The sequence below is a fragment of the Streptomyces sp. NPDC055632 genome (genome assembly GCF_053618675.1).
In genome coordinates this window covers 55,395-111,962 of sequence record NZ_JBSHHY010000024.1, presented here as the reverse complement: position 1 = coordinate 111,962, position 56,568 = coordinate 55,395, and the positions used below count along the sequence as shown (strand labels likewise).

Below are 56,568 nucleotides of genomic sequence, written 5' to 3'. Positions count from 1 at the left end.
GGAGGCCCTCCACGACGTTGTCGTTGAGACAGACGTGGGAGACCTCGGCGCGGCCGAAGGGGGTGTCGGAGACCTTGTCGAGGGGCGCGTCCACGGCGAAGCCGTGGTTGTGCGCGGTGACCTCGACCTTGCCGGTGGTGCGGTCCTGGACCGGCTGGTTGATGCCCCGGTGGCCGTACTTCAGCTTGTACGTGCCGAAGCCGAGGGCGCGGCCCAGGATCTGGTTGCCGAAGCAGATGCCGAAGAGCGGCGTCCTGCGCTCCAGGACGGCCCGCATGAGGGCGACGGGGCCGTCGGCGGTGGCCGGGTCGCCGGGGCCGTTGGAGAAGAACACCCCGTCGGGCTGGACGGCGTAGACGTCCTCGACGGTGGCGGTGGCGGGCAGGACGTGGACCTCGATGCCGCGCTCGGCCATCCGGTGCGGGGTCATGCCCTTGATGCCGAGGTCGACGGCGGCGACGGTGAACTTCTTCTCGCCGACGGCGGGGACGACGTAGGTCTCCTTGGTGGCGACCTCGGCGGAGAGGTTCGCGCCCTTCATCTGGGGCTGCGCCTTGACCTTGGCGAGCAGGGCCTCGTCGCGGACGCCCGTCCAGGCCTCGCCGGAGAAGATGCCGACGCGCATGGCGCCGCGCTCGCGCAGGTGGCGGGTGAGGGCGCGGGTGTCGACGCCGGAGATCCCGACGACGCCCTGGCGCTCCAGCTCCTCGTCGAGCGAGCGGCGCGCGCGCCAATTGGAGGAGACGCGGGCGGGGTCGCGGACGACGTAGCCGGAGACCCAGATGCGGCCGGACTCGGGGTCCTCGTCGTTGACGCCGGTGTTGCCGACGTGCGGGGCGGTCATGACCACCACCTGGCGGTGGTACGAGGGGTCGGTGAGGGTCTCCTGGTAGCCGGTCATGCCGGTGGAGAACACGGCCTCGCCGAAGGTCTCCCCCACGGCCCCGTAGGCGCGACCGCGGAAGATGCGGCCGTCCTCCAGGACGAGTACGGCGGGAGCCTTGGCGGGTCCCCTGGTGGAGGTCGTCATCGTGCGATGCCTTCCGTTGCGCTGGTCATGGAGTTGACGGTCTCGACCCAGGCGGTGTGTTCCGCCGCCCGGTCGGACCGGAAGCCGGAGTCGAGCAGGGTGCCGCCGTGCTCCCAGGTGACGATCAGGAGCCCGCCCTCGGCGAGGACCTTTCCGGCGATGCCCTTGTCGAGGCGGGCCTCGCGCAGGGCGTCGGCCGGGATGTGGAAGTCGTTCGCCCCGGGGCGCACGACCGTGATCCCGGCGTCGGTGAGCGTGAGCTCGACGCGGCTGCGGGTGCCGAGGCCGTGGGCGACGATCCGGTCGAGCCAGTGCCCGGCGGTCGTGGACCCGTGGTAGCGCCCGCTGAGGGTCAGTTTCGCCTCGCCGGCCGTCTCCGGCACGGCGGACAGGGCGGGGAGGTCGGACTGGAGGCTGCCGCGCCACTTCCATCCCTGGCGCATGAGCCAGTACACGAGGGCGATGAAGACCAGCAGTCCGGCGACCCAGCCGAGCCGTCCGGCCCAGTCGGTCACCTCCGCCGACTTCTGTTCGGCTGCCTCTGCGGCGATTGCGATGAGTGGTGTCACGCCAGCTTCCCGTCCACGACCGTTGCCCGGCCCCGCAGGAAGGTGTGGGTGACGCGTCCCGGCAGCTCGCGGCCCTCGTACGGGGTGTTGCGGCTGCGGGAGGCGAAGTCCGCGGGGTCCACGACTCCACGGTAAGCCGGATCGACCAGGGTCAGGTTCGCGGGCTCACCAGCCGAGACGGGACGTCCGTGGCCCGTGGCCCGGCCGATGCGGGCGGGAGCGAAGGACATGCGGTCGGCGACGCCGGCCCAGTCGAGGAGGCCGGTCTCGACCATCGTCTGCTGGACGACGGAGAGGGCGGTCTCCAGGCCGACCATGCCCATGGCGGCGGCGGCCCACTCGCAGTCCTTGTCCTCGTGCGGGTGCGGGGCGTGGTCGGTGGCGACGATGTCGATCGTGCCGTCGGCCAGCGCCTCGCGGAGCGCGAGGACGTCCTTCTCGGTGCGCAGCGGCGGGTTGACCTTGTAGACCGGGTTGTACGAGCGGACCAGCTCGTCCGTGAGGAGGAGGTGGTGCGGGGTGACCTCGGCGGTGACGTCGATGCCGCGGGACTTGGCCCAGCGGACGATCTCGACGGAGCCGGCGGTGGAGAGGTGGCAGATGTGGACGCGGGAGCCGACGTGCTCGGCGAGGAGGACGTCGCGGGCGATGATCGACTCCTCGGCGACGGCGGGCCAGCCGCCGAGGCCGAGCTCGGCGGAGACGATCCCCTCGTTCATCTGGGCGCCCTCGGTGAGGCGGGGCTCCTGGGCGTGCTGGGCGACGACGCCGCCGAAGGCCTTCACGTACTCCAGGGCGCGGCGCATGATCACGGCGTCGTCGACGCACTTGCCGTCGTCGGAGAAGACGGTGACGCCGGCGGCGGAGTCGTGCATGGCGCCGAGCTCGGCGAGCTTCTTCCCCTCCAGGCCGACGGTGACGGCGCCGATGGGCTGCACGTCGCAGTAGCCGGACTCCTTGCCGAGGCGCCAGACCTGCTCGACGACGCCGGCGGTGTCGGCGACCGGGTGGGTGTTGGCCATGGCGAAGACGGAGGTGTAGCCGCCGGAGGCGGCGGCGCGGGTGCCGGTGAGGACGGTCTCGGAGTCCTCTCGGCCGGGCTCGCGCAGGTGGGTGTGGAGGTCGACCAGGCCCGGCAGGAGGATCTGCCCGCCGGCCTCGATCACGGTCGCGCCCTCGGCGGACAGGCCGGTGCCGACCTCCGCGACGGTCTCGCCGTCGATCAGGACGTCCTGGACCTCGCCGCCGAGTACCTTCGCGCCGCGGATAAGGATCTTGCTCATGGTTACTTGTTCTCCTCGGTGCGCGCGGCGGGGGTGGTGGTGACGGCGGGCTCGGAGCCGCCAAGGAGCAGGTAGAGCACGGCCATGCGGACGGAGACGCCGTTGGCGACCTGCTCGACGACCGTGCAGCGGTCGGAGTCGGCGACCTCGGCGGTGATCTCCATGCCGCGGACCATGGGGCCGGGGTGCATCACGATGGCGTGCTCGGGCATCCTGGCCATCCGCTCGCCGTCGAGCCCGTAGCGGCGCGAGTACTCGCGCTCGGTGGGGAAGAAGGCGGCGTTCATCCGCTCGCGCTGCACGCGCAGCATCATCACGGCGTCGGACTTCGGCAGCACGGCGTCGAGGTCGTACGAGATCTCGCAGGGCCAGGTCTCGACGCCGACGGGGACCAGGGTGGGCGGGGCCACCAGGGTGACCTCGGCGCCGAGGGTGTGCAGCAGGTCGACGTTGGAGCGGGCGACCCGGCTGTGCAGGACGTCGCCGACGAGGGTGATCCGCTTGCCCGCGAGGTCCTGGCCGAGTCCGGTGTCGCGGCCGACGAGGCGGCGGCGCATGGTGAAGGCGTCCAGGAGGGCCTGGGTGGGGTGCTGGTGGGTGCCGTCGCCGGCGTTGACGACGGGGGCGTCGATCCAGCCGGAGGTGGCGAGGCGGTACGGGGCGCCGGAGGCGCCGTGCCGGATGACGACCGCGTCGACGCCCATGGCCTCCAGGGTCTGGGCGGTGTCCTTGAGGGACTCGCCCTTGGAGACGCTGGAACCCTTGGCCGCGAAGTTGATGACGTCGGCGGAGAGGCGCTTCTCGGCGGCCTCGAAGGAGATCCGGGTCCGGGTGGAGTCCTCGAAGAAGAGGTTGCAGATGGTGCGGCCGCGCAGGGTCGGCAGCTTCTTGATGGGCCGGTCGGCCACCCGGGCCATCTCCTCGGCGGTGTCGAGGATCAGTACGGCGTCGTCGCGGGTGAGGTCGGCGGCCGAGATGAGGTGACGCATCATCGGGGTTTCTCTCCGTGGTGGGGAGGCGTGAGGGCGTGCGGGGGCAGGGAGGTGCCCCGGCCCCGGCGGGGAAGCCGGTCCGGCTAGGAGGCGGGCTTGGAGCCGAGCAGGACGGTGTCGCGACCGTCTTCCTCGGCGAGCAGGACCTTGACCGTCTCCCGCAGCGACGTGGGGAGGTTCTTGCCGACGTAGTCGGCGCGGATGGGCAGCTCGCGGTGGCCGCGGTCGACGAGGACGGCGAGCTGGACCGCGCGGGGGCGGCCGATGTCGCCGAGGGCGTCGAGGGCGGCGCGGATGGTGCGGCCGGAGAAGAGGACGTCGTCGACGAGGACGACGAGGCGCCCGTCGATGCCGTCGGCGGGGATCTCGGTGCGGCCGATGGCGCGGGCGGGCTTCATCCGCAGGTCGTCCCGGTACATGGTGATGTCCAGGGAGCCGACCGGGACCTTGGTGCCGGTGATGGCGGCGAGCTTCTCGGCGAGCCGGCGGGCGAGGAAGACGCCGCGGGTGGGAATGCCGAGGAGGACCACGTCGTCGGCGCCCTTGGCGCGCTCGACGATCTCGTGGGCGATGCGGGTGAGGACCCGCGCGATGTCGGGGCCTTCGAGAACGGGCCGCGCGTCGTCGCCGTGCTGCTGGGTGTCCAGCTGGGTGTCCATGGGAAACGGACCTCCTTCTCCGCCTCACGGGACGGCTCTTAAAGGACGTCGTACTTGCGCCCTCACCCTACCAGGGGTGGCGCGGCGCTCTTCGCGCACCCGGGCGCCCCTCCGGGCGCCGTCCCCCGGGAGGAGGCGGTACGGACCTTTCGGCTTGACGGGTGGGTGTAACGCTGCGTAACCTCACAGTGAGTTACCAGCCGCGCGGCGCAGCCGCATGTCGTCACAGCGTCCGGGAGCGTTATGTCCAGCGAATACGCAAAGCAGCTCGGGGCCAAACTCCGCGCCATCCGCACCCAGCAGGGTCTCTCGCTCCACGGGGTGGAGGAGAAGTCCCAGGGCCGCTGGAAGGCCGTGGTGGTCGGCTCCTACGAGCGGGGCGACCGCGCCGTGACCGTGCAGCGCCTCGCCGAGCTGGCGGACTTCTACGGGGTGCCGGTGCAGGAGCTCCTGCCGGGCACGACGCCGGGCGGGGCCGCCGAGCCGCCGCCGAAGCTGGTCCTGGACCTGGAGCGCCTGGCCCACGTCCCGCAGGAGAAGGCCGGCCCGCTCCAGCGCTACGCGGCGACGATCCAGTCGCAGCGCGGCGACTACAACGGCAAGGTGCTGTCGATCCGCCAGGACGACCTGCGCACGCTCGCCGTCATCTACGACCAGTCCCCCTCGGTCCTCACCGAGCAGCTGATCAGCTGGGGCGTGCTGGACGCGGACGCGCGCCGCGCGGTCGCCCACGAGGACAACTGACCCTTCCGCAGGGCCCAGCAGAAACGTACCGCCGGATCCGTGGACGTCACCGACGTCCACGGATCCCGTGCTTTCCGGGCCCGTACGGGGGCGCTCCCGGGCCCGAGGGGGCTCCGGATCCCCCAGGGTTGACCCGAACGGCCGAAGGGGCCCGCGGCATCGAGTGCTGCGGGCCCCTTCGGCCGTCTGTCGGCGGGTGGGCGCGGACTCAGGCGTCCACGTCCCGGCGCAGGCGCGGCTTCAGGTCCTTGAAGCGCGCCAGGAGGCCGTTGACGAAGGCCGGCGACTCGTCGGTGGAGAACTCCTTGGCGAGCTGCACCGCCTCGTCGATCGCGACCGCGTCCGGCGTGCCGTCCTCCCAGATCAGCTCGTACGCGCCGAGGCGCACGATGTTCCGGTCGGCGACGGGCATCCGGTCGAGGTCCCAGTCCACCGCGTAGGTGGCGATGAGCTCGTCGATGCGCGCCACGTGGGACGCGTACCCCTCCACCAGCTGCATGGTGAACTCGTTGACCGGCGGCTGCCGGTCGTCCGACCGGGCGTGCCGGACCTGGTCAGCGAGGACCTCCTGCACGGAGGCGCCGCGCTGGTCGGCCTCGAAGAGGATCTGGAAGGCGCGCTTGCGGGCCTTGCTCCGGGCGGCCACGGTTAGTCGTTCACCCGGCCGAGGTAGTCGCTGCTGCGCGTGTCGACCTTGATCTTCTCACCGGTGGTGATGAAGAGCGGGACCTGGATCTCGTGGCCGGTCTCCAGGGTGGCGGGCTTGGTGCCACCGGTGGAGCGGTCGCCCTGGACGCCCGGGTCGGTGTGCTGGATCGTCAGGACGACGGCGGCCGGGAGCTCGACGTAGAGCACTTCGCCCTCGTGCTGCGCGACGGAGGCGGTGAAGCCCTCGATCAGGAAGTTCGCGGCGTCGCCGACCGACTTGCGGTCGACGTGCAGCTGGTCGTACGTCTCCATGTCCATGAAGACGAAGTAGTCGCCGTCCATGTAGGAGAACTGCATGTCACGACGGTCGATGGTGGCCGTCTCGACCTTGACGCCCGCGTTGAAGGTCTTGTCGACGACCTTGCCGGACAGCACGTTCTTGAGCTTGGTGCGCACGAAGGCCGGGCCCTTGCCGGGCTTGACGTGCTGGAACTCGACGACGGACCAGAGCTGGCCGCCTTCGAGCTTGAGCACCATGCCGTTCTTGAGGTCGTTCGTGGAAGCCACGGTTGCGGAATCTCCTGGACTCTGGACTGACGTGGGACCGGGGAGGCGTGCGCGCCCTACAGCGCGAGCAGCTCCTTGGTCGTGATGGTGAGTAGCTCGGGTCCGCCGTCCGCCTCCTGGCGCACGACGAGCGTGTCATCGATCCGGACCCCGCCCCGGCCCGGGAGGTGGACCCCCGGTTCGACGGTGACCGGCACACAAGCGTCCAGTTTACCCATGGCCGAGGGTGACAACTGCGGGTCCTCGTCGATTTCGAGCCCCACACCGTGCCCGGTGAGGGGTACGGCCGCCTCCGCGTGCCCCGCCGCCTTCAGGATCCGGCGGGCCGCCCGGTCCACGTCCCGGTACTCGGCGCCGGGCACGAGCGACTCCCGGCCGGCCCGCTGAGCGGCGAAGACGAGCTCGTACAGCTCGATCTGCCACTGGGCGGGGGTGGTGCCGATGACGAACGTGCGGCCGATCTCGCACCGGTAGCCGCGGTAGTCGGCGCCGAGGCAGACGGAGAGGAAATCACCCTCCTCGACCCGGCGGTCGGTGGGCCGGTGCCTGCGGCGGCCGGAGTGCGGGCCGGTCGCCACCGAGGTCGGGAAGGCGGCCCCGTCGGCACCGTGGTCGACGAGCCGGCGCTCCAGCTCCAGGGCGAGGTGGCGCTCGGTCCGTCCCACCAGGATGGATTCGAGGAGTTCGCCGAGGGCCTGGTCGGCGATCTCGGCGGCGATCCGCAGGCAGCCGATCTCGTCCTCGTCCTTGACGATCCTGAGCTGCTCCACGGCGCAGGCCAGGTCGGTGAGGCGGGGCGCGGCCGCGACGGTGCCCATGGCCCGGTGCCGGGCCACCGTCAGGTGGTGCTCCTCGACGGCGAGCGCGTCGGCGCCCGTCCGGCGGGCGAGGTCGACGGCCGCGACGGCCGGGTCGCCGCCCCCGGTGGGCAGGACCTGCTGCCGGAGCAGTTCGTCGAGCCGTCCGTCGGCCGGTTCGCCCCCGGGCGGGACGGGGCAGAGCAGGACGTCGGCCTCCGGTTCGGGGCCGACGAGCAGGACGGCGCCCGGCGGGGAGCCGCCCGCGAGATAGCGGACGTTGGCGGGGCGGGAGACCAGGGCCGCCGGGCTGCCCGCGGCCGCGCACCGGTCGCGCAGCCGTACACGGCGGTCCGCATACACCTCTGACATGCTCCGAGCCTACGAGGAGCGGGCCGCCCCGGCCTGTTCGGGACGGCCGACCGGGGCCCGCGACGGGCACGGCCTCACCAGGAGGGCGGGCTCGCGATCGCGCGGGCGAGGACGTCGTCGAGGACGCGGGCGGTGGTCTCGACGTCGTACGTGGAGTTGTCGATGATCGGCAGGCCGGAGCCGTACCAGCCGGCCATCCGGCCGTGGATGGCCGCGACCTCCTCGTCCGAGAGGCGCCGGTTGCCGCTGCGCTCGGCGTTGCGCTCCAGGACGACCTCCAGGCCGGGCAGGAGGACGACGGGCAGCAGGCCGGGGCCGACGTGGCGCTTCCAGCCGCCGAGGCCGACGACGGGCCGGTCGGGGAAGACGGCGTCGTCGACGATGCAGGAGATGCCGTTGGCGAGGAAGTTGCGCGCGGCGAAGCCGCAGGTGCGGCGGGCGAGCCGGTACTGCGCCTCGGAGTGCTCGTTCCATCCGGACTGGGGGTCGGCGAAGCCCGAGCAGACCCATTCGCGGACGTCGTCGAGGCTGATGTGCGCGGTGGGCACGCGGCGGCGCTGCGCCCAGTGCCGGGCGACGGTCGTCTTGCCGGCGCCGGCGGGGCCGATGAGCAGCACGGCCAGGGTCGCGCCGCCGGTCCCGGCCCCGTGCTCCACGGGCGGCGCGAGGGGCGCGACCGGGACGTGCCCGGTGGGGTCGGCGCGGGGGGCCGGCGGGGCGGCGGGGTACTGGGGCGCGGCGGTGGGCCGGGGGGCGGCCGGGGGCTGGGGGGCCGAGGAGTGGGGTGCTGAAGGGTGGGGGGCCGGGGAGTGCCCGGGTATGCCGCCGGAGGCGACCGCGCCCCAGCCCTGCGTCCCCGGTGCCGCGGAAGGCGGGGCCGGGGGCGCCGGGTGCGGGGGCGCCGCGGGCGGCGCCGGGTGCCGGGGCCCGGAGGTCCCGCTCGGGACGGCCGGGTGGACGCCGAGGCGGGAGCCGGTGCCCGGCACCGGTCCCGTGCCCGGTCCCGTCCTGGAGTAGGGGGCGTCCCCCGCCCCGGGGCCGGGTCCGGGCGTCTCGCCCGACCGCTCGTGCGGTGGCAGCGGACCCCCCACTGCGTGCTGCATCCGGTGCCACTCCGTCTCGTACGCCTGTCGTCTTCCGGGGCCGGTCGTGTACCCGGACGGCGAAACGTTACCGCCCCCGGCCCCCACGGGGGGAACGGCCGGGGACGCTTTCCGGTGCCCCGCCGGCGGGAATCCCTTCGGCGGGAGCCCCCTGGACGGGGATGCCGTCGGCGGGAATCCCGTCGGCAGGACTGCCCCGGACGGGAATCCCGTCGGCGGGAGTCCCGTCAGTCGGAGAGTTCCTCGGCGAGCGCCCGCAGCGCCAGCCGGTAGGAGCCGATGCCGAACCCGGCGACCGTCCCGGTCGCCACGGCCGCGATCACCGAGGTGTGCCGGAACTCCTCGCGGGCGTACGGGTTCGAGATGTGCACCTCGATGAGCGGCGCGGTCCGCTGGGCGGCCGCGTCCCTCATCCCGTACGAGTAGTGCGTGAACGCCCCGGGGTTCACGACCACCGGGACCGAGCCGTCCGCCGCCTCGTGGAGCCAGCGGATCATCTCGCCCTCGTCGTTGGTCTCCCGCACCTCGACGTCGAAGCCGAGCTCCGCGCCGAGGGTGCGGCAGGACTCGACGAGCCCCTTGTAGGAGGTGGCGCCGTAGATGTCGGGCTCGCGGGAGCCGAGCCGGCCCAGGTTGGGGCCGTTGAGCACCAGTACCGGACGCGGCTCGCTCACGCGGACACCTCGCCGTACGCCGCGATCAGGACGGCCGGGTCGGGGCCCTCCAGGACGGTGGGCTTGGCGAGCCCGTCGAGCACGATGAACCGCAGCAGGTCGCCGCGGGACTTCTTGTCGACCTTCATGGTCTCCAGGAGCTTGGGCCACTGGTCGCCGCGGTAGCTGAGCGGCAGGCCGACGGACTCCAGGATCGCGCGGTGCCGGTCGGCGGTGGCGTCGTCGAGGCGGCCGGCGAGGCGGCCGAGTTCGGCGGCGAAGACCATGCCGACGGAGACGGCGGCGCCGTGGCGCCACTTGTAGCGCTCGTTCTTCTCGATGGCGTGGGCGAGGGTGTGGCCGTAGTTGAGGATCTCGCGGCGGCCGGACTCCTTGAGGTCGCCGGAGACGACCTCGGCCTTGACCCTGATCGAGCGGACGAGCAGCTCGGCGGTGTGCGGTCCGGCCGGGGTGCGGGCCGCCTGCGGGTCCTCCTCGATGAGGTCGAGGATCACCGGGTCGACGATGAAGCCGGCCTTGATGATCTCCGCGAGGCCGCTGACGTAGTCGTGGACCGGCAGCGAGTCGAGGGCCGCGAGGTCGCAGAGGACCCCGGCGGGCGGGTGGAAGGCGCCGACGAGGTTCTTGCCCTCGGCGGTGTTGATGCCCGTCTTGCCGCCGACGGCCGCGTCGACCATCGCCAGGACGGTGGTCGGCACGGCGATCCAGCGCACGCCCCGCAGCCAGGTCGCGGCGACGAAGCCGGCCAGGTCCGTGGTGGCGCCGCCGCCGACGCCGACGACGACGTCGGTGCGGGTGAAGCCGGTCTGGCCCAGGGCCTTCCAGCAGTAGGCGGCGACCTCGGCGGTCTTGGCCTCCTCGGCGTTCGGCACCTGGATGGCGACCGCCTCGTAGCCCTGGTCCGCGAGGTCGGCGCGCAGCGCCTCGCCGGTGTCGGCGAGGGCCTCGGGGTGGATCACGGCGACCCGCTTGGCCCGGTCGCCGATCAGGCCCGGCAGCTCGCCGAGGAGCTGTCGGCCGACCAGCACCTCGTAGGGGTCCGTGCCCGCGCTGCCGGCCACGTGGATGCGGGTCACGTCCTGGTCCGTCGTCATGCGTCCTTCTTGAGTTCCAGTGCCGAGAGGACCGCGTCCGCGACCTCGTCGGGGGTGCGGTCGTCGGTGGCGACGACGACCCGGGCGACTTCGGTGTAGAGGTGGCGGCGCGCCTCCATCAGCTCGCGCCACTGGCGGCGCGGGTTGACGGCGAGCAGCGGCCGCGCGGTGTTGAGGCCGACGCGGCGGACCGCTTCCTCGACGTCCATGGAGAGGTACGCGACGGGCAGCCCGGCGAGCAGCTCGCGGGTGCCGGCGTCGAGGACCGCGCCGCCGCCGAGGGCGAGGACGCCCTCGTGCCCGGCGACGGCCCGGGCGACGGCGTCCCGCTCCAGGGCGCGGAAGTGCTCCTCGCCGTCCTCGACGAAGATGTCGGAGATCTCGCGTCCCTCGGCGGCGACGATGTCGGCGTCGGTGTCCCGGTAGGGCGCGCCGAGGCGTTCGGCCAGGAGCGCGCCCACCGTGGACTTGCCGGAGCCCATCGGCCCGACGAGGACGACCAGGGGTCCGGCGGTCACCGGATGTGCAGGTTGTCGAGGTACGACCGCACGTTGCGCCGGGTCTCGGGGACGCTGTCGCCGCCGAACTTCTCCAGGACGGCGTCCGCGAGGACGAGCGCGACCATGGCCTCGGCGACGATGCCGGCGGCGGGGACGGCGCAGACGTCGGAGCGCTGGTGGTGGGCGGCGGCGACCTCGCCGGTGGCGACGTCGACGGTGGCGAGGGCGCGCGGGACGGTCGCGATGGGCTTCATCGCGGCGCGGACGCGAAGCAGTTCGCCGGTGGTGAGGCCGCCCTCGGTGCCGCCGGAGCGGCCGGAGGAGCGCCTGATGCCCTCGTCGGTCCTGACGATCTCGTCGTGGGCCCGGGAGCCGGGCACGCGGGCGAGCTCGAAGCCGTCGCCGACCTCGACGCCCTTGATGGCCTGGATGCCCATGAGGGCGGCGGCGAGGCGGGCGTCGAGGCGCCGGTCCCAGTGGACGTGCGAGCCGAGGCCGACGGGCACGCCGTACGCCAGGACCTCGACCACGCCGCCGAGGGTGTCGCCGTCCTTGTGGGCCTGGTCGATCTCGGCGACCATCGCCTTCGACGCGTCGGCGTCGAGGCAGCGGACCGGGTCGGCGTCGAGCTTCTCGACGTCGGCGGGGGTCGGGTAGACGCCGTACGGGGCCTTGGCGGCGGCCAGCTCGACGACGTGCGAGACGATCTCGATGCCGGCGGCCTCCTTGAGGAAGGAGCGGGCGACGGCGCCGAGGGCGACGCGGGCGGCGGTCTCGCGGGCGCTGGCGCGCTCCAGGATCGGCCGGGCCTCGTCGAAGCCGTACTTCTGCATGCCGGCGAGGTCGGCGTGGCCGGGGCGGGGCCGGGTCAGGGGCGCGTTGCGGCCCGTCTCCTTGAGCTCCGAGGGGTCGACCGGGTCGGCCGACATGACCTTCTCCCACTTGGGCCACTCGGTGTTGCCCACCATGACGGCGATCGGCGACCCGAGGGAGAGCCCGTGCCGGACGCCGCCGAGGAAGGTGATCTCGTCCTGCTCGAACTTCATCCGGGCGCCGCGTCCGTACCCGAGGCGTCGCCGTGCGAGGTGGTCCGCCACCAGCTCCGTGGTGACCGGAACACCCGCGGGCAGACCCTCAAGGGTCGCGACCAGCGCGGGTCCGTGGGATTCGCCGGCCGTCAGCCAACGCAACCTGCTCAACGATGCTCCTCATGCTCGCGCCTGGCACTGCGACGGCGCGCCCGGGTGCGCGGCCCTGGCCCGCCACACCCGATCCTCCCACGTCGGAGAGGTCATGTGGTCGCATGTCCGACCAGCGGACCGGAGTCTCAGATTCCGGAACGACTCACCCGCCCTCCGGGGCGGAGGAGGCCCTGTCCCGCGATCTGCCCCGTGACCAGGAGAGGAGGCCGTGCACGACGGCCACGCCGAGGAGTCCGAGCACGGTGTACCGCACCCATGCGGGCAGGTCGCTGAAGAACCCCACGTACAGAAAGCGCATCAAGTCGAAGGCTGCGTCCCCCTTGGACGCCAGCACCGGTTCCCCGTTCATTTCCCCCGTGTTCCCCCTCCGGCTCCGACCGGTGCCGGCGCCGGTCGGAGCCTATCGGGCGGCCAGCGCCTCTTCCCCCGCCGCCCTCATGGCGGCGAGCGGGGCCGGCGCGCGGCCCGTCATCCGCTCGACCTGGAGGACGGCCTGGTGGACGAGGAGGTCGAGGCCGCCGACGACCTTGCCGCCGCGGTCGGACCAGGCGGCGGCCAGTGGGGTCGGCCAGGGGTCGTAGAGGACGTCGAAGAGGGTGCCGACGGCGTCCGGGACGGCGGCCGCCAGGGCGTTCGTCGTGCCGGCGGGGGTGGTCGCGATCACCAGCGGGGCGTCGAAGGCCTCCGCCGCGCGCTCCCAGTCGGCGGTGCGCACGTCCACGCCGAGCCGTTCGCCCCAGCCGCGCATCTCCTCGGCACGCGCCTCGCTGCGCACGTACGCGGTGACGGGTCCCGCGCAGACGCGGGCGAGGGCGGCGAGCGCGGAGGAGGCGGTGGCGCCGGCGCCGAGGACGGCTGCGGCCTCCACCTTCTCGACGCCCCGCTCGCGCAGGGCGGCGATCATGCCGGGGACGTCGGTGTTGTCGCCGACCCGCCGTCCGTCCTCGTGGAGGACGACGGTGTTGACCGCCTCCACGGACGCGGCCGTGTCGCTGATCCCGTCGAGCAGCGGGATGATCGCCCGCTTGAGCGGCATGGTCAGCGAGAGCCCGGCCCAGCTGCCGTCCAGCTCGCCCACGAACCCCGGCAGCGCCGCCTCGTCGATCTCGAAGCGCTCGTACGACCAGTCGTGGAGGCCGAGTTCGGCGTACGCGGCGCGGTGCAGGACCGGGGAGAGGGAGTGGGCGATCGGCGAACCGAGGACGGCGGCGCGGCGGGCCGTCTCACTGGTTCGAGTTGGCATTGAACTTGTCCTTCAGCTTGAGGAACTCGTCGTGCGTCTTGGCGAACTCGGTCTTGTTCATGCCGTCCGTGGCCACGAAGTAGATCCAGCCGTCCTTGGTCGGGTCGACCATGGCGGCCAGCGCCTCGTTGCCGGGGTTGCCGATCGGCCCGGGCGGCAGCCCCCTGTGCTTGTAGGTGTTGTACGGGTCGGTGTTGCTGTTGGCTTCCTTCTCCGAGATCTTGATCTCGCTCTGACCCTTCAGGTAGTTGAGGGTCGAGTCGAACTGCAACAGCTGGTACGTCTCCCGGTTGTCCGGTTCGAGGCGGTTGTAGACCACCTCCGCCATCCTGCGGAAGTCGTCGTGGGTCTTGCCCTCCGCCTGGACCAGGCTCGCGATCGTGACGAGTTCCCACGGTCCCCCGACGCCCAGGGCCTTCGCCTTCGCGTCCAGCTCCAGCTTGCCGTACTCCTGGTTCGCGCGGGCGACCATCTTGCGCAGGGCGTCCTCGGGCTTGCTGCCCTTGGCGACCGGGTAGCTCGCCGGGAAGAGGAATCCTTCCAGCGGGTCCTTGATGTCGGGGTGCTTCTTGGCCCAGTCGGGCAGGCCCAGGGAGTCCGTCTTCGTGAGCGCGATCTCCTTGGTGGTGCCGGGCTTGAGGTCGAGGCGCTGGTCGAGCGCCTCGTAGACCCAGGCGTTCCGCTTGCCCTCGGGGATGATGAGCTTGGCCTGGCTCGCCGGGGTGAGCATCAGCTTGACCGCGCTCTCCGCCGACATCTCCTTCTTCAGCGTGTAGACGCCGTCCTGGATGGAGTTGCCGTCGGGGTTCTTCTGCTGCGCCGCGACGAAGGCGTCGACGCTCTTCACCACACCGGCCTGCTTGAGGATGTTGCCGATCTGGGTCCCGAGGGACCCCTTCGGGATCTCGACCTGGACCTCGCCGGTGCCGCTGCCCGCGTAGTCCGGCACCTCGGCGAAGCGGCCCTGCCAGAACTGGTAGCCGAAGTAGCCGACGCCGCCGACGCCGCCCACCAGAACGACGGCGACGACCAGGCAGGCCACGCCGTTCTTGCCCTTGCGCTTCTTCTCCTTGCCGCGGCGGTCGCGGTCGTCGCCGCGGGAGCCCCGGCCGCGCGCCGGCTCCTCGTCGTACTCGTCGTCGTAGTCGTCGTGGTCGCGGTCGTCCCCGCCGCCACGCCCGGCGCCGCGGTCGTCCTCACCGGTGAAGAAGGGGTGGTTCTCCTCCTCCGGCTCCGGCTCCCGGCGCGTCTCCTCCTCCGGGGCCCAGTCGGCCACCGGCTCCGGCGGGTCCTGCCGGTGGCCGGGCGGCCGGGGCGGCGGGTACGCCTCGGGCGTGCCGTACAGGTCCGGGTTCTGGCCGCCGTACGGGTCGGCCGGGGGCGTGCCGTAGACCATCGCCGCCTGGCCGGTCTCCCAGTTGCCGTCGTACTGCTGTCCGAGGTGCCCGGGCGTGTCGTAACCGCCCGGGTGCCCCGCTCCGTACTGCTGCTGGTGCTGGTCGTACGGCTGCTGCTGGCGGTACTGCGGCTCGTGCTGCTGCGGCTGCCGGTAACCCGGATCGGCGTAGGCCTCCGGCTGCTGCGGGTACTGCTGCTGATAGGGGTCGCCCCCGTATCCCTGGCCGCCCTGCCCGTACGGGTCCTGGCCGCCGTACTGGTTCGCCTGCTGCGGATGCGGGTACTGCTGCTGGCCCTCCCACCCCTGGTCCCCGTAGAGCGGGTCCCCGGGGTGCCACGGTTCGGAGCCCGGGCTCCGGCCATACTCAGTCATCGATCCCCAAAACAGCCGCGAGGCTTCCGGACGATCCGCCTCTACGTAGTGCGGGGGCTGTTCGAACACCGCCGCATCGCGCGGAACGTTACCGTATCGCGATCAGATGACCACTTCGACGCCCTCGCCGGGAGGATTACCCGATACCCGTTCGGACTCAAGAGCGTTCTGGAGGATGATCACAGCGGCCGCCTGGTCGATGACGGACCGGCCCTTCTTCGACTTCACCCCGGAGGCCCGCAGGCCCTGGGTGGCGGTGACCGTCGTCATCCGCTCGTCGACCAGCCGGACCGGCACGGGGGCGATGCCCTTGGCCATCTCCCGGGCGAAGGCGCGGACCTTGGTCGCGGCCGGGCCCTCCCGCCCGCTGAGCGAGCGGGGCAGGCCCACGACGACCTCGATCGGCTCGTACTCCTCGACGATCTGGCGGAGCCGCCGGTGGGCGGCCGGGACGTCGCGTCCCGGCACGGTCTCCACCGGCGTGGCGAGGACCCCGTCGGGGTCGCACGAGGCGACCCCGATCCGGGCGTCCCCGACGTCGACCGCGATGCGGCGGCCGCGGCGCATCGTCACGCCGTCTCCACCACGAGGCGCTCGACGGCGGCGATGGCCTCGCCGACGGCCTCCGGGTTCTGCCCGCCGCCCTGGGCGACGTCCGGCTTGCCGCCGCCACCGCCGCCGAGGGTCTTGGCGGCCGTGCGGACCAGCTCGCCGGCCTTGAGGCCGCGCTCGCGGGCGGCCTCGTTGGTGGCGATGACCGTCAGCGGCTTGCCGTTGACCGTGGTGAACAGGGCGACGACGGCCGGACGGCCGCCCGAGATCCGGCCGCGCACGTCCAGGACCAGCTTGCGCAGGTCGTCGGCGGTGGTGCCGTCCGGGACCTGGCCGGTGACCAGGGCGACGCCGCGGACGTCGCGGGCGGAGTCGACGAGGCCGGCGGCGGCCTGGAGGACCTTCTCCGCGCGGAACTTCTCGATCTCCTTCTCGGCGTCCTTCAGCTTGCCGAGCATGGCGGAGATCTTCTCCGGCAGCTCCTCCGGGCGGCCCTTGACCAGCTCCTGGAGCTGGGCGACGACCGTGTGCTCCCTGGCGAGGAAGTTGTACGCGTCGACGCCGACCAGGGCCTCGATGCGGCGCACGCCGGAGCCGATCGAGGACTCGCCGAGCAGCTTCACCAGGCCCAGCTGGGCGGTGTTGTGGACGTGCGTGCCGCCGCACAGCTCCTTGGAGAAGTCGCCGATGGTGACGACGCGGACCTGCTCGCCGTACTTCTCGCCGAACTCGGCGATGGCGCCCTGGCGCTTGGCCTCGTCGATCGGCATGACCTCGGCGTGGACCTCCAGCTCGCGCGAGAGGACCTCGTTGATCTTCTGCTCGACGTCGGTGAGGACGGCGCCGGGGACGGCGTTCGGCGAGCCGAAGTCGAAGCGGAAGCGGCCGGGCTGGTTCTCGGAACCGGCCTGGGCGGCCGTCGGGCCGAGGGCGTCGCGCAGGGCCTGGTGGGTGAGGTGGGTGGCCGAGTGGGCGCGGGCGATGGCCCGGCGGCGGCGCACGTCGATGGCGGCGTAGGCGGTGGCGCCCACGGTCACCTCGCCGACCTGCACGGAGCCCTTGTGCACCGAGACGCCCGGGACCGGCTGCTGCACGTCGCGGATGTCGATGACGGCGCCGCTGTGCAGCTTGATCCGGCCCTGGTCGGCGATCTGGCCGCCGCCCTCGGCGTAGAACGGGGTGCGGTCGAGGACGACCTCGACCTCGTCGCCCTCGGTGGCGGCCGGCGAGGGGACGCCGTTGACGAGGAGGCCCACGACCGTGGTCTCGCCCTCGGTGTTGGTGTAGCCGGTGAACCGCGTGGCGCCGCTGGTGTCGGCGATCTCCCGGTACGCGGTCATGTCGGCGTGGCCGGTCTTCTTGGCCTTGGCGTCGGCCTTGGCCCGGTCCCGCTGCTCCTTCATCAGGCGGCGGAAGCCGTCCTCGTCCACGGAGAGGCCCTGCTCGGCGGCCATCTCCAGGGTGAGGTCGATCGGGAAGCCCCAGGTGTCGTGGAGCAGGAACGCCTTGTCGCCGGAGAGGACCGTGCCGCCGCCGGCCCTGGTCTCGGTGACGGCGGTGTCGAGGATGTTGGTGCCGCCCTTGAGGGCCTTCAGGAAGGCGGCCTCTTCGGCGAGGGCGACGGTCTCGATGCGCTTGCGGTCGGTGACCAGCTCGGGGTACTGCTCGCCCATCGTCCCGATCACGGTGTCGACGAGGTCCTGGACGACCGGACCGGTGGCGCCGAGCAGGCGCATGTTGCGGACGGCGCGGCGCATGATGCGGCGCAGCACGTAGCCGCGGCCCTCGTTGCCGGGGGTGACGCCGTCGCCGATGAGCATGACGGAGGTGCGCATGTGGTCGGCGACCACGCGGAGCGAGACGTCGCTCTCGTGGCTGCTGCCGTACTGCACGCCGGTCAGCTCGGTGGCCTTGTCGATGACGACCTTGAGGGTGTCCGTCTCGTACATGTTCTGGACGCCCTGGAGGATCATCGCCAGGCGCTCCAGGCCGAGGCCCGTGTCGATGTTCTTGGCGGGCAGGTCACCGAGGATCGGGAAGTCCTCCTTGCCGGAGCCCTCCCCGCGCTCGTACTGCATGAAGACCAGGTTCCAGATCTCCACGTACCGCTCGTCGTTGACGGCCGGGCCGCCCTCGACGCCGAACTCGGGGCCGCGGTCGTAGTTGATCTCGGAGCAGGGGCCGCAGGGGCCGGGGACGCCCATGGACCAGAAGTTGGGGCCCATGCCGAGGCGCTGGATGCGCTCGGCGGGGACGCCGACGACGTCGCGCCAGATGCGCTCGGCCTCGTCGTCCTGCTCGTAGACCGTGATCCAGAGCTTCTCCGGCTCCAGCCCGTAGCCGCCGTGCTCCACCGGGGTGGTCAGCAGCTCCCAGGCGAGCTTGATGGCGCCTTCCTTGAAGTAGTCGCCGAAGGAGAAGTTGCCGCACATCTGGAAGAACGTGCCGTGGCGGGTGGTCTTGCCGACCTCTTCGATGTCGGGGGTGCGCACGCACTTCTGCACGCTGGAGGCGCGCGAGAAGGGCGGCTTGACCTCGCCCAGGAAGTAGGGCTTGAAGGGCACCATGCCGGCGGGGACGAGCAGCAGAGTCGGGTCGTCCGCGATGAGCGACGCCGAAGGGACGACGGTGTGCCCGCGCTCCTCGAAGAAGCTCAGCCAGCGGCGGCGGATTTCAGCCGACTCCATCAGTGGTCCTCATTCCGGTTGTACGAACTCTTGGGAAGGGTGAAATACGAAGGCGGGGTGGGACCGAGTGCGGTCCTGCGGCGGGGCTCCGGGAGCTCCCGGCCCTGTGCCTCGGCCGGGTCGGCGGGGGCGTCGAGTCCGAGCGCCTCCCCCAGCTCGGCCTCCCGCTGGACCATGCCCGCCCTCACGTCGAGGGCGAAGTCCTTGAGCCGGTGGCCGGTTTCGACGGCCTTGTTCGCGGCCTGGGCCGCGAGGCTCTCGGGGGTCAGCTGCTTCAGCTTCCGGTTGACCTTGGTGGTGGCCCACACGCCGGCGGCTGCGCCGGCCGTGAACCAGAACGTGCGGCGGAACATCTCGGGTCAGCCCTTCTGCTTCCGGCGGCGCATGGACGGCACGGTACGGCCGACGATCACGGTGCGGCGCGCGGAGGCGCGCGGCGCCTCCTCCCCGTCCCGGCTCCGGCCGAGCGCCCGGCGCAAGCCGTAGCCGAAGGCGGCCACCTTGACGAGCGGGCCGCCGAAGGTGGAGGCGACGGTGGTGGAGAGCGCGGAGGCGTTGGAGGTGACCTCCTGGACGTCCGAGGCGATGGCGTCGACCCGGTCGAGCTGGGTCTGCGCCGACCGCACGGTCGCGGAGGCCTCGGCGAGCAGGGGAACGGCCTGCTCCGTCACGTCCGCCACGAGCTTGGTGGTCGCCCTGAGCGTCTGCGCCAGCCTCGCCAGCGCCACGGCGAGGAAGGAGACGAGGATCGCCCAGAAGACGGCCACCAGGATCCCGGCAACCTCTCCACCGGTCACGCTGCACCGCTCTCTGCTGTCGTTGGGCCTTGTGAAAGTCGTCCCCCGACCCTATCGCGCCCGGGCTGTCGCGCCGTACCGCATTACCGTGCGCGAGACGCCCGTCACGGGATCCGGTTGTACGCAGCGCGCGCGGGTGAGTACGCTCCGTGTCCCATGCGACGGAGCAATCTCCCGGTGGAGCTGAACCGGTTCGTCGGACGGGCCGCCGAGCAGGCCGCACTGACGGCGCTCCTCGGAACGTCCCGCCTGGTCACGGTCGTGGGCGTGGGCGGGGTCGGCAAGACGCGGCTCGCGCTGCGGACGGCCGCCGGGGTGCAGAAACGCTACGGCGACGGGGTCCGGTTCGCCGGGCTCGCGTCCCTGCGCGACCCGGACCTGGTGGCGCACGCCCTGGCCGAGGCGCTCGGGCTCACGGACCACACGCCGAGGCCGCCGCGCGAGGTGCTGGTGGAGCACCTCGCGGAGCGGCACGTCCTGCTGGTCCTCGACGGCTTCGAGCACCTGGTGGAGAGCTGCGCCCCGCTGGTGCGGGAGCTGCTCGCGCACGCGCCGGGCCTCACCGTCCTCGCGGCCGGGCGCAGGCCGCTGCGGGTGGCGGGCGAGGCGGTGTTCCCGCTGGCGCCGATGGGCGAGGCGGACGCGGTGGCGCTGCTGGCGGAACGGGCGGCCGAGGCGGGGGCCCCGGTGCTGCCGGGAACGTCGGCGGGCACGGGCGGCACGGACGCCTTCGCGCACCTCGGCGGCACGGACGCCCTCGCGGGCCCGGACGGTGCGAGCACGGTCACGGGCCCCGACCGTACGGTCTCCGAAGTGCCGCAGGCCGTAAGGGAGTTGTGTCGGCGGCTCGACGGGATTCCGCTCGCCCTCGAACTGGCGGCCGGGCGGCTGCCCCTGCTCTCCCCCGAGCAGATGCTGCAGCGGCTCGACGACCGCTTCCGGCTCCTCGCGGACGGCGAGCGCGGGGCGCTTCCCCGCCACCGGGCACTGCGGACGGCGATCGGCTGGAGCCACGAGCTGTGCACGCCCCCGGAGCGGCTGCTGTGGGCGCGGCTCTCGGTGTTCGCGGGCCCCTTCGACCTGGAGGCGGTGGAGTACGTGTGCGGGGGCCGCGAGCTGCCGCCGGAGCGGATCCTGGACCTGCTCGGCGGGCTGCTCGCTCAGTCGCTCGTGTCGCGGGAGGACACGCCGGCGGGCCCGGCCTACCGGATGCTGGACACGGTCGCCGCGTACGGGGCGGAGTGGCTGGCGGCGCTCGGCGACACGGAGCGGATGCGGCGCCGGCACCGCGACTGGTACATGGGCCTGGCCACCTGGTGCGAGCTGGAGTGGTTCAGTCCGCGCCAGGCGGAGGTGGCGGCGCGCACGGACGTGGCGCTGCCCGACCTGCGGGCGGCCCTGGAGCTGTGCCTGGAGCTTCCGGAGGACGCGCACCTCGCCCAGCACATGGCGGGCACGCTCTGGTTCGCCTGGGCGGGCTGCGGGCGCCTCTCGGAGGGCCGGTACTGGCTGGACCGGGCGCTCGCCCTGGAGTCCGGGCACCAGGAGGCGCGGCTGAAGGCGCTGTGGGTGCTCGGGTACGTGGCGGTCCTCCAGGGGGACGGCACGGCGGCGGTGGCGGCGCTCCACGAGTGCGGGGAGCGGGCCAGGTCCTCGGGGAACGCGCTGGCGGAGGCGTACGCGACGCACCGGATGGGCTGTCTGGCGCTGCTCACGGACGACACGGCGCGCGCGGAGGAGCTGATCGGGCGGGCGCTCGACTCCTACCGGGAGCTGGGCGAGCTGAACAGCAACGTGCTGATGGGCCAGGTCGAGGTGGCGATGGCGCGGGCCTTCCGGGGCGACCTGGAGGGGGCGGTGGCCCTCTGCCGGGAGGTCCGGGAGATCTGCGAGGAGCGCGGGGAGCTGTGGACGCGGGCGTACGCCCTCTACGTCCTGGCGTACGCGGCGTGGACCCGGGACGCGTACGGGGAGGCGCGGGAGCTGCTGACCGAGTGCGTCGCGATCGACCACGCCTTCCACGACCTGGTGGGGCTCGTCCTGGCGATCGAGCTGCTGGCGCTCGTGACGGTGAGCGAGGGGGATCCGGCGGAGGCGGCGGTGCTCCAGGGGGCGGCGGTGTCCCTGTGGGACGCGGTGGGCGTCCGGCTCTTCGGCTCGGAGTCGTTCGGCGGTCCGGGAGAGCTGTGCGAGGGGCGGGCGCGCGAGGCGCTGGGCGCGGAGGCGTACGAGGAGGCGTTCCGGGAGGGGCGGGGGCTCTCGGCGGACGCGGTGGTGGAGCGGGCGCTCGCCGGGCGCCGGGATCCGGCCACGGGCGGCCCGGCGGCGCCGCGCCCGTTCCGTACGGGCCGGCCGGCGGGGGTCCCGGGAACGCGGAAGCCCGCCGGCTCCCCCACCGGAAAGGGCGGGGAAGCGGCGGGCTGAACACCGCGTGGGTGGTACCGCGCCTGCGTCAGCGGGCGTAGTACTCGACGACCAGCTGCTCGTCGCAGATGACCGGGATCTCCTTGCGGTTCGGGTCGCGGTCGAGGCGGAACGCCAGCGCCTTCAGGTTGACCTGGAGGTAGCGGGGGGTCTCGCCGTCGGCGGCGAAGCCACCCTCACGGGCGACCTCGAACAGCGGCTTGGTGCGGCTGCGCTCGCGGACCATGACGACGTCGTCCGGACGGACGCGGAAGGACGGCTTGTCGACCTTCTGGCCGTTGACCTGGATGTGGCCGTGGACGACCATCTGGCGGGCCTGGTAGATGGTGCGGGCGATGCCCGAACGCAGGACCAGGGCGTCGAGGCGACGCTCGAGCTCGACGACCAGCGCCTCGCCCGTCTTGCCCTCGGCCTTCTTGGCGCGGTCGTAGGCGCGCGCCATCTGGCGCTCGCTGATGTCGTACTGGGCGCGCAGGCGCTGCTTCTCGAGCAGACGGACCTTGTAGTCCGAGTTCTGCTTGCGACCACGGCCGTGCTCGCCCGGCGGGTACGGGCGGGCCTCGAAGTACTTGACGGCCTTCGGCGTCAGCGCGATACCGAGCGCACGGGACTTCTTGACCTTGGGACGCGACTGGTTAGGCACGTTCTCCAGACCTCCGTTGTAGGTTAGGTTAGGCTCACCTTACTCAAGGAGATCGCATGTCTCGCCCGGGGAACACCACACGCATCACGGACGGCAACACAAAGAACGACGCCCCATCCATGGATGAAGCCCTGGATGGCATCGATACGACGGAGGTCCGATCAGCTCATGGTCAGCCGCGTCCCAGCGGACTTGAAATCGCGCGGATGCCGTCAGCAGCCGAGCGCACACGAACTCTCGTACAGAGTACATGCTCCGGCGTACTGCTGATCCCGGGGGCCGAGGGGCACCGTCCCGAGCAGCTCGCGCCCGAGGCGCGGGCCGTGGGCCCCGACGGTGAGGTCTTCCTGCTCTACCCCGCCGACGCCCCGCCCGTGCGGGCCGCCACGCACGCCGTGGACGACGAGCTGCCGGTCGTGCTCGAACTCACGGACGTGGCCCCCGTCTCCGTCCCCCACCGCATCCGGGGCCGCGCCTGGGTCTCCGGCTGGCTGACCTGTCTGCCGGGCGTCGCCGAGCAGGGCCGCATGATGCTGCGCCTGGAGGTCGGGGAGGCGCGCGTGGACGACCTGTGGGGCACCGCCGGGATCGACGCCGAGGAGTTCGCGGCCGCCGCCCCCGATCCGCTGCACGCGCACGAGACGGAGCTCCTCCAGCACCTGGCGGCGGCGCACGGCGACCGGCTGCGGGAGCTGACCTCGCTGCTCGGCGACCGCTCGGCCGCCCTCGTCCCCACCCGGGACGTGGCCCCGCTCGCCCTCGACCGCTTCGGCCTGCGGGTCCGCTTCAGCGCGGGCCCCGGGGACTGCTTCGACGCCCGCTTCGACTTCCCCGAGCCGGTGCGGGAGATCTCCGGGCTGCGCCGCGAGATGCACCGGCTCTTCGAGGCCGCCCGCGCCTGAGCGCGCTACCGCTCCTCGCCCTTCAGGCGCGTCCGCGTCCACTCCACCACGTCCGCGTACCTCGCCTCCCCGCCGTGGCGGGTGGGCTCGTAGTACCGGCGGCCGTGGATCGCGTCCGGGGCGTACTGCTGGGCCGCGATGCCGCCCGGCACGTCGTGCGGGTACACGTACCCCTGCGCGTGGCCGAGCTTGGCCGCGCCCTTGTAGTGGCCGTCGCGCAGGTGCGCCGGGACCGGGCCCGCGAGGCCGCCCCGCACGTCCGCGAGGGCGGCGCCGATCGCGGTCGTCGCCGCGTTCGACTTCGGGGCCAGGGCCAGGGCGATGGTGGCGTGGCTCAGGGTCAGCGCCGCCTCGGGGAAGCCGATCATGGCGACGGCCTGGGCGGCGGCGACGGCGATCGGCAGGGCGTTCGGATCGGCGAGGCCGATGTCCTCGCTCGCGGAGATCATCAGGCGCCGCGCGATGAAGCGCGGGTCCTCCCCCGCCTCGATCATCCGCGCCAGGTAGTGCAGGGCCGCGTCCACGTCCGAGCCCCGGATCGACTTGATGAGCGCGCTGGCCACGTCGTAGTGCTGGTCGCCGTCCCGGTCGTACTTCACGGCGGCCCGGTCGACGGTCTCCTCCACCGTCAGGAGGGTGATCTCCGCCTCCTTCTTGGCGAGGGCCGCGCCGGCGGCGGCCTCCAGGGCGGTCAGGGCGCGGCGGGCGTCGCCGCCCGCGACCCGGAGGAGGTGGGACTCGGCGTCCTCCGGCAGGGTCACGGCCCCGCCGAGGCCGCGCTCGTCCGTGAGCGCCCGGGCGAGCAGCCCCTTCAGGTCCTCGTCGGTCAGCGGCTCCAGGGTGAGGAGCAGCGAGCGGGAGAGGAGCGGGGAGATCACGGAGAAGTAGGGGTTCTCGGTGGTGGCGGCGATCAGCGTCACCCAGCGGTTCTCGACGGCCGGCAGCAGGGAGTCCTGCTGGGCCTTGGAGAAGCGGTGGATCTCGTCGAGGAAGAGGACGGTCTCCTTGCCGTAGCCGCCCACCGCGCGCCGGGCCCCGTCGATGACGGCCCGGACCTCCTTGACGCCGGCGGTGATGGCGGACAGCTCCACGAACCGCTTGTCCGTGGCCTTCGAGACGACGTACGCCAGGGTGGTCTTCCCGATGCCCGGCGGGCCCCAGAGGATCACGGAGGAGGCTCCGGCGGGGCCGCCGTCGCCGTCGTCCACGAGCCGGCGCAGCGGCGATCCGGGCTTGAGCAGGTGCTGCTGCCCCACCACCTCGTCGAGGGTGCGGGGGCGCATCCGGACGGCCAGCGGGCTGCTGGACGGGTCCTTCTCCTGGCGGTCTTCGGCGGCTGCGGTAAAGAGGTCGGGCTCCACGTTCATGAAGCCTAGGTCACGCCGCCGACAACGGAGCCGGGGCCGGCCCGTCCGACGTCGCCGGGATCAGCCCGTCCAGAAGTCCCACCAGCGGGTCAGGACCAGCATGCCGATGATCCCGATGTGCAGGGCGGGCAGGACCCAGGTGAACTCGCCGAAGAAGGTCCTCAGGCCGGCCGGGGCGGGGATCACGCCGTGGCGCACGTTGTGCGAGGTCACGTACCAGAACATGACGATGGTCCCGACCCAGGCCAGGCAGCACCACAGGCAGAGCGCGTTGATCTCGTACAGCGACTGGTAGGTGAGCCAGGCGCAGAAGACGACGCCGAAGAGGGTGCCGGCGTTGAGGCCGAGCCAGTACCAGCGCCGGTAGCGGGCCCCGGCGAGCAGGCCGACGCCGATCGCGATCACCATGCCGTACGTGACGAGGCCGAGCATCGGGTTGGGGAAGCCGAAGACCGAGGCCTGCTCGCTCTTCATGATGTTGCCGCAGGAGACGACCGGGTTGAGGCTGCACCCGGGGGTGAAGCCGGGATCCTCCAGGAGCTTGAACTTGTCGATCGTGATGACCCAGGCGGCGAGCAGTCCGGCCGCGCCCGTGATCACCAGGAGCCAGGAGAAGGCGCGGCCCGCTCCGATCGTGCCGGGTGCCGGGTCGTCCACCGCTGCTTTCGTCATGTTTCCGATCCATCGCTCGCGGGCTGCTGGGCACGGTCATTCTGCCGTACGGAGCCCCGTGCCCACCGTTCGGTGGAGATAAGGAAGGGCCCGGGCGCGCGTGCGCACCGGGCCCCTCCTCCGTACGACCGGGCGTCAGGTCAGTTCGGCCCGTACCGCGTCCAGGAGGCCGTCCAGGGCGACCGCCCGCTGTTCGCCGGTCTCCATGTCCTTGAGCTGGACGACGCCCTCGGCGAGGTCGCGCTCGCCGGCCACGACGGCGAAGCGGGCGCCCGAGCGGTTGGCGTCCTTCATGGAGCCCTTGAGGCCCTTGCCACCGAAGGAGAAGTCCGCGGCGATCCCGGCCCTGCGCAGCTCGGTGACCTTGCCGAAGAGGATCCGGCGGGCCTCCTCGCCGAGGGCGACGGCGAAGACGCTGGTGGCGGAGGGCAGGTCGAGCGCGACGCCCTCGGCCTCCAGGGCGAGGACCGTGCGGTCCACGCCGAGCGCCCAGCCGACGGACGGCAGCGCGGGGCCGCCGATCATCTCGGAGAGGCCGTCGTAGCGGCCGCCGCCGCCGACCGCCGACTGCGAGCCGAGACCGTCGTGGACGAACTCGAAGGTGGTGCGGGTGTAGTAGTCCAGGCCGCGCACCAGCTTGTCGTCGTCCTCGAAGACCACGCCCGCCGCCGTGATCAGGGCGCGCACCTCCTCGTGGTACGCCTTGCACGCGTCGCACAGGTAGTCGCGCAGGAGCGGGGCGCCGACCAGCTGCTTCTGCACGGACTCGCGCTTGTCGTCGAGGACGCGCAGCGGGTTGATCTCGGCGCGGCGCAGGGTGTCCTCGTCGAGGTCGAGCCCGCGCAGGAAGTCCTGGAGGGCCTCCCGGTAGACCGGGCGGCACTCCTTGTCGCCGAGCGAGTTCAGCAGGATGCGGAAGTTCCGCAGGCCGAGGGAGCGGTAGGCTCCGTCGGCCAGGATGATCAGCTCGGCGTCGAGCGCCGGGTCCTCGGCGCCGATCGCCTCGGCGCCGACCTGCGAGAAGTGGCGGTAGCGGCCCGCCTGGGCCCGCTCGTAGCGGTAGTACGAGCCGGAGTACCAGAGCTTGACCGGCAGGTTGCCGAGCTTGTGCAGATTGCCCTGGAGCGCCGCGCGCAGGACGGACGCGGTGCCCTCAGGGCGCAGCCCCAGCTCCTCACCGCCCTTGGTGGTGAGGGTGTACATCTCCTTGCTGACGATGTCGGTGGACTCGCCGACACCGCGGGAGAACAGCTTCACGTCCTCGAAGCCGGGGGTCTCGACGTAGCCGTAGCCGGAGTTCCGCAACGGGGTGGCGATCGCCTCGCGCACCGCGAGGAAGGTCGCGGAGCGGGGCGGCAGCAGGTCGTACGTGCCCTTGGGGGCCTTGAAGGTGCTCACGTGAGTCGTCACATTCCTCGTCGGGGAGCGTCGGGGCTCCCGAGGCCGGCGGCCACCTGCCGGAGGTAGGGGTTGGTGGCGCGTTCCTGGCCGATGGTCGTCTGGGGACCGTGTCCCGACAGCACCACGGTCGAGTTGTCGAGGGGCAGGCACACGCGGGCCAGCGATCCGAGCATCTCGTCCATGTCACCGCCGGGCAGGTCGGTGCGTCCGACGGAGCCGGCGAACAGCAGATCCCCGGAGAAGAACACGGAGGGGACCTCCGTGGTCTCGGGCATCCGGAAGGTCACCGACCCCTTGGTATGGCCGGGCGCGTGGGCGACGGAGAACTCCAGACCGGCGAGCTTCAGCTCGGAGCCGTCGGCGAGCTCGCGCACGTCGTCGGGCTCTCCCACGGTCAGCTCGCCCATGAGGGGCATCCCGACGGAGCGGCCGAGGGCCCTCTCCGGGTCGCTCATCATGTAGCGGTCGGACGGGTGGATCCACGCGGGGACGTCATGGGCGCCGCACACCGGGACGACGGAGGCGACGTGGTCGATGTGTCCATGGGTGAGGACGACGGCGACGGGCTTGAGACGGTGCTTCTTGAGCGTCTCCTCGACTCCCTGGGCGGCCCGGTGGCCGGGGTCGATGATCACGCACTCCTCGCCTGCGGCGGGGGCGACCAGGTAGCAGTTGGTGCCCCAGGCCCCGGCGGGGAACCCGGCAATCAGCACGTTCGTCCTTAGATGTCGTCCGGCACGGGGGCGCGGAAATCACGGGAATGACGGGATTCGGCAGATCAGAGCCTACCGGCGGTGCCGGTTCCACAGCCAACCCGTATACGGTACGGGCACATCCGGCCAGGACAGGAACAGACGAGCGACAAGGAGCGGACCCGGTGGTCACCAGCGATCAGCGGCGGCGGCAGCTTGCCAGGGAGAAGTACGTGCGGCAGCAGCAGCGGCGGGAGGAGAAGCGCCGCAAGGACAGGCGCCGCAACACCGTCGTCGCCGCCGTCCTCGCGGTGGTGCTGGCCTCGGGCGGCGCCGTGTACGCCTCGGTGGCGCTGTCGGACGGCTCGAAGAAGGGCTCGGACGGCGCGGCGGGCGACACGGCCACCACTCCGGCGCCCTCGCCGTCCCAGGAGTCCGAGAGCCCGGAGCCGAAGCTCACCGTGGACCGGAAGGCTTCGTACGACATGGCGCTCAAGACCAACGCGGGCGACATCACGATCACCATGGACGCGGCGAAGACCCCGCGCACGGTGAACTCCTTCAAGCACCTCGCGGACAAGAAGTACTTCGACGGGACCAAGTGCCACCGCCTCACCACGCAGGGCATCTTCGTGCTCCAGTGCGGCGACCCCCAGGGCACCGGCTCGGGCGGCCCCGGCTACACCATCCCGGACGAGAACCTGGACTCCCTCGGCAAGGCGGGGGCGGACGGCGCGGTGACCTTCCCGGCCGGCACCGTGGCCATGGCGAACACGGGACAGCCGGGCACCGGCGGCTCGCAGTTCTTCCTCGTCTACAAGGACACCAAGCTGCCGCCGACCTACACCCCCTTCGGGAAGATCGACGCGGCCGGCCTCAAGGCGGTCCAGGAGGTCGCGAAGGCCGGTGTCGAGGGCGGCGCCACGGACGGCGCCCCGAAGAAGGCCGTCACCGTCGAGAAGGCCACCGTCACGAAGAAGTGAGCCCGCGCGTCCGCACCGGCGGGCCGACCGTCGAATCTCGGTCGCGCTGAGTGCGGACAGCCGGGCCGCGGTTCGCCTAGATTGGCGGTGTGCAGCGTGGGCCGTCGGCCGCGCTGCGGAAGGCGGGCGAGGCCCGCCGGGAAACTGTGGACGATGCCCGCGGGGTGCGACCCTGCGACGGCATCATGGTGAGGAGGCGCTGTGAGCAGCGACCCGTGGGGCCGCGTCGACGAGACGGGCACCGTGTACGTGCGGACGGCCGAGGGTGAGCAGGTCGTCGGATCGTGGCAGGCCGGCACCCCCGAGGAGGCCCTGGCCTACTTCGAGCGCAAGTACGAGGGCCTGGTGGTCGAGATCGGCCTCCTCGAGAAGCGGGTGAGGACCACCGACCTCTCGGCGAAGGACGCCAACGCGGCGATCGAGCACATCCGGCACCAGGTCGACGAGCACCACGTCGTCGGCGACCTGGCCGCGCTCTCCGCCCGGCTGGACAAGCTCGTCGGGACGGTCGAGTCGCGCCGCGAGGAGCGCCGGGCCCAGAAGGCGAAGCAGGCCGACGAGGCGCGTGCCGCCAAGGAGAAGCTCGTCACGGAGGCCGAGGAGCTGGCCCAGAGCGAGCAGTGGCGTTCGGCGGGCGAGCGGCTGCGGGCGCTCGTGGACACCTGGAAGGGCCTTCCCCGGCTCGACCGCAAGTCCGACGACGAGCTGTGGCACCGCTTCTCGCACGCCCGCTCGGCGTTCTCGAAGCGCCGCAAGGCCCACTTCGCGTCCCTGGACGCGCAGCGCGAGGACGCCCGCAAGGCGAAGGAGCGCCTGGTCGCGGAGGCGGAGTCGCTGTCGAACTCCACCGACTGGGGCGCCACGGCGGCCCGCTACCGCGAGCTGATGACGGACTGGAAGGCGGCCGGCCGCGCCCAGCGCGAGCACGAGGACGACCTGTGGAACCGCTTCCGCGGCGCCCAGGACGTCTTCTTCGCGGCGCGCGGCGAGGTCTTCGCCGAGCGGGACGCGGAGCAGGGCGAGAACCTCAAGCTGAAGGAGGAGCTCGCGGCCGAGGCCGAGAAGCTCGTCCCGGTGACGGACCTGAAGGCGGCCCGCGCGGCCTTCCGCTCCCTCAACGAGCGCTGGGAGGCCGTCGGCCACGTCCCGCGTGACGCCCGTCCCAAGGTCGAGGGCCGGATGCACGCGGTGGAGCGGGCGATCCAGGAGGCCGAGGAGGCCGAGTGGCGCCGGACGAACCCGGAGGCGCGCGCGCGTGCCGCGGGTCTGACCGGTCAGCTCCAGGACGCGGTCGAGAAGCTGCGCAAGCAGATCGACGCGGCCCGCGCCGCCGGCAACGACGCCAAGGCCGACAAGCTCTCGCGCGAGCTGGAGGGCCGCCAGGCCCTGCTCGACCAGGCCCTGAAGGGTCTGGAGGAGTTCGGCGGCTGATCCGGCACCCGACGACGAGGAGGGCGGTCCCGGTACGTACCGGGACCGCCCTCCTCGTGTGTCCGTACCGCTACGGCCGGCGGGCCGAGGTCACGCGGTACACGTCGTAGACGCCCTCCACGCCCCGCACGGCCTTCAGGACGTGGCCCAGGTGCTTCGGGTCGCCCATCTCGAAGGTGAAGCGGGAGGTGGCCACCCGGTCGCGGGAGGTCTGGACGGCCGCCGAGAGGATGTTGACGTGCTGGTCCGAGAGGACCCGGGTGACGTCGGAGAGCAGCCGGGAGCGGTCCAGGGCCTCGACCTGGATGGCGACGAGGAAGACCGAGGACTGGGTCGGGGCCCACTCGACCTCCAGGATCCGCTCCGGCTCACGGGACAGCGAGTCCACGTTGACGCAGTCGCTGCGGTGGACCGAGACCCCGCTGCCCCGGGTGACGAAGCCGATGATCGGGTCGCCGGGGACGGGGGTGCAGCAGCGGGCCAGCTTCACCCAGACGTCCTCGACGCCCTTGACGACGACGCCGGGGTCGGCGTTGGAGCGGCGCTTGGAGCGGCCGCGGGTCGGCGGCGCGGACTCGTCGATGTCCTCGGTGGCGGCCTCCTCGCCGCCGAGCGCCTGGACCAGCTTCTGCACGATGGACTGGGCGGTGACGTGGCCCTCGCCGATCGCCGCGTACAGCGAGGAGATGTCGCTGTAGCGCATCTCGTGGGCGAGGGTGACGAGGGAGTCGCCGGTGAGGATCCGCTGGATCGGCAGGTTCTGCTTGCGCATGGCCCGCGCGATGGCGTCCTTGCCCTGCTCGATGGCCTCGTCCCGGCGCTCCTTGGAGAACCAGGCGCGGATCTTGTTGCGGGCGCGCGGGGACTTGACGAAGCCGAGCCAGTCGCGGGAGGGACCGGCGCCGGCGGCCTTGGAGGTGAAGACCTCGACCAGGTCGCCGTTGTCGAGGGTCGATTCGAGCGGGACGAGCCGCCCGTTGACCCGGGCCCCTATCGTGCGGTGGCCGACCTCGGTGTGGACCGCGTAGGAGAAGTCGACGGGGGTGGCGCCGGCAGGCAGCGCGATGACGTCGCCCTTGGGCGTGAAGACGAAGACCTCGTTGCGGGAGAGGTCGAAGCGCAGGGACTCCAGGAACTCGCCGGGGTCCTCGGTCTCCTTCTGCCAGTCGAGGAGCTGGCGGAGCCACGCCATGTCGTTGAGGTGGTCGTCCTTGCCGGTCTTCTTCGGCACGTCGGTGCGCACCTTGGAGGCGCCGGCGACGGCCTCCTGCTTGTACTTCCAGTGCGCGGCGATGCCGTACTCGGCGCGCCGGTGCATGTCGAAGGTGCGGATCTGGAGCTCGACGGGCTTGCCGTTGGGTCCGATGACCGTCGTGTGCAGCGACTGGTACATGTTGAACTTCGGCATCGCGATGTAGTCCTTGAACCGGCCGGGGACCGGGTTCCATCGCGCGTGGACGGTACCGAGGGCCGCGTAGCAGTCGCGGACGGTGTCCACGAGGACGCGGATGCCGACCAGGTCGTAGATCTCCGCGAAGTCCCGGCCGCGGACGATCATCTTCTGGTAGACGCTGTAGTAGTGCTTGGGGCGGCCGGTGACGGTGGCCTTGATGCGGGCGGCGCGCAGGTCGGCCTGGACCTCGTCGGTGACGACGGCCAGGTACTCGTCCCGCTTGGGGGCGCGCTCGGCGACGAGCCGGACGATCTCGTCGTACATTTTGGGGTAGAGGATCGCGAAGGCGAGGTCCTCCAGCTCCCACTTGATGGTGTTCATGCCCAGGCGGTGGGCCAGGGGCGCGTAGATCTCCAGGGTCTCGCGGGCCTTCTTCTCCTGCTTCTCCCGCTTGAGGTAGCGCATGGTGCGCATGTTGTGCAGGCGGTCGGCGAGCTTGATGACCAGGACGCGCGGGTCCTTGGCCATGGCGACGACCATCTTGCGGACGGTCTCGGCCTGGGCGGCCTCGCCGAACTTGACCTTGTCGAGCTTGGTGACGCCGTCGACGAGCAGCGCGACCTGGTCGCCGAAGTCCCGGCGGAGGGTGTCGAGGCCGTACTCGGTGTCCTCGACGGTGTCGTGCAGGAGCCCGGCCATCAGGGTCGCCGGGTCCATGCCGAGCTCGGCGAGGATGGTGGTGACGGCGAGCGGGTGCGTAATGTACGGGTCGCCGCTCTTGCGCTTCTGGCCGCGGTGCCAGCGCTCGGCGACCTGGTAGGCCCGCTCGATCTGGCGCAGCGTGGCCGTCTCGATCTTGGGATCGTTGGAGCGGACGATCCGGAGCAGCGGTTCGAGGACCGGGTTGTACGGGGAGGAGCGCTGCACGCCGAGCCGGGCGAGGCGGGCGCGGACGCGGTTGGACGAGCCGCCCGAGCGGGCGGGCGCGGTCGGCGCGGGGCGCGCGGCCGGAGCGGCCGCGGGGGCCGGCTCGGGCGCGGCGGGCGCGGGCCCGGTCTCCGCGGGCTTGTTCTGGGGCGTGCCGGTCCCCGGCGCGGCCTTTTCGGCCTTCGGGTCGGGCTGCGCGGCGGAGAGTGGCTGGGCCTCGTCTGGCAAGAGCGCTCCTCGTGCGTCTCCGGGTCCCCCGGTCAGGCCCGGAACGGCCATGGTATCGAGCCCGGACCCGCGCTGCTCACGCGGCCGGGGAGTGAACGGATCCGGCCACGGGCGGCATCCGCTCCCGGGCGGCCGGACCGGGGCACTCCGGAAAACGACGGGGGCGCCCCGGGGATTCCCCGGAGCGCCCCGTACGGGCCGGAGCCCGGTGTCAGACGGTGATCAGCGCCGTGAGCGGAGCGCCCTTCAGGGCCGGCTCCAGACGGGCGCGGCCCGGCAGGAAGCCCAGCTCCATGAGGACGGCGACGCCCGCGACCTCGGCGCCGGCACGGCGGATGAGCTCGACGGAGGCCTCGGCCGTGCCGCCGGTGGCGAGGACGTCGTCGATGACCATGACGCGGTCGCCCGCGGCCAGGTCCTCGGCGTGCACCTCGATCTCGGCGGTGCCGTACTCCAGCTCGTACGCCTGGCGGAGCGTGGCCCCGGGGAGCTTGCCGGCCTTGCGGACCGGGATGAAGCCCAGGCCCGCGCGGACGGCCACCGGGGCGGCCAGGATGAAGCCGCGCGCCTCCAGGCCGACGATCTTCGTCGCGCCGTGCGCGGAGCACAGCCCGGCGAGGGTGTCGGTGAGCAGTCCGAACGCCTCCGGGTCCGCGAGCAGCGGCGTGATGTCCTTGAACAGCACGCCGGGCTTCGGGTAGTCCGGTACGTCGCGGATGCGGCTGAGCAGGAGGCCGGTGACGTCCTGGGCCCCGGCGGTCATCCTCGGTGCTCCTGGGCGCGGCCCCGGCGTCCGGCCCGGGGGCCGACGACGGCGGCCTCGGTGCCGTCGGCGAACGCGTCGCCGTCCGCGGACTCGCCCTTGGCGGCGGCGCTGGCCCGCTTGGCCAGGACGCGCTTCTTGAGGGCCTTGATCGCCGGGTCGCGCTCCTTGAGGTCGGCGACGAGCGGGGTGGCGATGAAGATCGACGAGTACGCGCCGGCCGCGAGGCCCACGAACAGCGACAGCGAGATGTCGTTGAGCATGCCGGCGCCGAGGACGCCGCCGCCGATGAAGAGCAGGCCGGCGACCGGCAGCAGCGCGACGACGGTGGTGTTGATCGAACGGACCAGGGTGCCGTTGATCGAGCGGTTGGCCAGCTCGCTGTAGGTGAAGCGGGTCTGCTTCGTGATGTCCTTCGTGGACTCCTTGAGGGAGTCGAAGACGACCACCGTGTCGTACAGCGAATAGCCCAGGATCGTCAGCAGGCCGATGACCGTGCCGACGGTGACCTCGAAGCCGACCAGGGAGTAGATGCCCACGGTGATGGTGAGGTCGTGGATGAGGGCGATGAGCGCCGCGACCGCCATTCTCCACTCGAAGGCGATGGCCAGGTAGATCACCACCAGGATCATGAAGATCCCGAGACCGGTCCAGGCCTTGTTGGCGATCTGCTCGCCCCAGCTCGGACCGACCAGCTCGGCCGCGATCTTGTCCTCGGCGACGTTCAGGTCCTTGGCCAGCTCCGAGCGGACCTGGTCGGACTGCGCGGTGTCGAGGCCGCCGACCTGGATGCGGAGCGAGCCGTTGCCGAGCTGCTGGACGATCGCGTCGTGGCCGGAGGCCTCCTCCGCGTACTCCTGGGCCTGGCTGACGGAGACGTCCGACTTCGGGGTGGTGAAGACGGCGCCGCCCTGGAACTCGATGCCCATGTTGAGACCGCGGACGGCCAGGGCGACGATGGCGGTGATGGTGATCAGGATGGACAGGCCATACCAGATCTTGCGGTTGCCGATGAAGTCGTAGCCGACCTCACCGCGGTGGAGTCGGGCGCCGAGATCTCCGAGCTTCGACATCTCACGCCTCCTTCGGGTCGACAGGGCCGGCGGGGGCGTTGGTGCGGCGGGCGCGGCGCAGCGGCGGCTTGGCGCCGAGGCGCTTCGGGTCCAGGCCGGACCACGGGTGGCCGTCGCCGAAGAACTTGGTCCGCGCGAGCAGCGTCATGATCGGCTTGGTGAAGAGGAACACCACGACGATGTCGAGCAGGGTGGTCAGGCCGAGCGTGAACGCGAAGCCCTGGACCTTGCCGACGGTGACGATGAAGAGCACGGCCGCGGCCAGGAACGACACGAAGTCGGAGACCATGATGGTGCGGCGGGCGCGCGGCCAGGCGCGCTCGACGGCCGGGCGGAGCGTGCGGCCCTCGCGGAGCTCGTCGCGGATGCGCTCGAAGTAGACGATGAACGAGTCCGCCGTGATGCCGATGGCGACGATGGCGCCGCAGACGGCCGGCAGGTTCAGCGCGAAGCCGATGGCCGGGCCGAGCAGGGACATGATCACGTAGGTCAGCAGCGCGGAGACGCCGAGGCTGAGGATGGCGATCAGCGACAGGCCGCGGTAGTAGGCGACCAGGTAGATGATGACCAGGGCGAGGCCGATGGCGCCGGCGATCAGGCCGGCCTCCAGCTGGTCGCCGCCGAGCGCGGCGGTGACGGTGTCGACGCTCTGGGTCTGGAAGGAGAGCGGCAGGGCGCCGTAGGACAGGATGTTGCCGAGGTCCTGGGCGGACTGCTGGTTGAAGCTGCCGGAGATCTCGGCGCTGGCGCTCAGCGTCTGGCGCACCGAGGGGGCCGAGACGACCTCGCCGTCGAGGACGATCGCGAACCGGTTCTGGGGGTCGGACTGCTGCGACAGCTTGCCGGTGATCGACTGGAACTTCTTCGACCCGGCGTCGGTGAAGTCCATGGTGACGATCCACATGCCGCGCTGCTGGTCGAAGGCGCCCTTGGCGTCGTCGACGTCGCGGCCCTCCACCTCGGCCGGGCCGAGGAGGTACTTCGACCAGACGCCCGGGGCGTCCTCGCCGCAGGCCACGGTGGGCTCGGACGGCTTGACGCCCTGGCCGGCGGCGGTGCGCTGCTTGGGGTCGAGGCAGTTCAGGGCGGTGAACTTCTGCTCCAGCGCCGCGGTGGCGGCGTCGGGCGTGGGGGTCGCCTCCGGGGTCCCGGTGGCCTTCGGCGTCGCGGAGGACGAGGCGCTGCCGGTGGGCGTCGGGCTCGGGGCCTTGAGGGCCTCGGTGAGCGCGCGGCCCTGGGTGGAGGCGGTGGCCGACGGGGTGGCCGACTTCTCGCCCGCGGTGGCACCGGAGGGGGTGGCCGACGGCTTCGGCGAGGCCGAGCCCGAGGGGGTGGCGGTCGGCGCGGCCTGGGGCGCGCCGTTCGTCACCGCGAGGACGGGCCGGAAGTAGAGCTGGGCGGTGGTGCCGACCTGCTCACGGGCCTGCTTCTCGTTCGTCCCGCGGGGGATGTTGACGATGATGTTCTCGCGGCCCTGGGTCTGGACCTCGGCCTCGGAGACACCCAGACCGTTGACACGGCGCTCGATGATGTCGACCGCCGTGTTCATGTTGGTCTCGTTGACCGCCGACTCCTGGCCGGGGTCGGCCTTGGCCTTGAGCGTGATCGACGTACCGCCGGCGAGGTCGATGCCGAGGCGCGGGGTGGTGTGCCCCGACCAAAACATGCCGCCGGTGAGCGCGACCATGGCGATCAGGATGAGTGCCAGGGCGCGGCCCGGCCGGCTCTGTCCCCCCGCCGGCCTTCGGCCCTTCTTCGGTGCTGCCACCTGTCGTATCTCCCTGTCCAACCGCCGCGCGACGGGTGTGTGCGCGACGGCCACGAAGTATGTGTGGGGACCATCCCCCGCAGACGTGGAACCGTTCGGGGGCGCGCGCACGCCGGTGGGCGTGCGCGCGGTGCCCCGGTCGCGATTACTTCGCGCCGGTCTCGCCGTCGGTCTTGCCGTCCTTCTCCCCCTCGGCGGCGGCCTCGGCCGCGTCCGACTTCTTCGTCAGGTCGGCCTTGGGCGCGTCCTCGGCCGTGGCGTCGGTGGCGCCGGTCAGCGAGGAGGCGTCGTCCGGGACGACGGTGTCGGAGTCCGAGGACTCGTCGCTGTCGTCGTCGCCGTGGACGATCCGGTTGTACTCGGAGTCCTGGAGGACCGCGCCGATCGCGTTCTTGGCGTAGACGGCGTGCACGCCCGGGGCGACCTCGAGGAGGACGGTCTCGTCGCCGATCTCCTTGACGGTGGCGTACATCCCCCCGATCGTGCGCACGCCGGTGCCGGGCTGCATCTCGTCGCGCATCTGCGCCGCCGCCTGCTGCTTCTTCTTGGCGGAGCGGGTCATCAGGAACATGGCCCCGATGAGGACGATGAAGGGGAGGAGGGTCACGATGTTCACGGGACGGGTTTCCTTCGCATGGTCGCGGAGAGCCCGCGGCCTGATCTTCGGGGGTGGGCACGCCGACCGGAAAGGGCGGCATCGGCGGAGTCTAGGCGAGTCCGCATCGCTGGAACAACGTCCAGCATCGCACCCCGGTTCCGGTACGGGCGAGCGTCCGCACCGTCACGCCCCGAAGAGCCCCTGTTGTCCCGTTCCCGCGCCGCTCCCCGCGCCGCCCGGGCCCGCTGCCTGCGGCGGAACGAGACCGAGGTGCGTCCAGGCGGCGGGAGTGGCGACCCGGCCACGGGGCGTGCGGGCCAGCAGTCCCTCGCGCACGAGGAAGGGTTCGGCGACCTCCTCGACGGTCTCGCGCTCCTCCCCCACCGCGACGGCGAGGGTGGACAGACCGACCGGTCCGCCGCCGAAGAGCTTGAGGAGGGCCTCCAGGACGGCGCGGTCGAGCCGGTCGAGGCCGCGGCCGTCGACCTCGTACACCCTGAGGGCGGCCTCGGAGATCTCCCGGGTGATCGCTCCGTCCGCCCTGACCTGGGCGTAGTCGCGGACCCGGCGCAGCAGGCGGTTGGCGATGCGGGGGGTGCCGCGGGAGCGGCCGGCGATCTCGGCGGCGCCGGCGGGGTCGATCGCGACGTCGAGGAGTCCGGCGGAGCGGTGGATCACGCGCTGGAGCTCGGACGGGTCGTAGAACTCCATGTGGCCGGTGAAGCCGAAGCGGTCGCGGAGCGGCGGCGGCAGGAGTCCGGCGCGGGTGGTGGCGCCGACGAGGGTGAAGGGCGGCAGTTCGAGGGGGATGGCGGTGGCGCCGGGGCCCTTGCCGACGATGACGTCGACGCGGAAGTCCTCCATCGCCATGTAGAGCATCTCCTCGGCGGGCCGGGACATGCGGTGGATCTCGTCGAGGAAGAGGATCTCGCCCTCCTGGAGGGAGGAGAGGATCGCGGCGAGGTCGCCGGCGTGCTGGATGGCGGGGCCGGAGGTGATGCGGATCGGGGCGTTCATCTCGGCCGCGATGATCATCGAGAGGGTGGTCTTGCCGAGGCCGGGGGCGCCGGAGAGCAGGACGTGGTCGGCGGTGGCACCGCGCTGCCGGGCGGCCTTGAGGACCAGGTCGAGCTGCTGGCGGACCTTCTCCTGGCCGACGAACTCGTTGAGGTCCTTGGGGCGCAGGGCCGCCTCGACGGCCTGGTCGTCGCCTTCCGCGGCGGCGTCGACGATGCGCGCCTCGGCGTCGGGTGCCCCGGCGGTGGTGTCGTCGTCCCAGTTCACGGTGGATGCCTTCTCGTTCGTACGGCCCGGCCGGGCGGGTTCGGGGGTGGTCAGCGGGCGCGGTTGAGGGTCTGCAGGGCGGCGCGGAGGAGTTGCGGCACGGGGGCGGTGCCGGTCTCGGCGAGGGCGGCCTCGGCCTGCGGGGTGACGGCGCCGACGGCCTCCTCGGCCTCGCGGCTCGCGTAGCCGAGGCCGATGAGGGCGGCGGTGAGCTGCTCGGTCCAGGGGGCGGGGCCGGAGGCGACGCGCTGGGCTCCGACGAGGCCGCTGCTGCCGAGGGGGGAGCCGAGCTTGTCCTTCAGTTCGAGCAGGAGCTTCTGCGCGCCCTTCTTCCCGATGCCGGGGACGGCCGTGAGGGCCTTCTCGTCCCCGGTGGAGACGGCGAGGCGCAGCGCGTCGGGGCTGTGGACGCCGAGCATGGCCTGGGCGAGGCGGGGGCCGACGCCGCTGGCGGTCTGGAGGAGCTCGAAGACCTGCCGCTCGTCGTCGTCGGCGAAGCCGTACAGGGTGAGGGAGTCCTCGCGGACGACGAGGGAGGTGGCGAGCCGGGTCTCCTCGCCGATCCGCAGTCCGGCGATGGTCGCCGGGGTGCACTGGAGGGCCATGCCCACGCCGCCGACCTGGACGACGGCCGTGGTGGGGGCGAGGGCGGCGACCTGGCCGCTGACGAAGGCGATCATCGGGTTCGGCCTTTCACTGCGGACGCGTGCCGGGCGGCCGCTTCCTGGAGGCGGTTCTGGGCGGCGACGGCCTGCTGGAGCCGGTTCTGGGCGGGGGCCCGCCAGATGTGGCAGATGGCGAGGGCGAGGGCGTCGGCGGCGTCGGCGGGCTTGGGCGGCTCGGAGAGCCGGAGCAGCCGGGTCACCATGGTGCCGACCTGGGCCTTGTCGGCGCGGCCGCTGCCGGTGACGGCGGCCTTGACCTCGCTGGGGGTGTGCAGGGCGACGGGGATGCCGCGACGGGAGGCGCAGAGCATGGCGACCGCGCTGGCCTGGGCGGTGCCCATCACCGTGCGCACGTTGTGCTGGCTGAACACCCGCTCCACGGCGACGAGTTCGGGCGAGAAGCGGTCGATCCACTCCTCTATGCCCCGCTCGATGCCGACCAGGCGCATGCCGATGTCGGCGTCCGCGGGCGTCCGCACCACTCCGACGCCGAGCATGGTCAGGGGCCGGCCGGCGACGCCCTCGACGACGCCGACGCCGCACCGGGTGAGCCCGGGGTCCACTCCGAGTACGCGCACGTCATCCCCCTCCCTTCGATCTCCTGTTTGAGCAGGCTATCGGCTGCCACCGACAACGCAGCGGGCCGACGGGAGCGTGTCCCCGTCGGCCCGCTGCGAAAAGCAGGTGATCAGGCGTCGACCTTCGCCATGACCTCGTCGCTGACGTCGAAGTTGGCGAAGACGTTCTGCACGTCGTCGCTGTCCTCGAGCGCGTCGATCAGCTTGAACATCTTGCGCGCGCCCTCCTCGTCCAGCTCGACCTGCATGGTCGGGACGAAGCTGGAGTCGGCGGAGTCGTAGTCGATGCCGGCCGTCTGGAGCGCGGTGCGGACCGCGACCAGGTCGGTGGCCTCGCTGATGACCTCGAAGGACTCGCCGAGGTCGTTGACCTCCTCGGCGCCCGCGTCGAGCACCGCGCCCAGGACGTCGTCCTCGGACAGCTCGCCCTTGGGGAGCACGACGACGCCCTTGCGGTTGAACAGGTACGAGACGGAGCCCGGGTCGGCCATGGAGCCGCCGTTGCGGGTCATGGCCACGCGCACGTCCGAGGCGGCGCGGTTGCGGTTGTCGGTGAGGCACTCGATGAGCACCGCGACGCCGTTCGGGCCGTAGCCCTCGTACATGATCGTGGCGTAGTCGACGCCGCCGGCCTCGAGACCACCGCCGCGCTTGACCGCGGAGTCGATGTTCTTGTTGGGGACCGAGCTCTTCTTCGCCTTCTGGATGGCGTCGAAGAGGGTCGGGTTGCCCTCGGGGTCGGCGCCGCCCGTGCGGGCCGCGACCTCGATGTTCTTGATCAGCTTCGCGAAGAGCTTGCCGCGCTTGGCGTCGATCACGGCCTTCTTGTGCTTCGTCGTAGCCCATTTAGAGTGGCCGGACATCTGCCTGTCTCCTTCGCGTAACCCTTTTCTGAACGAACCCCAGAGATCCTACCGGGATCGGATCAGCCCGCCGCGCGCACCATGTCGACGAACAGGGCGTGGATGCGGTGGTCGCCGGTGAGTTCGGGGTGGAACGAGGTCGCGAGCGCCCGGCCCTGCCGTACGGCGACGACGTGCCCCTCGTGCTCGGCGAGGACCTCGACGTCCGCGCCGACCGACTCCACCCAGGGGGCCCGGATGAAGACGCCCTCGACGGGGCCGTCCTCGACGCCCGTGACGGTGACGCCGGCCTCGAAGGACTCGTTCTGCCGGCCGAAGGCGTTGCGGCGGACGATCATGTCGATGCCGCCGAAGGTCTCCTGGCCCGAGCGCGGGTCGAGGATCTTGTCGGCGAGCATGATCAGGCCGGCGCAGGTGCCGTAGACCGGCAGGTCGGCGGCGATGCGCTCGCGCAGCGGCTCCATGAGACCGAAGAGCGCGGCCAGCTTGGAGATGGTGGTGGACTCACCACCGGGAATGACCAGGCCGTCGACCTCGGCGAGCTCCTCGGGGCGCCTCACCGGCCTGGCCACGGCGTCCGCCGCGGCCAGGGCGATCAGGTGCTCCCGTACGTCGCCCTGGAGGGCCAGGACACCAATGACGGGAGTGCTGCTCATCGGTGCTTACCAGCCCCGGTTGGCGTAGCGCTCGGCCTCGGGGAGGGTGTCGCAGTTGATGCCGACCATGGCCTCGCCCAGGTTGCGGGAGGCGTCCGCGATGACCTTCGGGTCGTCGTAGAAGGTGGTGGCCTTCACGATGGCGGCGGCGCGCTTGGCCGGGTCGCCCGACTTGAAGATGCCGGAGCCGACGAAGACGCCCTCGGCGCCGAGCTGGCGCATCAGCGCGGCGTCGGCGGGGGTGGCGACGCCACCGGCGGAGAAGAGGACGACCGGCAGCTTGCCGAGCTCGGCGACCTCCTTGACGAGCTCGTACGGGGCGCGCAGGTCCTTGGCGGCGGCGAACAGCTCGTTGTTGTCGAAGCCGCGCAGCCTGGCGATCTCGTTCTTGATCTGGCGCAGGTGACGGACGGCCTCGACGACGTTGCCGGTGCCGGCCTCGCCCTTGGAGCGGATCATGGCCGCGCCCTCGGCGATCCGGCGCAGGGCCTCGCCCAGGTTGGTGGCGCCACAGACGAAGGGGGTGGTGAAGGCCCACTTGTCGGAGTGGTTGACCTCGTCGGCCGGGGTGAGGACCTCGGACTCGTCGATGTAGTCGACGCCGAGGGACTGCAGGACCTGGGCCTCGACGAAGTGGCCGATGCGGGACTTGGCCATCACCGGGATGGAGACCGCGCCGATGATCTCCTCGATCATGTTCGGGTCGGACATGCGGGCCACGCCGCCGTCCTTGCGGATGTCCGCGGGGACCCGCTCCAGGGCCATGACGGCCACGGCGCCGGCGTCCTCGGCGATCTTCGCCTGCTCGGCGTTGACCACGTCCATGATCACGCCGCCCTTGAGCTGCTCGGCCATGCCGCGCTTCACGCGCGCGGTGCCGGTCTCGGGGGACGAGGAGGGGGTGGAAGGCGTGGTGGACACGGATACCTCACTGGTGACAACGGGGGTTGACGACAGAGACGAGGAAACAGTCCACCCACGGGCCACGGCAAGGGCCAATGTGGACCCGGTGGATCGTTTTCGCAGGTGAGAACGATCAAGCCGGGCGATCGGCAAGGGCCACCGGGGGTTCGTCGTCCATTTCGAAGGCCAGTGGGAAGGGGGCGTGGCCCGCGAGCCGGAGCCAGCGGACCGTGCGGTGGCGGCGCAGGGCGCGGGCGGCGCGTACGGCGTCGTTGTGGAAGCGGCGGGCCATCGGCACCCGGCGCACGGCCTGCGCGAGCTCCCCCGCGGCCTCCTCGCCGCCGGGGGCCTCCCGCACGAGGTCCATCTGCTCGGGCTCGCCGAAGACGGCCCGCAGCGCCTGGCTGAGCTCGCTCTCGGCGACCTCCCGCTGGTCCTCCTCGGCCTGCCGGGCGGCGTGCGCGGCCTCGTAGAGCACGATCGAGGCGGCCGGGTCGAGGACCCCGGAGGTGGCCAGCTCCTGGGTGACCGAGGCCCGGCGCAGCAGCTGGGCGTCCAGGGCCGCGCGGGCGGCGTCGATGCGCGAGTGCAGCCGGTCGAGCCGCCCGGCGGTCCAGCTGAGGTAGACGCCGATGACGATCAGCGCGACGACGGTCCAGATCAGGGTTTGGGTCACGGGCGCACAGGCTACCGGGGCGGTGGCAGCACGCCTTCCCGAAGGGCGTGGTCGTGGGCGAACAGGACACGGGCCGGGCGGCCGCCGGCCAGTTCGGCGAGCCGGTCGAGCCAGGGGCGGTACGGGGTCCCGAACTCCGCCGCGAAGTCGTAGGCCTGGCCCGCGAGGACGGTCACGCGGTCGCCGTGGTCGAGGAGGAGCGACTGGTGCCCCTCGGTGTGGCCGGGCGTGGGCACGACGAGGACGCCGGGCGCGATCTCGTGCTCGCCGTCCAGCTCCTCGTACCGGACGCCGGGCAGGAGCGAGTCGATGGTGTGCCCGCCGGCGCGGGCGAGGGCGAGTTCGGCGCGCTGGACGAGGACGGGGGTGTCGGGGAAGCGCTGGTTGCCGCCGATGTGGTCGAAGTGCAGGTGGCAGTTGACGACGACGTCCACGTCGGCGGGGCCGACGGTGAGCGGTTTGCGGACCGGCCGGTAGTGGGCGTCGGTCTCGGGCGAGCCGGTGCCCATGCCGGTGTCGAGGAGGAGCGCCCCGCGCGCGTGCCGCACGAGGTAGCCGAGGACGGGCTCCACGCGCGCGTGGGGCCCGCCCCACTCCTCGGCGGGGCGGGTGAAGTGCCCGAGGTCGAGACGGTGCACGGTGATCGGGGTCATCGCCCCAGGATCCGCCGCGGTCCCGGCAAGCAGGCGGATTCAGCCGGGGGCGTACGGCTCCGCTCCGGGGCCCCGGTCCCGCTGCCCGGCTCTCGCCGACCGGACACGGGCGCGGCCCGCACGCGCAGGTGTGGCGCGGGACCGGCCCCTACAGCCCCAGCCGTGCCCGCAGGCCGCCCGTCCGTTCGTCCGTGTCCACGGCCGCCGCGCCGTCCGTGACGGTCTCGTAGACCGCGAGGACGTCCGCGCCGACGGTGGACCAGTCGAAGCGGCGGACGTGGGCCGAGCCGCGGGTGCTCAGCTCCTTGCGGCGCTTCTCGTCGCCCAGGAGGCGGATCGCCGCGTCCGCGAGGGCGCCGGCGTCCTCGTTGGCGAAGAGTTCGCCCGCGCCGCCCTGGTCCAGGACCTGGGCGAAGGCGTCCAGGTCGGCGGCGAGCACGGGCGCGCCCGCCGACATCGCCTCGACGAGGATGATGCCGAAGCTCTCGCCGCCGGTGTTGGGCGCCACGTACACGTCGACGCTGCGCAGCAGCCGCGCCTTGTCCTCGTCGCTGACCATGCCGAGGAACTCCACCCGGGACCGCATCTCGCGCGGCAGCGACGCCACCGCCTCCTCCTCGTCGCCGCGCCCGGCGACCAGGAGCCGCGCCCCGGGCCGCTCGGTGAGGATGCGGGGCAGCGCCTTCATGAGGACGGGCAGGCCCTTGCGGGGCTCGTCGATCCGGCCGATGAAGCCGAGGGTCTCGCCCTGCCACTCCTCCTTCGGCTCGGCGCGGGCGAAGAAGTCCACGTCGACGCCGTTGGGGATGACGACGGCGTCGCCGCCGAGGTGCTCCACGAGCGTGCGCCGCGCGTACTCGCTCACCGCGATCCGCGCGCTGATCTTCTCCAGGGCGGGCTGGAGGATCGGGTACGCGGCGATCATCGCCCGCGAGCGCGGGTTCGAGGTGTGGAAGGTGGCCACGATCGGCCCCTGCGCCGCCCAGCAGGTGAGCAGCCCGAGCGACGGCGAGGTCGGCTCGTGGATGTGGACGACGTCGAAGGCGTTGTCGTGCAGCCAGCGGCGCACCCGCGCGGCGGACAGGAAGCCGAAGTTGAGCCGGGCCACCGAGCCGTTGTACGGCACGGGGACGGCCCGCCCGGCCGAGACCACGTACGGCGGCAGCGGGGTCTCGTCGTCGGCGGGGGCCAGGACGGAGACCTCGTGGCCGAGCCGGATCAGGTGCTCGGCCAGGTCGCGGATGTGGAACTGGACGCCGCCCGGCACGTCCCAGGAGTACGGGCAGACGATCCCGATCTTCACGCCGCCCCGCCCCCTCTCTCTTCCCGGCCCGGCTCCTCCAGGTCCGCGAGCCACAGCCGTTGCAGCATGTGCCAGTCCTCCGGGTGGTCCGCGATGCCCTCGGCGAAGGCGTCGGCGAGGGCCTGGGTCATGACGGCCGTCTTCTCCGCCCGCGTACCCGCGTCGGGCACGTCCACCGGCGGGTGGACCCGGCCCTTCATGACCGGCGTGTCGTCGTACCAGAGCGTCACCGGCAGCAGCAGGGCGCCCGTCTGCTGGGCGAGTATCGCCGGGCCCGCCGGCATCCGCGCGGTGTCCCCGAAGAACGTGACCTCGGTGCCGGAGGCCGACAGGTCCCGGTCCGCGACCAGACAGACGAGCCCGCCGGCCCGCAGCCGCCGCGCCAGCCTGCCGAAGGCGGAGCCGCCGGTGTGCGGCACGACCTCCATGCCCAGGGACTCGCGGTAGGCGACGAACCGGTCGTACAGCGACTCCGGCTTCAGCCGCTCCGCGACCGTGGTGAACGGCAGGCCGAGCACGCGGGTCGCCCACACGCCCGCGAGGTCCCAGTTCGCCAGGTGCGGCAGGGCGAGGACGACGCCGCGCCCGGAGGCGAGGCCCTCCTTCAGATAGTGGATGTCCTTGATGTCTATCCCGCGCTCGACCCGCTCCTTGCTCCAGGTCGGCAGCCGGAAGGACTCCATCCAGTACCGCATGTACGAGCGCATGCCGGCCCTCGACAGCTCGGCGAGCCGCTCGGGGGTGGCGTCCGGCACCACGCGCGCGAGGTTGGACTCCAGGCGCAGGACGCTCTTGCCGCGCCGCTTCCACGCGACGTCGGCGATCCGCCGGCCGAGGCCCGCGGCCACCGGCTCGGGCAGCCTCTTCACGGTCGCCCAGCCGAGCCCGTACAGGCCGTCGCTGAGCCGGTCCTTGAGGTCGCTCACGAGGCCGCCCCGCTTCCCCCGGCCGCGGCGGCGTCCGCCTCGGCCGACTCCCGCCGCACGGTGACCACCCGCTGCCCCAGGGTGACCGCGCTGCCGGCGGCCACGATCCACAGCGCGATCGGCAGCAGCACCTGGATGCCGGGGACGCCGAAGGCGTGCAGTCCGGCGAGCCCGGCGGCGACCAGGGAGATCACGAGCCGCTCGGCGCGCTCGACCAGGCCGTTGACGGCGACCGGCAGGCCGATCGACTCGCCGCGGGCCTTGGTGTACGAGACGACCTGGCCGCTCGCCAGGCAGAAGATCGACACGGCGCACATCACGTTGTCGTCGCCCTTGCCGGCGTACCAGAGCGCGAAGCCGCCGAAGATCGCGCCGTCGGCGACCCGGTCGAGCGTCGAGTCGAGGAAGGCCCCCCAGCGGCTGGAGACGCCCGCCTGCCGGGCCATGTTGCCGTCGACGAGGTCGGAGAAGACGAACAGGGTGATGACGATCGTGCCCCAGAAGAACTCTCCGCGGGGGAAGAAGACCAGCGCACCGGCCATCACCCCCGCCGTGCCGATGAGCGTGACCGCGTCGGGGCTGACGCCCCTGCGGAGCAGAAACGCGGCGAACGGTGTGAGGACACGCGTGAAAAAGGCACGCGCGTACTTGTTCAGCATGGCCTTCCCGAGGTTCGGTGGGCCGCGCGGCCCCTACGACCACCGGCCCGCCCATCGTAGTCACCGGTGCCCCCGGCTACCGGCGGGTACCCGCCCCGCCGCGTCGACGTCCCCCCGGGAGCCCGGCGGACGCGGTGCGCGGGCCCCCGACCGATGGACGCGCCCCGGCGTCGGTGCCAAGCTCGAAGGACCACCGCAAGGCACCGCGGGCACCGCGGAGGCCGCACCACCGCGACACGCCACTCCCCCGCGCCCGCGTCCCGCCGCACCGTGCGAGCAGTCGGGAGGAACACGTCATGGGTGACAGGGCGAAGACACCCGCCGGGGCCGCCGGCAGGGCTCCGACGGCCGACCGGCCCTCGGACATACGGAACGTGGTGCTGGTCGGCCACAGCGGATCGGGCAAGACGACGCTCGTCGAGGCCCTCGCGCAAACCGCGGGCGCGCTCAACCGGGCCGGACGCGTCGAGGACGGCGGCACGGTCTCGGACCACGACGAGATCGAGCGGCGCCGCCACCGCTCCGTCCAGCTCTCGCTCGTCCCGGTCGGCTGGGACGGCTGCAAGATCAATCTGATCGACACCCCCGGGTACGCCGACTTCGTCGGGGAGCTGAGGGCCGGTCTGCGCGCGGCGGACGCGGCCCTCTTCGTCGTCTCGGCCGCCCAGGAGGCCGGCGCCGTCGCCGCCTCCACGCGCGCGATCTGGGAGGAGTGCGCCGCCGTCGGCATGCCCCGCGCCATCGTCGTCACCCACCTCGACACGGCCCGCACCGGCTTCGCGGAGCTGACGGAGGTCTGCGCCGGGCTCTTCGGCCGCGACGACCCGGACGCCGTCCTCCCCCTCCACCTGCCCGTGCACGGACCCGAGGCCGCCGACGGGCACGCGCCCGTGACCGGCCTGATCGGCCTGCTCTCGGAGCGGATCCTCGACTACTCCACGGGGGCGCGGCGGGAGGAACCGCCCGACGAGAGCCGGCGGGAGATCGTCGCGGAGGCCCGCGCCCGGCTCATCGAGGGGATCATCGCCGAGAGCGAGGACGAGACCCTGATGGACCGCTACCTCGGCGGCGAGCCGATCGACCCGGGGATCCTCGTCGGCGACCTGGAGAAGGCCGTCGCCCGGGGCGCCTTCCACCCGGTCCTCGCGGCCGCCCCCGCCGCCGAGGGCGGCACGCAGGGCCTCGGCACCGTCGAACTCCTGGAACTGATCACCCGCGGCTTCCCCTCCCCCCTGGAGCACGAGCCGCGCGCCGTCACCACCCCCGACGGCCGGCCCCGGCCCGCGGTCACCTGCGACCCCGAGGGCCCCCTGGTCGCCGAGGTCGTCAAGACCGCCGCCGACCCCTACGTGGGCCGGATCTCGCTGCTCCGGGTCTTCTCCGGCACCCTGCGCCCCGACGAGACCGTCCACGTCTGCGGACACGGGCTCACGGACCGGACGAGCCCCGACCCCGACCCCGACCCCGCTCCCGCTCCCGCTCCCGCTCCCGGCGAGCAGGACCTCCACGAGGCCGACGACCGGATCGGCGGGCTGACCTCCCCCTTCGGCAAGCAGCAGCGCCCCATGGCGCACTGCGTCGCCGGGGACCTCGCCTGCGTCGCCCGCCTCGGGCACGCGGAGACCGGGGACACCGTCTCCGCCAAGGACGACCCGCTCCTGATGGAGCCGTGGACCCTGCCCGAACCGCTGCTGCCGCTCGCCGTCCGGGCCCACGGCAAGGCCGACGAGGACCGGCTCTCCCAGGGCCTCGCCCGGCTGGTCGCCGAGGACCCGGCCCTGCGGCTCGAACAGAACCCGGACACCGGGCAGATGGTCCTGTGGTGCCTGGGCGAGGCCCACCAGGACGTCGCCCTGGAACGCCTCCGCGAACGCCACGGCGTCCGGGTCGACGCCGTGCCGTACAAGGTGGCGCTGCGCGAGACCTTCGGCGGCGCCGCCTCGGGCCGCGGCCGGCACGTCAAGCAGTCCGGCGGCCACGGCCAGTACGCCATCTGCGAGATCGACGTGGAGCCGCTGCCGCCGGGCAGCGGCGTCGAGTTCGTCGACAAGGTGGTCGGCGGCGCGGTCCCGCGCCCCTTCGTCACCTCCGTCGAGAAGGGCGTACGGGCCCAGGCCGCGCGCGGGATCGCCACCGGCCATCCGCTCGTCGACGTCCGGGTCACCCTGCGCGACGGCAAGGCCCACTCCGTCGACTCCTCCGACGCCGCCTTCCAGACGGCCGGCGCCCTCGCCCTGCGCGAGGCGGCCGCCGACGTCCCCGTCCGCCTCCTGGAACCGGTGGACGAGGTCGGGGTCCTCGTCCCCGACGAGTACGTCGGCCCGGTCATGAGCGACCTGTCGGGACGGCGCGGCCGCGTCGTCGGCACCGACCGGGCGGGCCCGGGGCGGACCCTCGTGCGGGCCGAGGTGCCGGAGGCCGAGATCGTGCGGTACGCGATCGACCTGAGGTCCGTGTCGCACGGCACCGGACGGTTCGACCGCACGTACGCCCGGCACGAACCGATGCCGCCCCACGTGGCGGAGAAGTTCAGGCAACAGACCGAAAACAGCCCCTAGTTGACAGGCCGACAGCCACGGCCGCCCGTTCCGCCGTCGCGGGGCGGGCGGCATTCGGCCGTCCCCCCGCGCTCCGGTGACGCGCCGGGCGGTACCCGGTTACGCTGGGGTGCCCAGCTCAGAAGGTGTGCGGGGCACCGCAGTTGGGAAACAGCCCGCACAGGGACTCGGCGCGATGGGGGCGGCAGTGGCGATGGACGGTTTCGGTCTCGGGGCGCAGGTCCCCCTCCAGGGCTCGGACGGGCAGACGGCGGCGACCCACGCCCTCGCCTCCGCCGCGTACCGCGACGGCCCCGTCGACAAGATCCTGGAAGCCGACAACGAGCTGTACAAGTCGAAGGTCACCCCGGGCAAGTGGCACAAGCTCTTCCGCCCCGACCTCGGCGAGGCCTTCTCCCGCGCCGTCCAGGTGCGGATGCTCGGCGGGGCCCGCGGCGCCCTCGTCCAATCCTTCGGCGTGGAGCCCCAGCCGGTGGTGGTCCACTGCCTCGCCGCCAACCGCATCCGCAAGCAGCGGGACGTGAAGCTGACGCTGATCACGCTCGTCTGCGGGGTCCTCTTCCTGCCCGGTCTGCTGCTCTGGCTCGGCGTCATCCAGCTCCGCCGGTTCGCCGCCGGCTCCGACAACAGGCGCACCAGCTTCCTCGGCACCGCGGTGCTCGTCGCCGCCGGGTTCCTCGCCCTGCTCGTGATGTTCAGGCTGCCCTTCGCCGGGATCCTGCCGACCTATCTGCGCGCCATGCTGGTGGCCCCGGTCATCGGCTGGTTCCTCGCCCGCCGCGTCGTCGAGAGGACCGCCGTCGAGCTGCGCGAGCGCTGGAGCGCCCTGCTCGGCGGCGGCGGCATCGGCGCCAAGATCCCCGAGGCGGCGCCCCGGGACCCGGGCGAGAAGGCCGCCGAGGAGCTCCGCCAGAACCTGGAGAAGCTCTCCGCCGAGCAGCAGTCCAACGTCGTGTTCTACGCCGGCCCCAAGGGCATCCTCGGCCTGGGCACCCGCTGGGGCAGCTGGACGCTCGCCGAGGAGCTGGTCCCGGTGCCGGGCAAGGAGATGCACGACTTCCGCGCCTGGGACGTCGTCCGGAAGATCCACGAGCAGCTCACCCTCCTGGAGCGCGGCTCCCTCAAGACCGGCTTCCCCAAGCCGACCGTGAAGCACTGGATCGTCGTCCCGGTGGGCGAGGGTGCCGACTCCGTCAGCCGCCCCGAGGGCGACAACATCGTGCACTACCAGGTGAAGCCCCACGAGATACAGCGCATCTGCAACGACCAGCAGTTCGGCGCGGGCAACCGCCACTACCTCGGCGTGCAGTTCACCCTCTGGGACGGGAACCTCGTCCTCACCATGACGGTCACCGTGACCTCGCTCCACCACACGCTCCGCGTCGAGGTCACCGGCCACGCCCTCGGCCCCGTCCACGGCCTCTTCAGCGAGAAGCCGGCGGCGAAGACCAAGGCGGTCTCCAAGTCCGTCCGCTTCTGGGAGACCCGCGAGGTCAAGCTGCCGCTGACCACCACCGACGACGTCGTCCGGACGGCCGTCCGCGCCCCGCTCACCTGGTTCCCGCCGGTCCTGGAGTTCCTCGGCGGCAAGCTCGTCCTGCCGGAGCCCTTCGGCCTGCGCCACGTCTGGGCCGGGCCGCTCTGGAAGAACCGCTTCATGGCCGACGACGCCATCCGCATGGCGACGCCGGTGCTGCGCGCGGTGCACAACGCCACCATCAAGGTCCTCGACGAGCACAACGTCGACACCGAGCGCTTCACCAACCGCTCGCTCGTCCTCAGCGGCGGTGCCCAGGAGGCGAGCCCCCGGAAGGCCGACGTCTACGACGCCTGACCGGCCCTCACGACGAGAGGACCCGGCCCCCGATCGCGTACGGGGGCCGGGTCCTCTCGTCGTACGGCTCAGACAGCGGCCGGCCAGGCGTCGGCCAGCATCTTCCGGGTGTCCGCGAGCAGCTGCGGCAGCACCTTCGTGTGCCCGACGACCGGCATGAAGTTGGTGTCCCCGCCCCAGCGCGGCACCACGTGCTGGTGCAGGTGCGCGGCGATGCCGGCGCCCGCCACCGTGCCCTGGTTCATGCCGATGTTGAACCCGTGCGCGCCGGAGGCCGCCCGCAGCGCCACCATCGCCCGCTTCGTGAAGTCGCCCAGCTCCGCCGTCTCCGCCGCGTCCAGGTCCGTGTAGTCGGCGACGTGCCGGTAGGGGACGACCATGAGGTGACCGCCGTTGTACGGGTACAGGTTGAGGACCGCGTACACGCTCTCGCCGCGCGCGATCACCAGGCCGTCCTCGTCCGACGCCGAGGGGATCGAGCAGAACGGACAGCCGTCCCCGGCACCCGGCCCGGTCGGCTTGTTCTCGCCCTGGATGTACGCCATCCGGTGAGGCGTCCACAGGCGCTGGAACGCGTCCTGCGTCCCCACTCCGATCTGCTGCTCCGGCTCAGTCGTCATGCCGTGCAGCATATTGCGTCGTCCGTTCGGAACGTGTCGCCGGGGCGACGCATCCGTCCGCCGTCCATGCTGGTGCGATGAGCGACAGGCCACCGACACCGTCCCGGCTGGAGCACTGGGACCGCCGCATGGAGGTCCCGCTCGCCCTGGCCTCCTTCGCCTTCCTCGGTGCCTACGCCGTCCACGTCCTCGCCCGCGACCTCCAGGAGGTCTGGCACGACGTCTGCCTCGCGGTCACCCTCGGCTCCTGGACCTTCTTCGTCGTGGACTACCTGGTGCGGCTCCGGCTGAGCGGCCTCGCCCCGCGCCGCTTCCTGCGCGCCCACCTCCTCGACACCCTGGTCGTGCTCCTCCCCCTGCTGCGCCCCCTGCGCATGGTGAACCTGTACGGCAGGGTCCAGCGCCGCCACGGCCCGAAGCTCAGCCTCTACGGGCGCGTGATGGTCTACTCGGGCCTCAGCGTGTCCCTGCTCGGCTTCGCGGGGTCGCTCACGGTCTACCACCACGAGGTGGACGCCCCCGGGGCGACGATCGTCACCTTCGGCGACTCGGTGTGGTGGACCTGCGCGACGCTGGCGACGGTGGGGTACGGGGACGTGTCCCCGGTGACCCCGGCCGGCCGGGTGACGGCGGTGGGCCTGATGGCCTGCGGCCTGGCGCTGCTGGGGGCGGTGACGGGTTCGTTCTCGTCCTGGCTGATCCAGGCGTTCACGAGGGAGGACGAGAAGAGGCCCCCGGGGAGTTCCCCGGAGGCCTGATCCCCTCTCGTACGAAGAGGGGCTACACCTGGACGCGGCTCTCCACCACGTCGACGAGCTTCGCCAGCGCCGCGTCACGCGGGATGCCGTTCTCCTGCGAGCCGTCGCGGTAGCGGAAGGAGACGGTGCCGGCCGCCATGTCGTCGTCACCGACGATGATCATGAACGGAACCTTCTGCTTCTGCCAGGTCCTGATCTTCTTCTGCATCCGGTCCGAGGACGCGTCCACGTCGACCCGAAGCCCCAGCTTCTTCGCCTCGGCGGCGAAGTCCTGGAGGTACTCGACGTGCGAGTCGCCGATCGGGATGCCGGCCGCCTGCACGGGCGCCAGCCACGGCGGCATCGCGCCCGCGTAGTGCTCCAGGAGCACCGCGAAGAACCGCTCGATCGAGCCGAACAGCGCGCGGTGGATCATGACCGGGCGCTGCTTGGTGCCGTCCGGCGCGGTGTACTCCAGGTCGAAGCGCTCCGGCAGGTTGAAGTCGAGCTGCACGGTCGACATCTGCCAGGTGCGGCCGATGGCGTCCCGCGCCTGCACGGAGATCTTCGGGCCGTAGAACGCGGCGCCGCCCGGGTCGGGGGTCAGCGGGAGCCCCTGCTTCTCGGCGACCTGCTGGAGGACCGCGGTGGCCTCCTCCCACGCCTCGTCCGAGCCGACGAACTTGGTCTCGTCCTTGGTGGACAGCTCCAGGTAGAAGTCGGTCAGGCCGTAGTCGCGGAGCAGGTCCAGGACGAAGGTGAGGGTGCGGTCCAGCTCCTCCGCCATCTGCTCGCGGGTGCAGTAGATGTGCGCGTCGTCCTGGGTGAAGCCGCGGGCCCGGGTCAGACCGTGGACGACGCCGGACTTCTCGTACCGGTACACGGTGCCGAACTCGAACAGCCGCAGCGGCAGCTCGCGGTAGGAGCGTCCGCGCGCGTCGAAGATCAGGTTGTGCATCGGACAGTTCATGGGCTTGAGGTAGTAGTCCACGCCCTCGTCGAGCTGCATGGGGGGGTACATGCCCTCGGCGTACCAGTCGAGGTGGCCCGACTTCTCGAACAGCTTGCCCTTGGTGGCGTGCGGCGAGTAGACGAACTCGTAGCCCTCCTGCTCGTGCCGCTTGCGCGAGTAGTCCTCCATGACCCGGCGGATGATGCCGCCCTTGGGGTGGAAGACCGCGAGGCCGGAGCCGATCTCGTCCGGGATCGAGAAGAGGTCGAGCTCGTTGCCCAGCTTGCGGTGGTCGCGCTTCTCGGCCTCGGCGAGGAAGTCGAGGTGCGCCTTCAGCTCGTCCTTGGACGGCCAGGCGGTGCCGTAGATGCGCTGGAGCATCGGGTTCTTCTCGCTGCCGCGCCAGTAGGCGGCCGCGTTCCGCATCAGCTTGAACGCCGGGATGTTCCGCGTGGTCGGCAGGTGGGGACCGCGGCAGAGGTCCTTCCAGCACAGCTCGCCGGTCTTGGCGTCGAGGTTGTCGTAGATGGTCAGCTCGCCGCCGCCCACCTCGACGTTCGCGCCGTCGTCGGTCGACGCGGAGCCCTTGATGCCGATGAGCTCCAGCTTGTACGGCTCGTCCGCCAGCTCCTCGCGGGCGGCCTCGTCGGTCACCACGCGGCGGGCGAAGCGCTGGCCGCGCTTCTGGATCTCCTGCATCTTCTTCTCGATGACCTTGAGGTCCTCGGGGGTGAAGGGCCGGTCGACGTCGAAGTCGTAGTAGAAGCCGTCCCGGACCGGCGGGCCGATGCCCAGCTTGGCCTCGGGGAAGAGCTCCTGCACGGCCTGGGCCATGACGTGGGCGGTCGAGTGGCGCAGGACGTCGAGACCGTCCGGGGAGGAGATCTCGACGCCCTCGACGACGTCGCCGTCGGCGAGCGCGTACGACAGGTCCTTCAGCTCACCGCCGACGCGGGCGGCGACGATCGTACGGTCGTCGGCGAACAGGGCGCCGGCGGTGGTGCCCGCGCTCACCGCCCTCTCCTCTGCTTCCGAGGCGGACTGGACGGTCACACGGACATCAGACACTGGTGCTCCATACATCGGGGCGCCGGCAGACACGAGGTGCCGGCACCAACGGTGCGCGACAGAGACGAGGTGCCGCGCACCGTCGATCCTACGGGCTCCGCCGGACGCCCGTCCCTCGGCGTTTCCGGGCCCCGCCGACGCCCGTCCCCCGGCGTTTCCGGGCCCCGCCCACGCCCGTCCCCGCCGTCTCCGGGGCCTGTGCGGCCTCAGTCCTCCGGCCCGCAGGCCTCCTCGAAGAAGTCGAGGTTCTCGTGGAGCGCCTTCATCAGGCGGTCCCGCTCCGCCTCGTCGACCTGGACGGGGACGACCTCGGAGGCGTCGGTGAGGCGGCGGAAGCCGCCCCGGCTCTCCAGCCGGCCGGAGACCCGGATCGGGAGCCCGACGAGGTGGGCGTGGCCGGCGGTGCGGTACGCCTCCTCGTCGAGGGTGACGCGGACGTGCGGGACCTCGGCCCCGCCGAGGACGCGGAGCCGGACGGTGCCCTCGCCCCGGGGTCCGGAGCGGCGCATGCGCACGACGGCGCCGGTGAGGCGGACGGGCACGGAGGGCTCGCCGGTCCGGTAGCGGGCGCTCGCCCCGCGCAGGGCGGGCAGGTCGCCGGGCGAGAACTCGACCGGTTCGGGCCGGGCGGCGCACCCGTCGGGCGGTCCGGCGGCCGGGGCCCACTCCAGGGCGACGCGGGCCCCCTCGGTGCCCCGGACGAGGGCGACGAGGGCCTCGGTCAGCTCGCGGCTGACGCCCGCCCCGACGGCGGCGTCGAAGGCCTCCATGCGGCCGGTGGCCCGCTGGTAGTCGACGGCCTCGCGGGCCGCGTGGAGGGCGTGGTGGAGCCGGACGGCGATCGGGCGGCCCGGTTCGACGGGCAGGAAGGCGGTGAGGGCGCGCCCGCCGGGGGACGCGCCGACGAGGACGCTCTCCAGGGAGGCCTGGGCGGGGCGCCGGTGCCGGGCGCCGTAGTAGCCGGCCCGGCCGCGCACGGCGAGGGCGCCGGCGAGGAGGAGTTGGCGGGCGGCCGATCCGAGCTGTTCCCGCACGGTCCAGGGGACGGTGCCGGCGGGGCCCGGGGGCACGTCGCGCCACCAGCGGATCTCATCGCTGGGCACGGCGAGCCCGGTGAGGACCTCGCGGGCGGAGGGCGCGGCGCTGTGGGCGAGGGCGGCGAGGGCCTCGGCGAGCAGGTCCTCGCAGTCCGGGAAGGCACGGCTCTCCGGGACGAGGAGGCTCGTGCCGGTGCCGGTGCCGGGCGGGGTCCAGCGGCCGTAGCGGCCGGCCGCGCCGCCGCGCCGCCGCCAGCCGTGGCGGGCGAGCAGGGCGCCGAGGACCCGCGGGTCGACGCGGTCGGGGTCGGGCGCGCCGTGGACGTCGGCCCAGGGGCCGGCGGAGAGGTCGGGCCGGGGCACGGGGGCGCCGGGCCGGGGTCCGAAAACATCGCCGGTCACCGGGTGGGGGCGGTAGGGCGGGGGGACGGGGCCGTACCCGGCGCCGTCCCCTTCTCCTCCGTGCCCCTCCCGCTCGTATCCCGGGTCGTCGATCGGTCGGTGCATCAGGGTCTCCCTCCCACCCCGACCCGGGTCATGATGTCGCAGAGCGCCCGGTCGTCGAAGATCCGTGTCGTCGGGATGCGCACGGTGGTCCGGCGCCGTCCCGTGACCGGGTGTCCGGCCAGGTTGGTCCAGTAGCAGCAGTGCCTCAGGTCGAGCCCGTCGTGGTCCGCCCTCAGCCAGTCGTCCTGGGACCTCGGGACGAGCATCACGACCAGGATCTTGTGCACGGACACGGGGGTCCGGGCGAGCTTCACCAGGTGGTCGTTGTCCAGGGTGAAGGAGAACGCGCTCCCCCGGGGGCGCGGCGGTATCTGGTAGGTGCACTTGAGCTGCACCTTGATGGTCACCTCGTCGTCGACGGTGTGGCCGGGGGCGCTGTGGCTCACGTGCCAGTCGATGCCGTTGTCCGGAAAGGGCTGGGACAGCGAGCAGCCCGCCGCGGCGGCGACGGCGTGCAGGTATCCCACCTGGAGGGTCTCCATGCAGGCGGTGGTGGCGAGTGAGCCGCGCGTCGGAGCCGCCCGCTGGGGCGGCAGCCCTCCCGACTCGGGCTGGGCGAGCGCCATGTCGTCTTCCTTCCCCGTCCCTTCTGTTGTGACCGGTCCGCGTACGGCGCAAACAGTCCGGGTATCACCGTTTCGGGGCAGGGGGTTGGCCATCTGCCGCACGTGTGCAGGGAGTTCGGGGATGACGATGCACTGGTACGAAGGGCCCCTGGCGGCTTTCGACACGGAGACGACGGGGATCGACGTCGAGGGGGACCGGATCGTCTCGGCCGCCCTCGTCGTGCAGGACACGGCCGGGGCGCGTCCGCGGGTGACGCGGTGGCTGGTGAACCCGGGCATACCGGTGCCCGCGGAGGCCACGGCCGTGCACGGCCTGACGGACGATCACCTCCAGCGGAACGGCCGGTGGCCGGCCCCGGTGATGGAGGAGCTGGGGCGGGCGCTGTCCGAGCAGATCGCGGCGGGGCGTCCGCTGGTGGTGATGAACGCGCCGTTCGACCTGACCCTCCTGGACCGGGAGTTGCGGCGGCACCGGGCCTCGACGCTGGACCACTACCTGGCGGGCGCGCCGCTGTGCGTGCTCGACCCGCGGGTCCTGGACAAGCACCTGGACCGCTACCGGAAGGGGCGCAGGACGCTGACGGACCTGTGCGCCCACTACGAGGTGGAGCTGACGGGGGCGCACGACGCGGCGGCGGACGCGACGGCGGCGATGGACGTCGTACGGGCGGTGGCGCGGCGGTTCTCGTCCCGGCTCGAACGGCTGACGCCGACGGAGCTGCACACGCTCCAGGCGGTGTGGCACGCGGCCCAGGCGCGGGGGCTCCAGGCGTGGTTCGCGCGGCAGGGGACGCCGGAGACGGTGGACCCGTCGTGGCCGCTGCGTCCGGAGCTGCGCGCGGCGGCGTGATCCGCGGGGCGCGCCCGCAATGACAGAGGCCGGTCCGTCTTTCGACGGACCGGCCGCAACCCGGGGGCGATTCGGGGAAAGAACCAGTGTCCCCATCGGTGTGTACGAAGTGCTCGCCCGCTGA

At 72.4% G+C, this 56,568-nt stretch carries 54 protein-coding genes (1 of these 54 cut by a window edge); 9 read left to right on the top strand and 45 right to left on the bottom strand.

Annotated features, from left to right (window positions below; all coding sequences use genetic code 11):
- The 5 genes from carA to pyrR form a co-directional block, all read right to left on the bottom strand.
- Positions 1-1,030, bottom strand: partial view of a glutamine-hydrolyzing carbamoyl-phosphate synthase small subunit gene (gene carA, locus ACWGSR_RS26805; RefSeq protein ID WP_376243696.1) — the 5' portion only. It extends 119 nt beyond the left edge of the window; 1,030 of the gene's 1,149 nt are visible here — the first part of the coding sequence; the start codon lies at positions 1,028-1,030; its stop codon lies beyond the left edge, outside the window.
- A complete protein-coding gene (locus ACWGSR_RS26800; RefSeq protein WP_376243693.1) occupies positions 1,027-1,599 on the bottom strand; it encodes a PH-like domain-containing protein in 573 nt (190 codons plus the stop codon). Before ACWGSR_RS26800 ends, carA begins: the two co-directional genes overlap by 4 nt.
- Positions 1,596-2,882 carry a dihydroorotase gene (locus tag ACWGSR_RS26795; RefSeq protein WP_376243690.1) on the bottom strand — a complete coding sequence of 429 codons (1,287 nt, stop codon included), beginning with the start codon at positions 2,880-2,882 and terminating at the stop codon, positions 1,596-1,598. Before ACWGSR_RS26795 ends, ACWGSR_RS26800 begins: the two co-directional genes overlap by 4 nt.
- Positions 2,883-2,884: 2 nt before the next feature.
- Complete coding sequence (locus ACWGSR_RS26790) at positions 2,885-3,874, bottom strand: aspartate carbamoyltransferase catalytic subunit (RefSeq protein WP_351973949.1); 990 nt, start codon at positions 3,872-3,874, stop codon at positions 2,885-2,887.
- A gap of 83 nt (positions 3,875-3,957) precedes the next feature.
- Positions 3,958-4,533: a bifunctional pyr operon transcriptional regulator/uracil phosphoribosyltransferase PyrR gene (gene pyrR / locus ACWGSR_RS26785; protein ID WP_366377630.1), complete on the bottom strand. Its 576-nt coding sequence runs from the start codon at positions 4,531-4,533 to the stop codon at positions 3,958-3,960.
- A 243-nt stretch (positions 4,534-4,776) separates the two neighbouring features.
- Between pyrR and bldD the strand changes: the two genes are divergently transcribed.
- On the top strand, positions 4,777-5,277 hold the full coding sequence (gene bldD, locus ACWGSR_RS26780; protein ID WP_017242229.1) for a transcriptional regulator BldD: 501 nt from the start codon (positions 4,777-4,779) through the stop codon (positions 5,275-5,277).
- 208 nt (positions 5,278-5,485) lie between these two features.
- Here the strand turns inward: bldD and nusB are convergent, their stop codons facing one another.
- The 15 genes from nusB to ACWGSR_RS26705 all read right to left on the bottom strand — a co-directional run bounded on the left by nusB (position 5,486) and on the right by ACWGSR_RS26705 (position 19,284).
- Positions 5,486-5,923, bottom strand: coding sequence for a transcription antitermination factor NusB (gene nusB, locus ACWGSR_RS26775; RefSeq protein WP_376239196.1), 438 nt, complete (start codon positions 5,921-5,923; stop codon positions 5,486-5,488).
- A 2-nt stretch (positions 5,924-5,925) separates the two neighbouring features.
- The gene (efp, locus tag ACWGSR_RS26770) at positions 5,926-6,492 is read right to left on the bottom strand and encodes an elongation factor P (protein WP_366377628.1); all 567 of its coding nucleotides are present in this window, start codon (positions 6,490-6,492) and stop codon (positions 5,926-5,928) included.
- A gap of 56 nt (positions 6,493-6,548) precedes the next feature.
- The gene (locus ACWGSR_RS26765; RefSeq protein ID WP_453569657.1) at positions 6,549-7,661 is read right to left on the bottom strand and encodes an aminopeptidase P family protein; all 1,113 of its coding nucleotides are present in this window, start codon (positions 7,659-7,661) and stop codon (positions 6,549-6,551) included.
- A gap of 74 nt (positions 7,662-7,735) precedes the next feature.
- Complete coding sequence (locus ACWGSR_RS26760; protein WP_453569655.1) at positions 7,736-8,764, bottom strand: AAA family ATPase; 1,029 nt, start codon at positions 8,762-8,764, stop codon at positions 7,736-7,738.
- A 227-nt stretch (positions 8,765-8,991) separates the two neighbouring features.
- Positions 8,992-9,438 (bottom strand): type II 3-dehydroquinate dehydratase, encoded by a 447-nt coding sequence (aroQ, locus tag ACWGSR_RS26755; protein ID WP_366377625.1) that lies wholly within the window; start codon positions 9,436-9,438, stop codon positions 8,992-8,994.
- Complete coding sequence (aroB, locus tag ACWGSR_RS26750) at positions 9,435-10,532, bottom strand: 3-dehydroquinate synthase (protein WP_376239186.1); 1,098 nt, start codon at positions 10,530-10,532, stop codon at positions 9,435-9,437. Before aroB ends, aroQ begins: the two co-directional genes overlap by 4 nt.
- Positions 10,529-11,050 (bottom strand): shikimate kinase, encoded by a 522-nt coding sequence (locus ACWGSR_RS26745; protein ID WP_366377623.1) that lies wholly within the window; start codon positions 11,048-11,050, stop codon positions 10,529-10,531. The genes aroB and ACWGSR_RS26745 overlap by 4 nt, the downstream gene beginning before the upstream one ends.
- Positions 11,047-12,231 carry a chorismate synthase gene (gene aroC / locus ACWGSR_RS26740; RefSeq protein ID WP_383326699.1) on the bottom strand — a complete coding sequence of 395 codons (1,185 nt, stop codon included), beginning with the start codon at positions 12,229-12,231 and terminating at the stop codon, positions 11,047-11,049. The genes ACWGSR_RS26745 and aroC overlap by 4 nt, the downstream gene beginning before the upstream one ends.
- Positions 12,232-12,376: 145 nt before the next feature.
- Entirely contained in the window at positions 12,377-12,532 is a 156-nt protein-coding gene (locus tag ACWGSR_RS26735) for a hypothetical protein (protein ID WP_453569649.1), read from the bottom strand.
- Between the two features lie 102 nt (positions 12,533-12,634).
- The gene (locus ACWGSR_RS26730; protein ID WP_453569646.1) at positions 12,635-13,477 is read right to left on the bottom strand and encodes a shikimate dehydrogenase; all 843 of its coding nucleotides are present in this window, start codon (positions 13,475-13,477) and stop codon (positions 12,635-12,637) included.
- Complete coding sequence (gene mltG, locus ACWGSR_RS26725) at positions 13,458-15,248, bottom strand: endolytic transglycosylase MltG (protein WP_453569644.1); 1,791 nt, start codon at positions 15,246-15,248, stop codon at positions 13,458-13,460. Before mltG ends, ACWGSR_RS26730 begins: the two co-directional genes overlap by 20 nt.
- Before the next feature lie 102 nt (positions 15,249-15,350).
- A complete protein-coding gene (gene ruvX, locus ACWGSR_RS26720; RefSeq protein WP_123954413.1) occupies positions 15,351-15,815 on the bottom strand; it encodes a Holliday junction resolvase RuvX in 465 nt (154 codons plus the stop codon).
- A 2-nt stretch (positions 15,816-15,817) separates the two neighbouring features.
- Complete coding sequence (alaS, locus tag ACWGSR_RS26715) at positions 15,818-18,487, bottom strand: alanine--tRNA ligase (protein WP_453569641.1); 2,670 nt, start codon at positions 18,485-18,487, stop codon at positions 15,818-15,820.
- On the bottom strand, positions 18,487-18,840 hold the full coding sequence (locus tag ACWGSR_RS26710; RefSeq protein ID WP_366377617.1) for a DUF6167 family protein: 354 nt from the start codon (positions 18,838-18,840) through the stop codon (positions 18,487-18,489). The genes alaS and ACWGSR_RS26710 overlap by 1 nt, the downstream gene beginning before the upstream one ends.
- Before the next feature lie 6 nt (positions 18,841-18,846).
- Positions 18,847-19,284 (bottom strand): DUF948 domain-containing protein, encoded by a 438-nt coding sequence (locus tag ACWGSR_RS26705; RefSeq protein WP_453569638.1) that lies wholly within the window; start codon positions 19,282-19,284, stop codon positions 18,847-18,849.
- 156 nt (positions 19,285-19,440) lie between these two features.
- On the opposite strand from ACWGSR_RS26705, the gene ACWGSR_RS26700 reads away from it, so the two are divergent.
- Positions 19,441-21,708 carry an ATP-binding protein gene (locus ACWGSR_RS26700; RefSeq protein ID WP_453569637.1) on the top strand — a complete coding sequence of 756 codons (2,268 nt, stop codon included), beginning with the start codon at positions 19,441-19,443 and terminating at the stop codon, positions 21,706-21,708.
- Between the two features lie 28 nt (positions 21,709-21,736).
- Here ACWGSR_RS26700 and rpsD read toward each other — a convergent pair whose 3' ends face one another.
- Positions 21,737-22,351, bottom strand: coding sequence for a 30S ribosomal protein S4 (gene rpsD / locus ACWGSR_RS26695; protein ID WP_030214918.1), 615 nt, complete (start codon positions 22,349-22,351; stop codon positions 21,737-21,739).
- A gap of 206 nt (positions 22,352-22,557) precedes the next feature.
- Between rpsD and ACWGSR_RS26690 the strand changes: the two genes are divergently transcribed.
- Positions 22,558-23,253: a DUF2470 domain-containing protein gene (locus ACWGSR_RS26690; RefSeq protein WP_453569635.1), complete on the top strand. Its 696-nt coding sequence runs from the start codon at positions 22,558-22,560 to the stop codon at positions 23,251-23,253.
- A gap of 5 nt (positions 23,254-23,258) precedes the next feature.
- On the opposite strand, the gene ACWGSR_RS26685 is transcribed toward ACWGSR_RS26690, so the two are convergent.
- From ACWGSR_RS26685 to ACWGSR_RS26670, 4 genes are all read right to left on the bottom strand, one after another.
- Positions 23,259-24,614, bottom strand: a complete 1,356-nt coding sequence (locus ACWGSR_RS26685; RefSeq protein ID WP_376239199.1) for a replication-associated recombination protein A — start codon at positions 24,612-24,614, stop codon at positions 23,259-23,261.
- 66 nt (positions 24,615-24,680) lie between these two features.
- Positions 24,681-25,292, bottom strand: coding sequence for a vitamin K epoxide reductase family protein (locus ACWGSR_RS26680; RefSeq protein WP_383326675.1), 612 nt, complete (start codon positions 25,290-25,292; stop codon positions 24,681-24,683).
- 135 nt (positions 25,293-25,427) lie between these two features.
- On the bottom strand, positions 25,428-26,690 hold the full coding sequence (hisS, locus tag ACWGSR_RS26675) for a histidine--tRNA ligase (protein ID WP_453569631.1): 1,263 nt from the start codon (positions 26,688-26,690) through the stop codon (positions 25,428-25,430).
- An 8-nt stretch (positions 26,691-26,698) separates the two neighbouring features.
- On the bottom strand, positions 26,699-27,406 hold the full coding sequence (locus ACWGSR_RS26670; RefSeq protein WP_376239160.1) for an MBL fold metallo-hydrolase: 708 nt from the start codon (positions 27,404-27,406) through the stop codon (positions 26,699-26,701).
- A gap of 164 nt (positions 27,407-27,570) precedes the next feature.
- On the opposite strand from ACWGSR_RS26670, the gene ACWGSR_RS26665 reads away from it, so the two are divergent.
- Positions 27,571-28,368 carry a peptidylprolyl isomerase gene (locus tag ACWGSR_RS26665; protein WP_376239158.1) on the top strand — a complete coding sequence of 266 codons (798 nt, stop codon included), beginning with the start codon at positions 27,571-27,573 and terminating at the stop codon, positions 28,366-28,368.
- A gap of 201 nt (positions 28,369-28,569) precedes the next feature.
- Positions 28,570-29,799 carry a DUF349 domain-containing protein gene (locus ACWGSR_RS26660; protein WP_376239155.1) on the top strand — a complete coding sequence of 410 codons (1,230 nt, stop codon included), beginning with the start codon at positions 28,570-28,572 and terminating at the stop codon, positions 29,797-29,799.
- Positions 29,800-29,869: 70 nt separating this feature from the next.
- Here ACWGSR_RS26660 and ACWGSR_RS26655 read toward each other — a convergent pair whose 3' ends face one another.
- The 16 genes from ACWGSR_RS26655 to pgsA all read right to left on the bottom strand — a co-directional run bounded on the left by ACWGSR_RS26655 (position 29,870) and on the right by pgsA (position 45,715).
- Positions 29,870-32,347 carry a RelA/SpoT family protein gene (locus ACWGSR_RS26655; protein WP_376239153.1) on the bottom strand — a complete coding sequence of 826 codons (2,478 nt, stop codon included), beginning with the start codon at positions 32,345-32,347 and terminating at the stop codon, positions 29,870-29,872.
- Between the two features lie 211 nt (positions 32,348-32,558).
- Positions 32,559-33,110 carry an adenine phosphoribosyltransferase gene (locus ACWGSR_RS26650; RefSeq protein WP_453569625.1) on the bottom strand — a complete coding sequence of 184 codons (552 nt, stop codon included), beginning with the start codon at positions 33,108-33,110 and terminating at the stop codon, positions 32,559-32,561.
- Positions 33,107-34,183, bottom strand: coding sequence for a protein translocase subunit SecF (gene secF / locus ACWGSR_RS26645; protein WP_376239148.1), 1,077 nt, complete (start codon positions 34,181-34,183; stop codon positions 33,107-33,109). The genes ACWGSR_RS26650 and secF overlap by 4 nt, the downstream gene beginning before the upstream one ends.
- Position 34,184: 1 nt before the next feature.
- Positions 34,185-35,951, bottom strand: a complete 1,767-nt coding sequence (secD, locus tag ACWGSR_RS26640) for a protein translocase subunit SecD (protein WP_453569621.1) — start codon at positions 35,949-35,951, stop codon at positions 34,185-34,187.
- A 145-nt stretch (positions 35,952-36,096) separates the two neighbouring features.
- Positions 36,097-36,567: a preprotein translocase subunit YajC gene (yajC, locus tag ACWGSR_RS26635; protein WP_366377604.1), complete on the bottom strand. Its 471-nt coding sequence runs from the start codon at positions 36,565-36,567 to the stop codon at positions 36,097-36,099.
- 165 nt (positions 36,568-36,732) lie between these two features.
- Entirely contained in the window at positions 36,733-37,833 is a 1,101-nt protein-coding gene (gene ruvB, locus ACWGSR_RS26630; RefSeq protein ID WP_453569617.1) for a Holliday junction branch migration DNA helicase RuvB, read from the bottom strand.
- 50 nt (positions 37,834-37,883) lie between these two features.
- Entirely contained in the window at positions 37,884-38,513 is a 630-nt protein-coding gene (gene ruvA, locus ACWGSR_RS26625) for a Holliday junction branch migration protein RuvA (protein WP_453569614.1), read from the bottom strand.
- Entirely contained in the window at positions 38,510-39,076 is a 567-nt protein-coding gene (gene ruvC, locus ACWGSR_RS26620) for a crossover junction endodeoxyribonuclease RuvC (protein ID WP_376239140.1), read from the bottom strand. The genes ruvA and ruvC overlap by 4 nt, the downstream gene beginning before the upstream one ends.
- 110 nt (positions 39,077-39,186) lie before the next feature.
- The gene (locus ACWGSR_RS26615; protein WP_053644098.1) at positions 39,187-39,939 is read right to left on the bottom strand and encodes a YebC/PmpR family DNA-binding transcriptional regulator; all 753 of its coding nucleotides are present in this window, start codon (positions 39,937-39,939) and stop codon (positions 39,187-39,189) included.
- Between the two features lie 62 nt (positions 39,940-40,001).
- On the bottom strand, positions 40,002-40,595 hold the full coding sequence (pdxT, locus tag ACWGSR_RS26610) for a pyridoxal 5'-phosphate synthase glutaminase subunit PdxT (protein WP_453569611.1): 594 nt from the start codon (positions 40,593-40,595) through the stop codon (positions 40,002-40,004).
- Between the two features lie 6 nt (positions 40,596-40,601).
- Positions 40,602-41,516 carry a pyridoxal 5'-phosphate synthase lyase subunit PdxS gene (gene pdxS, locus ACWGSR_RS26605; protein WP_121831719.1) on the bottom strand — a complete coding sequence of 305 codons (915 nt, stop codon included), beginning with the start codon at positions 41,514-41,516 and terminating at the stop codon, positions 40,602-40,604.
- 115 nt (positions 41,517-41,631) lie between these two features.
- Complete coding sequence (locus tag ACWGSR_RS26600) at positions 41,632-42,174, bottom strand: hypothetical protein (RefSeq protein ID WP_121831720.1); 543 nt, start codon at positions 42,172-42,174, stop codon at positions 41,632-41,634.
- An 11-nt stretch (positions 42,175-42,185) separates the two neighbouring features.
- Positions 42,186-42,827, bottom strand: a complete 642-nt coding sequence (locus tag ACWGSR_RS26595; protein WP_376239135.1) for an N-acyl homoserine lactonase family protein — start codon at positions 42,825-42,827, stop codon at positions 42,186-42,188.
- A gap of 148 nt (positions 42,828-42,975) precedes the next feature.
- Entirely contained in the window at positions 42,976-44,130 is a 1,155-nt protein-coding gene (locus ACWGSR_RS26590; protein WP_376239133.1) for a glycosyltransferase family 4 protein, read from the bottom strand.
- Positions 44,127-45,056 carry a phosphatidylinositol mannoside acyltransferase gene (locus tag ACWGSR_RS26585; RefSeq protein ID WP_453569607.1) on the bottom strand — a complete coding sequence of 310 codons (930 nt, stop codon included), beginning with the start codon at positions 45,054-45,056 and terminating at the stop codon, positions 44,127-44,129. Before ACWGSR_RS26585 ends, ACWGSR_RS26590 begins: the two co-directional genes overlap by 4 nt.
- Complete coding sequence (pgsA, locus tag ACWGSR_RS26580; protein ID WP_386372129.1) at positions 45,053-45,715, bottom strand: phosphatidylinositol phosphate synthase; 663 nt, start codon at positions 45,713-45,715, stop codon at positions 45,053-45,055. Before pgsA ends, ACWGSR_RS26585 begins: the two co-directional genes overlap by 4 nt.
- 296 nt (positions 45,716-46,011) lie before the next feature.
- Between pgsA and ACWGSR_RS26575 the strand changes: the two genes are divergently transcribed.
- Together ACWGSR_RS26575 and ACWGSR_RS26570 are read left to right on the top strand one after the other, a co-directional pair.
- Complete coding sequence (locus tag ACWGSR_RS26575; protein ID WP_453569603.1) at positions 46,012-48,273, top strand: elongation factor G-like protein EF-G2; 2,262 nt, start codon at positions 46,012-46,014, stop codon at positions 48,271-48,273.
- Between the two features lie 175 nt (positions 48,274-48,448).
- A complete protein-coding gene (locus ACWGSR_RS26570; RefSeq protein ID WP_453569600.1) occupies positions 48,449-50,107 on the top strand; it encodes a hypothetical protein in 1,659 nt (552 codons plus the stop codon).
- A gap of 68 nt (positions 50,108-50,175) precedes the next feature.
- On the opposite strand, the gene ACWGSR_RS26565 is transcribed toward ACWGSR_RS26570, so the two are convergent.
- The gene (locus ACWGSR_RS26565; protein ID WP_453569597.1) at positions 50,176-50,739 is read right to left on the bottom strand and encodes an HIT family protein; all 564 of its coding nucleotides are present in this window, start codon (positions 50,737-50,739) and stop codon (positions 50,176-50,178) included.
- 65 nt (positions 50,740-50,804) lie between these two features.
- Between ACWGSR_RS26565 and ACWGSR_RS26560 the strand changes: the two genes are divergently transcribed.
- Complete coding sequence (locus tag ACWGSR_RS26560; RefSeq protein WP_453569594.1) at positions 50,805-51,485, top strand: potassium channel family protein; 681 nt, start codon at positions 50,805-50,807, stop codon at positions 51,483-51,485.
- A 22-nt stretch (positions 51,486-51,507) separates the two neighbouring features.
- Here ACWGSR_RS26560 and thrS read toward each other — a convergent pair whose 3' ends face one another.
- The 3 genes from thrS to ACWGSR_RS26545 all read right to left on the bottom strand — a co-directional run bounded on the left by thrS (position 51,508) and on the right by ACWGSR_RS26545 (position 55,594).
- A complete protein-coding gene (thrS, locus tag ACWGSR_RS26555; protein WP_453569591.1) occupies positions 51,508-53,484 on the bottom strand; it encodes a threonine--tRNA ligase in 1,977 nt (658 codons plus the stop codon).
- Between the two features lie 206 nt (positions 53,485-53,690).
- Positions 53,691-55,028 (bottom strand): hypothetical protein, encoded by a 1,338-nt coding sequence (locus ACWGSR_RS26550; protein ID WP_453569588.1) that lies wholly within the window; start codon positions 55,026-55,028, stop codon positions 53,691-53,693.
- Positions 55,028-55,594, bottom strand: coding sequence for a DUF4365 domain-containing protein (locus ACWGSR_RS26545; protein ID WP_376239111.1), 567 nt, complete (start codon positions 55,592-55,594; stop codon positions 55,028-55,030). Before ACWGSR_RS26545 ends, ACWGSR_RS26550 begins: the two co-directional genes overlap by 1 nt.
- A gap of 121 nt (positions 55,595-55,715) precedes the next feature.
- Between ACWGSR_RS26545 and ACWGSR_RS26540 the strand changes: the two genes are divergently transcribed.
- A complete protein-coding gene (locus ACWGSR_RS26540) occupies positions 55,716-56,444 on the top strand; it encodes a 3'-5' exonuclease (protein ID WP_353796277.1) in 729 nt (242 codons plus the stop codon).
- The last annotated feature ends 124 nt before the right edge of the window (positions 56,445-56,568 follow it).

Bases quoted from the DNA above. Each gene is read 5' to 3' on its own strand.
- mltG (WP_453569644.1), bottom strand. From the start codon at position 15,248: ATGACTGAGTATGGCCGGAGCCCGGGCTCCGAACCGTGGCACCCCGGG.
- secF (WP_376239148.1), bottom strand. From the start codon at position 34,183: ATGTCGAAGCTCGGAGATCTCGGCGCCCGACTCCACCGCGGTGAGGTC.
- pyrR (WP_366377630.1), bottom strand. From the start codon at position 4,533: ATGGACACCCAGCTGGACACCCAGCAGCACGGCGACGACGCGCGGCCC.
- ACWGSR_RS26650 (WP_453569625.1), bottom strand. From the start codon at position 33,110: ATGACCGCCGGGGCCCAGGACGTCACCGGCCTCCTGCTCAGCCGCATC.
- ACWGSR_RS26570 (WP_453569600.1), top strand. From the start codon at position 48,449: ATGGGGGCGGCAGTGGCGATGGACGGTTTCGGTCTCGGGGCGCAGGTC.
- ACWGSR_RS26760 (WP_453569655.1), bottom strand. From the start codon at position 8,764: ATGCAGCACGCAGTGGGGGGTCCGCTGCCACCGCACGAGCGGTCGGGC.
- ACWGSR_RS26735 (WP_453569649.1), bottom strand. From the start codon at position 12,532: ATGCGCTTTCTGTACGTGGGGTTCTTCAGCGACCTGCCCGCATGGGTG.
- ACWGSR_RS26795 (WP_376243690.1), bottom strand. From the start codon at position 2,882: ATGAGCAAGATCCTTATCCGCGGCGCGAAGGTACTCGGCGGCGAGGTC.
- bldD (WP_017242229.1), top strand. From the start codon at position 4,777: ATGTCCAGCGAATACGCAAAGCAGCTCGGGGCCAAACTCCGCGCCATC.
- ACWGSR_RS26730 (WP_453569646.1), bottom strand. From the start codon at position 13,477: ATGCCAACTCGAACCAGTGAGACGGCCCGCCGCGCCGCCGTCCTCGGT.
- ACWGSR_RS26550 (WP_453569588.1), bottom strand. From the start codon at position 55,028: ATGCACCGACCGATCGACGACCCGGGATACGAGCGGGAGGGGCACGGA.
- ACWGSR_RS26690 (WP_453569635.1), top strand. From the start codon at position 22,558: ATGCCGTCAGCAGCCGAGCGCACACGAACTCTCGTACAGAGTACATGC.
- aroB (WP_376239186.1), bottom strand. From the start codon at position 10,532: ATGACGACGGACCAGGACGTGACCCGCATCCACGTGGCCGGCAGCGCG.
- pgsA (WP_386372129.1), bottom strand. From the start codon at position 45,715: ATGCTGAACAAGTACGCGCGTGCCTTTTTCACGCGTGTCCTCACACCG.
- ACWGSR_RS26595 (WP_376239135.1), bottom strand. From the start codon at position 42,827: ATGACCCCGATCACCGTGCACCGTCTCGACCTCGGGCACTTCACCCGC.
- pdxT (WP_453569611.1), bottom strand. From the start codon at position 40,595: ATGAGCAGCACTCCCGTCATTGGTGTCCTGGCCCTCCAGGGCGACGTA.
- ACWGSR_RS26540 (WP_353796277.1), top strand. From the start codon at position 55,716: ATGACGATGCACTGGTACGAAGGGCCCCTGGCGGCTTTCGACACGGAG.
- ACWGSR_RS26700 (WP_453569637.1), top strand. From the start codon at position 19,441: ATGCGACGGAGCAATCTCCCGGTGGAGCTGAACCGGTTCGTCGGACGG.
- ACWGSR_RS26560 (WP_453569594.1), top strand. From the start codon at position 50,805: ATGAGCGACAGGCCACCGACACCGTCCCGGCTGGAGCACTGGGACCGC.
- alaS (WP_453569641.1), bottom strand. From the start codon at position 18,487: ATGGAGTCGGCTGAAATCCGCCGCCGCTGGCTGAGCTTCTTCGAGGAG.
- ACWGSR_RS26765 (WP_453569657.1), bottom strand. From the start codon at position 7,661: ATGTCAGAGGTGTATGCGGACCGCCGTGTACGGCTGCGCGACCGGTGC.
- ACWGSR_RS26565 (WP_453569597.1), bottom strand. From the start codon at position 50,739: ATGCTGCACGGCATGACGACTGAGCCGGAGCAGCAGATCGGAGTGGGG.
- ACWGSR_RS26545 (WP_376239111.1), bottom strand. From the start codon at position 55,594: ATGGCGCTCGCCCAGCCCGAGTCGGGAGGGCTGCCGCCCCAGCGGGCG.
- ruvA (WP_453569614.1), bottom strand. From the start codon at position 38,513: ATGATCGCCTTCGTCAGCGGCCAGGTCGCCGCCCTCGCCCCCACCACG.
- ACWGSR_RS26710 (WP_366377617.1), bottom strand. From the start codon at position 18,840: ATGTTCCGCCGCACGTTCTGGTTCACGGCCGGCGCAGCCGCCGGCGTG.
- ruvX (WP_123954413.1), bottom strand. From the start codon at position 15,815: ATGCGCCGCGGCCGCCGCATCGCGGTCGACGTCGGGGACGCCCGGATC.
- ACWGSR_RS26615 (WP_053644098.1), bottom strand. From the start codon at position 39,939: ATGTCCGGCCACTCTAAATGGGCTACGACGAAGCACAAGAAGGCCGTG.
- ACWGSR_RS26790 (WP_351973949.1), bottom strand. From the start codon at position 3,874: ATGATGCGTCACCTCATCTCGGCCGCCGACCTCACCCGCGACGACGCC.
- ACWGSR_RS26680 (WP_383326675.1), bottom strand. From the start codon at position 25,292: ATGACGAAAGCAGCGGTGGACGACCCGGCACCCGGCACGATCGGAGCG.
- ACWGSR_RS26575 (WP_453569603.1), top strand. From the start codon at position 46,012: ATGGGTGACAGGGCGAAGACACCCGCCGGGGCCGCCGGCAGGGCTCCG.